This window comes from Sediminibacterium sp. C3 (assembly GCF_000508085.1).
Taxonomy (GTDB): domain Bacteria; phylum Bacteroidota; class Bacteroidia; order Chitinophagales; family Chitinophagaceae; genus Sediminibacterium.
Window position 1 is genome coordinate 389,233 of the sequence record NZ_KI669560.1, and the last position, 57,671, is coordinate 446,903.

General features: G+C 39.8%; 55 protein-coding genes (2 of these 55 only partly in view). 23 read left to right on the forward strand and 32 right to left on the reverse strand.

All coding sequences use genetic code 11. The features are described 5' to 3' along the window. From F777_RS0101875 to F777_RS15360, 3 genes are all read left to right on the forward strand, one after another. A protein-coding gene (locus F777_RS0101875; protein WP_026750561.1) for a delta-60 repeat domain-containing protein crosses the window boundary here: on the forward strand, positions 1–1,173 show its 3' portion. The gene continues 1,773 nt to the left of window position 1, outside the view; only the last 1,173 of its 2,946 coding nucleotides appear in the window; the start codon falls outside the window, past its left edge; it ends in the stop codon at positions 1,171–1,173. A gap of 6 nt (positions 1,174–1,179) precedes the next feature. Continuing rightward, positions 1,180–1,482, forward strand: coding sequence for a hypothetical protein (locus F777_RS17865; protein ID WP_152530834.1), 303 nt, complete (start codon positions 1,180–1,182; stop codon positions 1,480–1,482). A gap of 145 nt (positions 1,483–1,627) precedes the next feature. Continuing rightward, positions 1,628–1,960, forward strand: coding sequence for a bestrophin family protein (locus F777_RS15360; RefSeq protein WP_081720441.1), 333 nt, complete (start codon positions 1,628–1,630; stop codon positions 1,958–1,960). Positions 1,961–2,013: 53 nt separating this feature from the next. Here the strand turns inward: F777_RS15360 and msrB are convergent, their stop codons facing one another. After that, complete coding sequence (msrB, locus tag F777_RS0101895) at positions 2,014–2,574, reverse strand: peptide-methionine (R)-S-oxide reductase MsrB (RefSeq protein WP_026750562.1); 561 nt, start codon at positions 2,572–2,574, stop codon at positions 2,014–2,016. 179 nt (positions 2,575–2,753) lie between these two features. Here msrB and F777_RS0101900 point away from each other — a divergent pair, with 179 nt between their 5' ends. The 3 genes from F777_RS0101900 to F777_RS0101910 all read left to right on the forward strand — a co-directional run bounded on the left by F777_RS0101900 (position 2,754) and on the right by F777_RS0101910 (position 6,297). Next, complete coding sequence (locus tag F777_RS0101900) at positions 2,754–3,332, forward strand: adenylate kinase (protein ID WP_026750563.1); 579 nt, start codon at positions 2,754–2,756, stop codon at positions 3,330–3,332. Between the two features lie 131 nt (positions 3,333–3,463). Further along, positions 3,464–5,515 (forward strand): phenylacetic acid degradation bifunctional protein PaaZ, encoded by a 2,052-nt coding sequence (paaZ, locus tag F777_RS0101905; protein WP_173399622.1) that lies wholly within the window; start codon positions 3,464–3,466, stop codon positions 5,513–5,515. Between the two features lie 5 nt (positions 5,516–5,520). Next, complete coding sequence (locus F777_RS0101910; RefSeq protein WP_026750565.1) at positions 5,521–6,297, forward strand: enoyl-CoA hydratase/isomerase family protein; 777 nt, start codon at positions 5,521–5,523, stop codon at positions 6,295–6,297. Positions 6,298–6,302: 5 nt separating this feature from the next. Here the strand turns inward: F777_RS0101910 and F777_RS15365 are convergent, their stop codons facing one another. The 7 genes from F777_RS15365 to lptB all read right to left on the reverse strand — a co-directional run bounded on the left by F777_RS15365 (position 6,303) and on the right by lptB (position 14,627). Continuing rightward, positions 6,303–7,685: a TolC family protein gene (locus F777_RS15365; protein ID WP_081720442.1), complete on the reverse strand. Its 1,383-nt coding sequence runs from the start codon at positions 7,683–7,685 to the stop codon at positions 6,303–6,305. 1 nt (position 7,686) lies between these two features. Beyond that, the gene (locus F777_RS0101920) at positions 7,687–9,051 is read right to left on the reverse strand and encodes an HlyD family secretion protein (RefSeq protein WP_081720532.1); all 1,365 of its coding nucleotides are present in this window, start codon (positions 9,049–9,051) and stop codon (positions 7,687–7,689) included. Next, the gene (locus tag F777_RS15370; protein ID WP_051408361.1) at positions 9,041–10,762 is read right to left on the reverse strand and encodes a peptidase domain-containing ABC transporter; all 1,722 of its coding nucleotides are present in this window, start codon (positions 10,760–10,762) and stop codon (positions 9,041–9,043) included. Before F777_RS15370 ends, F777_RS0101920 begins: the two co-directional genes overlap by 11 nt. 112 nt (positions 10,763–10,874) lie before the next feature. Beyond that, positions 10,875–11,507 carry a carbonate dehydratase gene (gene can / locus F777_RS0101930; RefSeq protein WP_026750567.1) on the reverse strand — a complete coding sequence of 211 codons (633 nt, stop codon included), beginning with the start codon at positions 11,505–11,507 and terminating at the stop codon, positions 10,875–10,877. A gap of 8 nt (positions 11,508–11,515) precedes the next feature. Further along, the gene (fabG, locus tag F777_RS0101935) at positions 11,516–12,271 is read right to left on the reverse strand and encodes a 3-oxoacyl-[acyl-carrier-protein] reductase (RefSeq protein ID WP_026750568.1); all 756 of its coding nucleotides are present in this window, start codon (positions 12,269–12,271) and stop codon (positions 11,516–11,518) included. A gap of 19 nt (positions 12,272–12,290) precedes the next feature. Next, complete coding sequence (locus tag F777_RS0101940) at positions 12,291–13,799, reverse strand: GH3 auxin-responsive promoter family protein (RefSeq protein WP_026750569.1); 1,509 nt, start codon at positions 13,797–13,799, stop codon at positions 12,291–12,293. Positions 13,800–13,844: 45 nt separating this feature from the next. Then, entirely contained in the window at positions 13,845–14,627 is a 783-nt protein-coding gene (gene lptB / locus F777_RS0101945) for an LPS export ABC transporter ATP-binding protein (protein ID WP_026750570.1), read from the reverse strand. A 47-nt stretch (positions 14,628–14,674) separates the two neighbouring features. On the opposite strand from lptB, the gene F777_RS0101950 reads away from it, so the two are divergent. Then, a complete protein-coding gene (locus F777_RS0101950; protein WP_026750571.1) occupies positions 14,675–15,628 on the forward strand; it encodes a methylenetetrahydrofolate reductase in 954 nt (317 codons plus the stop codon). A 98-nt stretch (positions 15,629–15,726) separates the two neighbouring features. Next, positions 15,727–17,715, forward strand: coding sequence for a hybrid sensor histidine kinase/response regulator (locus F777_RS0101955; protein WP_026750572.1), 1,989 nt, complete (start codon positions 15,727–15,729; stop codon positions 17,713–17,715). Between the two features lies 1 nt (position 17,716). On the opposite strand, the gene F777_RS0101960 is transcribed toward F777_RS0101955, so the two are convergent. The 7 genes from F777_RS0101960 to F777_RS0101990 form a co-directional block, all read right to left on the reverse strand. Then, positions 17,717–18,490, reverse strand: coding sequence for a response regulator (locus tag F777_RS0101960; RefSeq protein ID WP_026750573.1), 774 nt, complete (start codon positions 18,488–18,490; stop codon positions 17,717–17,719). 10 nt (positions 18,491–18,500) lie between these two features. Next, positions 18,501–19,577 (reverse strand): hybrid sensor histidine kinase/response regulator, encoded by a 1,077-nt coding sequence (locus F777_RS0101965; protein ID WP_026750574.1) that lies wholly within the window; start codon positions 19,575–19,577, stop codon positions 18,501–18,503. Next, positions 19,570–21,480: a sensor histidine kinase gene (locus tag F777_RS0101970; protein ID WP_026750575.1), complete on the reverse strand. Its 1,911-nt coding sequence runs from the start codon at positions 21,478–21,480 to the stop codon at positions 19,570–19,572. The genes F777_RS0101965 and F777_RS0101970 overlap by 8 nt, the downstream gene beginning before the upstream one ends. A 5-nt stretch (positions 21,481–21,485) precedes the next feature. Continuing rightward, positions 21,486–21,881: a response regulator gene (locus F777_RS0101975; RefSeq protein WP_026750576.1), complete on the reverse strand. Its 396-nt coding sequence runs from the start codon at positions 21,879–21,881 to the stop codon at positions 21,486–21,488. A 19-nt stretch (positions 21,882–21,900) separates the two neighbouring features. Further along, positions 21,901–22,548, reverse strand: coding sequence for a response regulator transcription factor (locus tag F777_RS0101980; RefSeq protein ID WP_026750577.1), 648 nt, complete (start codon positions 22,546–22,548; stop codon positions 21,901–21,903). A gap of 217 nt (positions 22,549–22,765) precedes the next feature. Further along, complete coding sequence (locus tag F777_RS0101985; protein ID WP_026750578.1) at positions 22,766–22,981, reverse strand: hypothetical protein; 216 nt, start codon at positions 22,979–22,981, stop codon at positions 22,766–22,768. 64 nt (positions 22,982–23,045) lie between these two features. Beyond that, positions 23,046–24,569, reverse strand: a complete 1,524-nt coding sequence (locus F777_RS0101990; protein WP_026750579.1) for a TlpA family protein disulfide reductase — start codon at positions 24,567–24,569, stop codon at positions 23,046–23,048. 69 nt (positions 24,570–24,638) lie between these two features. Between F777_RS0101990 and rlmD the strand changes: the two genes are divergently transcribed. The 6 genes from rlmD (at position 24,639) to cysS (ending at position 31,602) form a co-directional block, all read left to right on the forward strand. Continuing rightward, positions 24,639–26,060, forward strand: coding sequence for a 23S rRNA (uracil(1939)-C(5))-methyltransferase RlmD (gene rlmD, locus F777_RS0101995; RefSeq protein WP_026750580.1), 1,422 nt, complete (start codon positions 24,639–24,641; stop codon positions 26,058–26,060). Positions 26,061–26,065: 5 nt separating this feature from the next. Next, complete coding sequence (locus F777_RS0102000) at positions 26,066–26,908, forward strand: rhomboid family intramembrane serine protease (protein ID WP_026750581.1); 843 nt, start codon at positions 26,066–26,068, stop codon at positions 26,906–26,908. 1 nt (position 26,909) lies between these two features. Continuing rightward, entirely contained in the window at positions 26,910–27,833 is a 924-nt protein-coding gene (locus F777_RS0102005; RefSeq protein ID WP_071790298.1) for a rhomboid family intramembrane serine protease, read from the forward strand. Between the two features lie 326 nt (positions 27,834–28,159). Further along, positions 28,160–28,954, forward strand: a complete 795-nt coding sequence (locus tag F777_RS0102010; RefSeq protein WP_161631469.1) for an endonuclease/exonuclease/phosphatase family protein — start codon at positions 28,160–28,162, stop codon at positions 28,952–28,954. 21 nt (positions 28,955–28,975) lie between these two features. Beyond that, complete coding sequence (locus F777_RS0102015) at positions 28,976–30,079, forward strand: endonuclease/exonuclease/phosphatase family protein (RefSeq protein ID WP_026750584.1); 1,104 nt, start codon at positions 28,976–28,978, stop codon at positions 30,077–30,079. Between the two features lie 14 nt (positions 30,080–30,093). Further along, positions 30,094–31,602 (forward strand): cysteine--tRNA ligase, encoded by a 1,509-nt coding sequence (gene cysS / locus F777_RS0102020; RefSeq protein ID WP_201767623.1) that lies wholly within the window; start codon positions 30,094–30,096, stop codon positions 31,600–31,602. Between the two features lies 1 nt (position 31,603). On the opposite strand, the gene F777_RS0102025 is transcribed toward cysS, so the two are convergent. Continuing rightward, positions 31,604–33,793, reverse strand: a complete 2,190-nt coding sequence (locus F777_RS0102025; protein WP_037369034.1) for a penicillin acylase family protein — start codon at positions 33,791–33,793, stop codon at positions 31,604–31,606. A 76-nt stretch (positions 33,794–33,869) separates the two neighbouring features. Then, the gene (locus F777_RS0102030) at positions 33,870–34,778 is read right to left on the reverse strand and encodes a sugar phosphate isomerase/epimerase family protein (RefSeq protein WP_026750587.1); all 909 of its coding nucleotides are present in this window, start codon (positions 34,776–34,778) and stop codon (positions 33,870–33,872) included. A 42-nt stretch (positions 34,779–34,820) separates the two neighbouring features. On the opposite strand from F777_RS0102030, the gene F777_RS0102035 reads away from it, so the two are divergent. After that, on the forward strand, positions 34,821–35,297 hold the full coding sequence (locus F777_RS0102035; protein WP_026750588.1) for a hypothetical protein: 477 nt from the start codon (positions 34,821–34,823) through the stop codon (positions 35,295–35,297). A 20-nt stretch (positions 35,298–35,317) separates the two neighbouring features. On the opposite strand, the gene F777_RS0102040 is transcribed toward F777_RS0102035, so the two are convergent. After that, positions 35,318–36,355, reverse strand: a complete 1,038-nt coding sequence (locus F777_RS0102040; protein WP_026750589.1) for a nucleoid-associated protein — start codon at positions 36,353–36,355, stop codon at positions 35,318–35,320. 103 nt (positions 36,356–36,458) lie between these two features. Between F777_RS0102040 and F777_RS17115 the strand changes: the two genes are divergently transcribed. Both F777_RS17115 and F777_RS0102050 read left to right on the forward strand, forming a co-directional pair. Beyond that, positions 36,459–36,800 (forward strand): hypothetical protein, encoded by a 342-nt coding sequence (locus F777_RS17115; RefSeq protein ID WP_051408363.1) that lies wholly within the window; start codon positions 36,459–36,461, stop codon positions 36,798–36,800. A 21-nt stretch (positions 36,801–36,821) separates the two neighbouring features. Then, positions 36,822–37,598, forward strand: a complete 777-nt coding sequence (locus tag F777_RS0102050) for an SDR family oxidoreductase (protein ID WP_026750590.1) — start codon at positions 36,822–36,824, stop codon at positions 37,596–37,598. A gap of 19 nt (positions 37,599–37,617) precedes the next feature. Here the strand turns inward: F777_RS0102050 and F777_RS15380 are convergent, their stop codons facing one another. The 3 genes from F777_RS15380 to F777_RS0102065 form a co-directional block, all read right to left on the reverse strand. Then, positions 37,618–38,955, reverse strand: a complete 1,338-nt coding sequence (locus F777_RS15380) for an aldehyde dehydrogenase family protein (protein ID WP_051408364.1) — start codon at positions 38,953–38,955, stop codon at positions 37,618–37,620. A gap of 14 nt (positions 38,956–38,969) precedes the next feature. Next, the gene (locus F777_RS0102060) at positions 38,970–39,548 is read right to left on the reverse strand and encodes a PhnA domain-containing protein (RefSeq protein WP_026750591.1); all 579 of its coding nucleotides are present in this window, start codon (positions 39,546–39,548) and stop codon (positions 38,970–38,972) included. Positions 39,549–39,618: 70 nt separating this feature from the next. Continuing rightward, positions 39,619–40,041, reverse strand: coding sequence for a hypothetical protein (locus F777_RS0102065; protein WP_026750592.1), 423 nt, complete (start codon positions 40,039–40,041; stop codon positions 39,619–39,621). Between the two features lie 47 nt (positions 40,042–40,088). On the opposite strand from F777_RS0102065, the gene F777_RS0102070 reads away from it, so the two are divergent. Then, positions 40,089–43,235, forward strand: coding sequence for a glycosyl hydrolase (locus tag F777_RS0102070; protein ID WP_026750593.1), 3,147 nt, complete (start codon positions 40,089–40,091; stop codon positions 43,233–43,235). Positions 43,236–43,284: 49 nt separating this feature from the next. After that, positions 43,285–44,220 (forward strand): alpha/beta fold hydrolase, encoded by a 936-nt coding sequence (locus tag F777_RS0102075; protein WP_026750594.1) that lies wholly within the window; start codon positions 43,285–43,287, stop codon positions 44,218–44,220. Positions 44,221–44,381: 161 nt separating this feature from the next. On the opposite strand, the gene F777_RS0102080 is transcribed toward F777_RS0102075, so the two are convergent. From F777_RS0102080 to F777_RS17960, 5 genes are all read right to left on the reverse strand, one after another. Continuing rightward, entirely contained in the window at positions 44,382–44,639 is a 258-nt protein-coding gene (locus tag F777_RS0102080) for a hypothetical protein (protein WP_026750595.1), read from the reverse strand. Between the two features lie 15 nt (positions 44,640–44,654). Further along, a complete protein-coding gene (locus tag F777_RS0102085; RefSeq protein WP_026750596.1) occupies positions 44,655–44,921 on the reverse strand; it encodes a PAS domain-containing protein in 267 nt (88 codons plus the stop codon). A gap of 51 nt (positions 44,922–44,972) precedes the next feature. Then, positions 44,973–45,749 carry a PAS domain-containing protein gene (locus F777_RS17120; RefSeq protein WP_026750597.1) on the reverse strand — a complete coding sequence of 259 codons (777 nt, stop codon included), beginning with the start codon at positions 45,747–45,749 and terminating at the stop codon, positions 44,973–44,975. Between the two features lie 12 nt (positions 45,750–45,761). Then, positions 45,762–45,947 (reverse strand): hypothetical protein, encoded by a 186-nt coding sequence (locus tag F777_RS0102095; protein ID WP_026750598.1) that lies wholly within the window; start codon positions 45,945–45,947, stop codon positions 45,762–45,764. 143 nt (positions 45,948–46,090) lie between these two features. Next, a complete protein-coding gene (locus F777_RS17960; protein ID WP_161631470.1) occupies positions 46,091–46,228 on the reverse strand; it encodes a hypothetical protein in 138 nt (45 codons plus the stop codon). A gap of 157 nt (positions 46,229–46,385) precedes the next feature. Here F777_RS17960 and F777_RS0102105 point away from each other — a divergent pair, with 157 nt between their 5' ends. Beyond that, complete coding sequence (locus F777_RS0102105) at positions 46,386–47,681, forward strand: M20/M25/M40 family metallo-hydrolase (protein ID WP_026750599.1); 1,296 nt, start codon at positions 46,386–46,388, stop codon at positions 47,679–47,681. 36 nt (positions 47,682–47,717) lie between these two features. Here F777_RS0102105 and F777_RS15390 read toward each other — a convergent pair whose 3' ends face one another. Next, positions 47,718–48,935 carry a BamA/TamA family outer membrane protein gene (locus F777_RS15390; protein ID WP_051408366.1) on the reverse strand — a complete coding sequence of 406 codons (1,218 nt, stop codon included), beginning with the start codon at positions 48,933–48,935 and terminating at the stop codon, positions 47,718–47,720. 117 nt (positions 48,936–49,052) lie between these two features. Between F777_RS15390 and F777_RS0102115 the strand changes: the two genes are divergently transcribed. Then, on the forward strand, positions 49,053–50,405 hold the full coding sequence (locus tag F777_RS0102115) for a M24 family metallopeptidase (RefSeq protein ID WP_026750600.1): 1,353 nt from the start codon (positions 49,053–49,055) through the stop codon (positions 50,403–50,405). Positions 50,406–50,421: 16 nt separating this feature from the next. On the opposite strand, the gene F777_RS0102120 is transcribed toward F777_RS0102115, so the two are convergent. Next, the gene (locus F777_RS0102120) at positions 50,422–51,705 is read right to left on the reverse strand and encodes an MFS transporter (protein WP_152530835.1); all 1,284 of its coding nucleotides are present in this window, start codon (positions 51,703–51,705) and stop codon (positions 50,422–50,424) included. A gap of 52 nt (positions 51,706–51,757) precedes the next feature. Then, positions 51,758–53,416 carry an amidase gene (locus F777_RS0102125; RefSeq protein WP_026750602.1) on the reverse strand — a complete coding sequence of 553 codons (1,659 nt, stop codon included), beginning with the start codon at positions 53,414–53,416 and terminating at the stop codon, positions 51,758–51,760. A 113-nt stretch (positions 53,417–53,529) separates the two neighbouring features. Between F777_RS0102125 and F777_RS0102130 the strand changes: the two genes are divergently transcribed. Beyond that, positions 53,530–54,456, forward strand: coding sequence for a PfkB family carbohydrate kinase (locus F777_RS0102130; protein ID WP_026750603.1), 927 nt, complete (start codon positions 53,530–53,532; stop codon positions 54,454–54,456). Positions 54,457–54,504: 48 nt separating this feature from the next. Next, positions 54,505–55,422: a pseudouridine-5'-phosphate glycosidase gene (locus F777_RS0102135; RefSeq protein ID WP_026750604.1), complete on the forward strand. Its 918-nt coding sequence runs from the start codon at positions 54,505–54,507 to the stop codon at positions 55,420–55,422. A gap of 31 nt (positions 55,423–55,453) precedes the next feature. Here the strand turns inward: F777_RS0102135 and F777_RS15395 are convergent, their stop codons facing one another. From F777_RS15395 to acs, 3 genes are all read right to left on the reverse strand, one after another. Then, the gene (locus F777_RS15395; RefSeq protein WP_051408368.1) at positions 55,454–56,314 is read right to left on the reverse strand and encodes a cyanophycinase; all 861 of its coding nucleotides are present in this window, start codon (positions 56,312–56,314) and stop codon (positions 55,454–55,456) included. Between the two features lie 34 nt (positions 56,315–56,348). Further along, positions 56,349–57,338, reverse strand: coding sequence for a 3-keto-disaccharide hydrolase (locus F777_RS0102145; protein ID WP_026750605.1), 990 nt, complete (start codon positions 57,336–57,338; stop codon positions 56,349–56,351). Between the two features lie 61 nt (positions 57,339–57,399). Next, positions 57,400–57,671, reverse strand: the final stretch of a protein-coding gene (acs, locus tag F777_RS0102150) for an acetate--CoA ligase (protein WP_026750606.1). It continues 1,651 nt past the right edge of the window; only the last 272 of its 1,923 coding nucleotides appear in the window; its start codon lies off the right edge, out of view; its stop codon occupies positions 57,400–57,402.

Genomic DNA, 57,671 nt, shown 5'->3' on the forward strand with positions numbered 1-57,671 from the left:
TATACTCATCCTTCAAGAAGGGTCTACATTAACTTACAACGATTAATGCCCAATGGAAATATAGACAATACTTTCAACTTTAGTTTATTTGAAAATAAGGATGTCAAGGGTTTTACCATTGATAACAAAAAGCGAATTTTAGCTTATGGAGGTCTAAATACACAAGCTAATGCAAGGACAGAAATTATTAGGGTTGACTATAACGGCAATTACGATCCATCTTTTTTAATAGATCCTAAATTTTACAAATATGGGAACTATGTTAACAGAGTACTTGTGCTACCTACAAATGATATAATGGTTGGATTCCAAAGCCCCCCTAATGGAGATAATATATCTGAAAATAATTCAATTATTAGGCTAAACGATAACGGGGCAGTAAGTACTAACTTTAAATTTAGTTCAAACATGAATTTGGGTACACAAGGTGAAATGTTTGGAACAATGAATAGCTCTATATTGTTAAACAATAATACCCTTTTGGTTGGAGGTAATTTTAATTTTATCGATAATCACTACATAAATTATTTAGCTAAGTTAAAAGTTAGCAGTTCTGTTAATATTTTAAATCAGCCTAGCTCTACAATTAATTCAGGCAAAATCGAAACAGAAAAAGATGTACCATTAAATGCACTGGCAAAAGCGTTATTTAAAAACAAAAAAACTTTGCTTACTAACCAAGAGAAAAACTTGCTGTCAAATACTATTAGTGATTTTAAGATCGGGAAAAATGCCATTGAATTTTTTATAATTAACGACAAAGATGATTATGAGAGACCCGAAGATGACCTTATACCTGTAAATATTAGTGTGAATGTGTTGGATCTAAACGATGACAGGAAAGACGAAGTAATTATTCAAATGAGTTCATCTATTTATGGTAGAGAAGGATCGCCGATTTTTATTTATTCACTTATAAATGGACAATTCACCAGAATATTAAATGACTCCGGAATATCGGTAGAAGTAAATACTAATACAAAAAGCGGATATAAGGAGATTGCTTTAATTAATCCAAATGGAGATATTAAGAAACCAGATGGGAGAAAATACACCATTTATAGTTTTAAAAAAGAGGATTATCAAATGGTTGCAAAAACAAAACTTACTACCATACCTAAATGGGAAAAAATAGAAACCCTTTCAACTAAATATCAATCAACAATAAAATAATAAAGTATGAAAAAAGTATCAATCTTCGTATTAACAATTATTTCTACTTGCACAATCTCTTGCTCCTCTGGATTATCAGGAATTTATAAACCATCTAGTAATAGTGGCTTAGGGGAAGTAATTGATCAAATTGAGTTCGTTTCAAGCTCTAAAGCAAAAATAACTTCTATGGGCATGAGTACTGAGGTAACTTATGAATTAAATGGCAAGGAATTAAAATTTACTACTGACCAAGGAAATCAAATATTAACTATTGATGCCAATGGTTGTATAGATGGAGGAAAAATGTTAGGTAAATTTTGTAAATAAATCTTACTTCAATGTCCAGTAAAAGTTATAGAAGTGTATACGATGGAAAAATAGTTAATATAGGAGGTAATTATATTGACTATAATAACGATAGAATGGACCGAGATATACAATCTGGTGAAGGTGGAAGCCTATGAAATTATAAATGATTATAAATTATTTTTTAAACCAAGAACTGCAATCGTTTATGGACATTTGTGGCGCTTGTGAAAGAATTAAGAACACACCCATTCCCTATTCTTACAGTGCGTTTATTAAGAAATTTATTTTCTTATACATCATTACATTACCCTTAGGATTTGCACTAACGCTTGGTTATTTTACCATACCAGCCACTTTGTTTATCAGCTATGTATTAACCAGTTTAGAATTGATTGCTGAAGAAATTGAAGACCCATTTGGCAACGACGACAATGATTTGCCGATGGAAAAAATTGCCAATACCATTCAAAAAAACATTCAGGATATCTTGGCCTAACCTTATCAAAAAAAGAAGGCCGGCTAATGCCGGCCCCTTCATTCTCAGTCTCACTATCCCTTCTTCTCATTGTATTTTTTCTCAGCTTCAGCTGCTTTCTCAAAATCTAAGACGACCCCATTAATACAAAAGCGTAAGCCAGTTGGGGGCGGACCATCTTCAAAAACATGACCTAGGTGCGATTTACAACGACCACATTGTACTTCTGTTCGCTGCATGCCGTGGGAATTATCAGGTAAATAAATGATGGCCCCTTTAGACAAAGGCTCATAAAAACTAGGCCAACCACAACCGCTGTCGAATTTGGTATCACTTTTAAATAAGCCATTGCCACATACCGCGCAATAGTAAGTACCTACTTCTTTGAAATTCTCAAATTTGCTGGTCCAAGGACGTTCAGTACCTTTTTCTCTGGCGATATAATACACTTCCGGAGACAATATTTTTTTCCATTCACTGTCTTTTACAGCCACAGGCGCTTTTTGGCCCTTTACATAATACGGATTGTCTTTTTTGCTCATACTATCTTTAACAAGTGTTTTGTTTGAATTGTTCTGCGCCTCACAACCAGTTAGGCTTAACAAACCGGCCAGTAAAAATGCTGTCCATTTCATATTTGGGAAAGTTTAATGAATTCAATTTACGTATATAAGACAGTTAAGGTTTGTCCTTGTTGTGTTAAAACACTAAAATTTGGGTTAAAACCACTGTTTTGGGTGGATTTGGCCCATTTGTTAAAGGATTTTTAACAAGCCCTTTGTATATTTGTATCTCAAGCAAGCATCGACACCACATGTTTAATATTATTTTATTCGGTCCCCCCGGAAGTGGAAAAGGAACGCAGAGTGAGAAATTAATTGAAAAATACGGGTTAAAGCATTTGTCTACAGGCGATTTACTGCGCAGCGAAATTGCACGCCAAACCCCATTGGGGCTTGAAGCCAAAAACTTAATGGACAAAGGCCAATTGGTGCCAGATGAAGTAGTCATCGGCATGATTTCTTCGGCTTTAGAAGCCAATCCTGATGCAAAAGGCTTTTTATTTGACGGATTTCCAAGAACAACCGCCCAAAGTGAGGCTTTAGACAAGCTTTTAAAGCTTAAACAGACCGAAATCGGGGTATTAATTGCCATGGAAGTATCTGAGGAAGAACTGGTAAAACGCTTATTAAACCGCGGATTAACCAGTGGTAGAAGCGACGATACCAACGAATCGGTCATCAGAGCCCGTATTGTTGAGTATAAAAACAAGACAACAGTAGTGGCAAACTACTACAGCGAATTCAATAAAGTGGTCACAATTGCTGGCGAAGGCAGCGTTGAAGAAATTTTTTCTGCGCTTTGCAGCGAAATAGACAAACGGATGTCTTAAGTATAAGAACTGTTAAAGTTTTTTTGACCAATAACCAACTGCTATACCCGTCCCGATGATATCGGGACGGGTTTTTTTTATCCCTCCCAGATAAACTATCAATCGTTAGCTTTGTGGCGAAAATGAATCATATGTATACAGTTGAGAACTATTTGATGGGGCAATGGGTAAAAGGGGAAGGAGAAGGTCAATTATTGTACAATGCCGTTACTGGTGTTCCAATAGCCAACGCAACGGCTAAAGGATTGGATTTTTCTGCTGCATTACATTATGCGCGCAGCAAGGGTAATCCTGCCTTAAGAAAAATGAGTTTTCACGAAAGGGGATTGATGCTAAGAGCCTTGGCCATTTATTTAAGAGACCATTTAGATGAATTATATGCCATTAGCTATCAAACAGGTGCTACCAAGGCAGATAGCTGGGTAGATATTGAGGGTGGCATTGGTAATTTATTTTCATATGCTTCTTTAAGAAGAAAATTGCCTGATACCCCCTATTGCTTGGATGGCGAGCACCACCCATTGGGTAAAGCCAATACATTTATGGGGCATCATTTATTGATTCCAAAAGAAGGGGTGGCAGTGCATATCAACGCATTTAACTTCCCCGTATGGGGCATGCTTGAAAAAATTGCCGTCAATCTTTTGGCGGGAATGCCTGCTATAGTGAAACCAGCTACGGTAACGTCCTATTTAACAGAAGCGGTTGTCAAAAAAATTATTGCATCGGGCATCCTGCCAGAAGGCTCATTGCAATTGATTTGCGGCAGTGCCGGCGATTTATTAGACCATGTTCAATCACAGGATGTGGTCACTTTCACTGGGTCGGCAACAACTGGATTGATGTTGAAATCAGGAAAGAAAATTTTAGCTGAAAACGTGCCTTTTACCATGGAGGCCGATTCATTGAACTGTATTGTCTTAGGAGAAGATGTAACACCAGATATGCCTGAGTGGGATATTTTCATTAAAGAAGTAAGAAGAGAAATCACCACCAAATCAGGACAACGTTGTACTGCAGTCAGAAGAATTTTTGTGCCTGAAAATAAAATAGAAGATGTACAAAAAGCATTGACTGCAGCCCTTGCTCAAAATATTATTGGCAATCCTTTGAATCCAAAAGTAAGAATGGGTTCATTAGCAGGGGAAACACAACGCAATGAAGTAAAAGCCCAAGTGAATAAATTATTGGAGACTTCAAGTATTTTATACGGTTCATTAGATTCAGTAGAAGTATTAGATGCAGACCCCATTAAAGGTGCTTTTGTAAGTCCTTTACTGTTGTTGAATGAAAATCCATTTGGGAATTCAAACGTACACGAAGTAGAAGCATTTGGACCAGTGGCCACATTGATGCCATACAAGCATACAGAAGAAGCTATTTCATTGGCCAAATTAGGAAAAGGCTCTTTGGTAAGCAGCATTGTAACTGCGAGTACAACAATTGCAACCGACTATGTAATTGGTGCGGGTAATTATCACGGTAGAATTTTAGTGCTGAATGAACAATGTGCTAAAGAAAGCACTGGGCATGGATCTCCTTTGCCTTTATTGGTACATGGTGGTCCAGGTAGAGCAGGTGGTGGAGAAGAAATGGGGGGATTAAGGGGCGTTAAACATTATATGCAGCGAGTAGCAGTGCAGGGTTCACCAGATATGATTACTGCCATCAGCAAAGTGTATCAACCAGGTGCAACAGGAAATACTCCTACCATACACCCCTTCAAAAAATATTTTGAAGACTTAGTAATTGGTGATCAATTGATCACCGAGAAAAGAGTAATCACTGCTGAAGACATTAATGCATTTGCCGATTTAAGTGGTGATCATTTTTATGCGCATTTAGAAGACACCGATTTCAATGGCACTATGTTTGACAAACAAGTTGCACATGGTTATTTAATCATGAGCATGGCTGCAGGATTATTTGTAGACAGCTATGAAAAAAACCCAGTACTCTTAAATTATGGTATTGACGAATTAAGATTCACCAAGCCGGTTTATCCGGGCAGTGAAATGCATATCCGCTTTACCTGTAAGGAAAAAATAAGACAGGAGAAAAAAGAATCAACCGACATTAACAAAGGAATTGTAAAATGGTTGGTAGAAATGATTGATGAAACCAATGAATTAACCGGAATAGCAACCATATTAACCATGGTTGCCAAGAAACCAGTAAAATAAAAGTTATGATTGAGCACATCAAAGAAGGGTACGTAAAAGTAGAACGCGAGCACGGTATTGCTACCATTGAATTCTTTCATCCGCAAAGCAATTCATTGCCTGGAAAAATTCTGGATGCCCTTGCCAAAGAAATTTACAGCGAAGGATTGAATAAAGAAACCAAAGTAATTGTACTTCGTTCCGCTGGCGAAAAAGTGTTTTGCTCCGGAGCTTCTTTTGATGAATTAGCTGCAATTAAAACAGAAGCAGAAGGTCTAGCCTTTTTCAGTGGCTTTGCCAAAGTAATCAATGCCATGCGTACCTGCGGTAAAATCATTATAGCTCGTATTCAGGGAAAATGCATTGGAGGTGGAGTTGGACTGGCTGCGGCTGCAGACTATGCTATAGCCTGCGAAGGTGCCGATGTAAAACTAAGCGAACTGGCAGTAGGAATTGGCCCCTTCGTGGTAGGTCCTGCAGTAGAAAGAAAAATCGGACTTTCCGCATTCTCTCAATTAACTATTGATGCAGTTACCTTTAGACCCGCGGATTGGGCCAGAAGAAAAAGTTTATACGCAGAACTGCACCCTGATGTTGCAGGTATGGATGAATCCATCATCCGATTGTCTACTACTTTATCCCAATCCAATCCGGATGCATTAAAGGAATTGAAAAATATTTTCTGGAAGGGAACAGAACACTGGGATGAATTGCTGAAAGAAAGAGCAGGCATTAGCGGACGCTTAATTTTAAGCGAACACAGCAAGGCATTTATACAGCGCTTCAAGCAAAAATTGTCTTAATTAAACTAACGAAGAAGTCCGGCCGCCCAGTTGATTCCATAGCTGGCTTTCAGGTATTTGGCCCTTAGCTGAATTAACTTTTCTGCGGTTTCAATTACTTTATTTTCACGGGTATTTAAAAGAAACAGAGAGCTTTCGCCATTTTGAAAACGAAGGTTCTCTGCTTTTAATAAAGCAGTGTAGCCGTTATAGGCCTGTTGTGCAGCACCAATTTGATCTTTCAGCAAAGTGGCTTCAGCAAAGTAAGAACGGATTTTATTGGCTGTATTCCATTGCTTCATATTCAATTCGTAATTGGCCTCTGCAATTTTTAGTTTCGCCTGCTTGTAAGAACCCTGGCCTTCTCTCAGGAAAATGGGTATTTTAAATTGTATGCCCCATACATAATTATTCTGAAGAAGCGCACCACCAAAATCTTTCATCACATTGTATCCCTTGTTTAGCATATTTGCCTTAAGATTCAAAGAAGGCAACAAAGACTGAAATTTTAATTTTCTTTCCACTTCCAGGGCTTCCAGTTCAAAAGCCAGACTTCTGATAGAAGGATTTTCCTGATTCACTCTGTTAATTAATTTATCGGGATCCTCTGAAGCCAGGTACATCTGAAACTGAACAGTATCCGGCACCAGATTAGCATTTAACAAATAAGCCGCATCGTTTTCATTCCATAAATAATTACCCAATTCCAGTTGCGCTGTTGCCAGCTTTGCTTTTGCATCTGCCTGCATCATTTGAAACTGTTGTACCTGGGTCAGCGCCTCAATGGTATCAATTACTGCCCTGTCTCCGTTTAAGTAAGCCAGCTTTACCAAACGGAAACGTTCTCTGCTGATTTGTAAAAACTGATTGTATATGCTGAACAACTGATAAGCACCAGCCCATTGCCAGTAAGTGTTGTAAGCGTCGAACAACAGGTCGTTCTGCATTTTCAGGCGATCCTGCTCACTTTGTTGTAAAGAAATCTGTGCCTGCTGAAGATTCGCTCTTCGCTGATCTATCAGCAAACCTTTAATCAAAGGCATTTCTAATCCCAGATAACTGCTTTGCCCTCTGGTGATCTGATTATTCAGAAACAAACCCCCATTGTCTTCCAGGCCTGCTTTAATGTCCATTCCCCCAATACGGGTGGGCACTTTAAATTCAGGATTGGTATAGAAATAATAGTTTTTACCATCAAAGGTTTTCCTGCTTGCTTCCATTTCTACGGTTGGATCAAAGCCTCCTTTAGCGCTTAACAAAGCGGCACTGGCTTTCTCTACCTTAATACCAGCCTGCTTGGCTAGTGGGTGAAAGCTCTTGACCTGATTAATGAACGCTTCAGGACTCAAGACCTGTGCATTCAGTTGAATCACAGAAATAAAACCAATCAAAAACAAGCAATGTTTCATACTATTTCTCCTTACTTGCTTTTAGTTCTTCACCCTTAACAGGTTTATAATATTCAGGTGGGAAACCGTTGATGTTTCGCCATAATTCATACCCAATGGGAACGTCTTTTAGCAAGGCAATACCGCTGGCGCCACCACCCATTCTCAATTCTCTGGGCCAGGGCTTTTCATTGGGATCTTCAACCACCAGCAATCGGAATTTTCCATTGCTGCTTACCGAAGTTTCAACTGCTGCAATTACGCCACCGAATGTTCCGTAAGAAGCTGCTGGCCAGCCAGAGAAAACAATGGCGGGAAATCCATCAAAAATGAAACGAATTTTTTGACCGGTAGACAACAAGGGAAGATCCATTGGCTCTGCAAACAATTCAACTGCATAGCGAATTTTATCGGGTACAATTTCAACAATCATATCACCTTCCTTCACCATTTCTCCAATACCTGCTTTTCTGGCTTTGGTTATTTGTCCATCCTGAGGAGCAGTAATAAAATACAACTGATTACGGATATCGTAGTTGCTGTATGCATTCTGAAGCTTTGCCACATCGGCTTCACCCGTTGCCATATTAGACAAGGAACTAAATTGCTCTCCCTGGGCTTTGGCAATTTTATCGGTGTATTCCTGTATGGTTCCGTTCTTCTCAATTCGGATGGCCGACAACTCCTGTTTCGATTGCAGGAATTTATTCTCAGCACTTATTTTTTTAGCCACTGCATTCTGATAAGACACTTTTCTTCTTTCAAAATCAACCAGTGAAATCACACCACTATCCAGCATATTTTTAGCGGCATCAATTTGTCTTTTGGTAACTGCCAGTTCATTTAATACAGCCTCCAAATCAATACTATCGCTGATTACTTTCAAATTTTGCTGACGGAGTTTAATATCCAGTTGTTCCAGCTTCAGGTCTCTTGCTTCTTCCAGTGCCTTCATCTGAGACACAGCAGTTGCAGCTTTATTACCATATCCTTCAACTGCTATTTGTTTGGCATCAATTTGCTTTTTAGTCCTGTTCAACAATTCCGGATCAAAGTAGTCGGTCTTTACTTCCCCTATCTGCAAAATGGTATCGCCCTTTTTTACAAAATCTCCTTCTTTCACATACCACTTAATTACTCTCCCTGCCAAAACCGTGTTCAACTCCTGAGGACGATCTTCCTGACGCAGCGCTGTCACTGCTCCTTTGGCGCGGATATTCTGGGTCCATGGTAAAAAAAGCACAACAACCAGTGTGATTAAAGAACCCCACATCCATTTTTTTACCCGGTTCTTCTTCTTGATATTATAAATCGAATGAAATGATGAAAGACTAGTGCTTTCCACTTCATCTTCAATAACGGTACTAATGAATTTATTATTGACCATAATTTTCATTTAAAAATGGAGCAATAGCAGACCAGTTTCCGGAAGCTTTTACCACACCATCCTGCAGATAAATAATTTTATTACAACGAGCTGCCGTTTCTGCATCATTGGTTGCAATCAGAACCGTTGCATTTTCTTCAGAAAATATATAATCCTGTATATTCTTTTTATACTTACGCTCTAAAAAGTTCAGGGGCTCTTCTAAAAGCAATAATCGTTTTTTACCCAGCAAGGCCCTTAACAATAAAATATCCTGCCTGATTTTGCTGTTCAGTCTTTTACCGGTTGGATCCAGTACTGTATCATATCCCTTGGGAAGGCTTTGAACAAAACTGGTTAAGCCACAACGATTCACCAGATCGGTCACTTCCTCATAACTGATTTCCTCACTGCCCATGGTTATATTTTCCCAGATAGTGCCATTAAATATATCCTGTTGACTCAATAAAATACCAGTCTGAGATCGGACTGAATTAAGGTTATAGTTTCCAATTGGCATACCATCCAGTAAAATGGAACCTGTAAAATTATTGAAAGCTCCGGTCAGCAATCGTAAAATGGTGGACTTACCTGAACCCGATTCACCCATGATACAAACTTTATCGCCAGGTACTATATTCAGATTTAAAGATTTTAATGCCTTTACATTGTTACCATAAGTAAAGCCGACATTTTCAAACAATACAGACACTCCTTTAGCACTGTCGGAAAGCATAACGGTACCTTGTACTTCTACTTCGCTCTCTGTAACCTTACTTAATTTCTCAACAGAAGTCAGGATATCGTAAACCTTATCCATATTCAGAATCAGCTTTTCAACAGAGCCGATAATGCTGATAATTACAAAGTCTGCAGCAATAAACTGTCCAATATTAATTTGCTGATCAACCAGAAGCACGGCTCCTACAATCAGCATAGCAGCCGTAATCACTACTTTAAAAATGATTAAACTCCAGTACTGGGTTAGTAACACTTTAAAATAGCTGGTTCTTGCAACCAGATAATCGGTCACAATTCCATCTGTCTTTCTGATATTTAATCTTGTTCCTCTTGAATATTTGAAAGACTTAATAACACGGGCCATTTCTTCGAGCCAGGCAGCAGTAGCAAATTTCATATTGCTGGCTTCAATGCTTTTTTGAAATCCTGCAGGCAATGTGTATCGCATAATCAAATACACAATTAAAGTTAACACAGCGCCAAAGCCAATAAATACTGGATGATACAGAGAAAGCAAAATAAGACCAAAGAATATTTGAATAATGGCTGCAGGTACATCCAGCAAAAGTTTTTCAACTGCTTTCTGAAGAGAAACAGTATCAAAAAAACGGTTTACTAATTCCGGAAGGTAATACGCATCTAATTTTTCAATGTTCATCTTGGGCAGTCGGTCTGCAAACTCAAGCGCGTATCTTACAAATAATTTTTGCTGAATTTTTTCTGTAAGCTGAAGCTGTCTTACCTGCAAAAGCCCATACAAAAGTACAGCTGCTACTACTAAAAATATTAAAATAACTATGGAGGTAGAAATAGAACCTGCCAGAACGAATCCAATAATGGTTTGTATGCCCAGCGGCATTGCCAAACTTAAAATACCGGCTAATATGGCAAATGCATATATAGAGGAGACGTCTTTTTTATCCAGTTTTAAGAGCTCCAAGATCTTTCTGGCCGCCCCCGTCGGTGATACTGCTTTGTGATTTTTTTCCATTGCGCGCAAATATTACAAGTATTATACCATTATTAGCCTTATTAGTAATAAGCTTTTGTGAAACCGTCTATTTTGGATATTCCTAAAATGAATAAACGGGATCCTGTCCCGTTTATAAATCATCAAATTCATACAGAGCATCTATATGTGTCCCCGCCTGCATTTCCTGAATGGGTTTTATCAATCCGTCCTGTAAATCATACACCCACCCATGCAAATGAGGCGCATTTCTCTCCTTCCACGCTTTCTGAATAATAGATGTCTTGGCCAGATTCAGCACCTGTTCCTGTACATTCAGTTCTACCATTCTATTTATCTGAGCCTTTTCATCTTTAATGGCATCTACTTCCTCCCGGTGAAAACGATGTACATCTTTAATATTCCTGATCCACTTATTGATAATGCCAAAATTATGGTTGGTCATAGCCGCTTTTACACCGCCACATCCATAATGGCCACATACAATGATATGCTTCACTTTCAGTACATCTACCGCATATTGCAATACGCTCAATAAATTCAAATCGGTGTGAATGACCATATTGGCAATATTCCGGTGAACAAAGATTTCACCTGGCTGTGTGCCTGTAATTTCATTGGCTGGCACCCTGCTGTCACTACAACCAATCCAGAGAAATTCAGGATTCTGAACATGTACAAGCCTGTTAAAATATTCCGGATCATCAGCCAGTTTTTCCGTGGCCCAATTCTTATTTTCGGCTAGTAAACGTTCGTATGATTGCATATATGGGTTTAAATATTTAAGCCACCACAGGCACTGATTACCTGACCTGTAATGTAAGAACTCATATCACTTGCCAAGAACAAAGTGGTATCAGCAATCTCTTCTGCTTTTCCGAATCTGCCCAACGGGATTTTTTGGAGAAATTGTGCCGCTCCATCTCCATCTTTTAAATAATGGGTCATATCGGTCTCAACAAAACCAGGGGCAATGGCATTACAACGGATATTTCTGGAACCCAGTTCAGCAGCGATAGATTTTGTGAAACCAATAATCCCGGCTTTGCTGGCTGCATAGCTACTCTGGCCTGCGTTTCCACGAATACCAATGATAGAACTCATGTTTATAATGCTTCCCTGTTTGGCTTTCATCATTGGACGAATCACCTGCTTGGTCATATTATAAATGCTCTTCAAATTAACATCGATTACTTCATCCCATTGCTCCTCTGTCATTCTTAATAAAAGATTATCCTTAGAGATGCCGGCGTTATTTACACAAACATCAATGGCGCCAAATTCTTTGATTGTATCATTCACCAGAGATTCGCAATCTGCAAAAACAGCAGCATTGCTCTTTACAGCTTTGGCTTTAACACCCATCGCTTCTATCTGCTGTACAAGGGCAGCTGCTTTTTCTGCACTCCCGTCGCTAACATAGGTTAAAACGATATGGCTTCCGTGTTCTGCTAATTTCAAGGCAATAGCAGCTCCAATCCCTCTGGCTGCACCGGTAACTATGGATACTTTTCCTGCTAATAACTTCATCTGATTTAATTATATAGTTCTATAAAAAATTACGTTTTATTTCTTCCACAAAGATTCGCTCATTGCTTAAGCGAGGTACTTTATGTTGTCCGCCCAATTTGCCCTTTTGTTTTAACCACTCATTAAAAACCCCTTGAGGCAATGAATGCACAACAGGCATGGTTAATGCCATATCCCGGTGACGCTTGGCTTCATAATCACTGTTCAGCTGTTTTAGAGCCTTGTCCAGTGAACTGCGGAATACTTCCAGCGAATCCGGCATTTGCTCAAATTCAATCAGCCACTCATGCGCACCCGGAGAATTTTCTCCAAAATAAATAGGTGCAGCTGTATAGTCCTTTACCACTGATTGGGTTTGCTCACAGGCAATAGCAATTGCCTTGTCAGCATTGTCTGCAATCAACTCCTCTCCAAACGCATTAATATACTGTTTTAGTCTGCCAGTTACTTTTAATTTGAAAGGGAACTTGCTGATAAATTGAACAGTATCGCCTACCAGATAGCGCCATAAACCTCCGTTGGTGCTGATGATAATGGCATAATGCTGACCTATTTCAACATCTTTCAGACCAATTGTTTTTGGATTAGGCTTACCATATTCTGAAACAGGCATGAATTCATAGAAAATGCCATTCTCTGTAAACAATAGCATGCCTTCATCTTCCGGTGAAACCTGGGCAGCAAAAAAGCCTTCACTGGCATTATACATTTCCAGATAATGGCATCCCTCGCCAATCAACTTTTGAAACTGGGTTCTGTATGGTGTAAAAGAAACACCGCCATGAATATATAATTCCAGGTTAGGCCAAACTTCTTTCAGGGTTTGCTTTCCGGTGATTTCTAAAATTCGTTTTATTAAAATCAGGGTCCAGGTAGGTACACCGGAAATAGAAGTAACATCTTCCTGAATGGTATGCAGCGCCATTTTTTCAATTTTGGCTTCCCATTCGTCCATTAAAGCAATGGATAGTTCAGGTGTCCTAATCCAGTTAGCCCAGATAGGCGTATTCTGCAACAATACAGCACTCAGGTCTCCGTATTGCATATCATCATTGATTGGGCTGATTTGATGACTACCCCCAATCACGAGTCCTTTGCCCGTTAATAAATCACTTTCAGAGCGATTATTGTAATACATCGTTAGCACATCTTTGGCACTTTGAAAGTGACAATCTTCCAGGCTTTCCTTGGTAATCGGAATGAACTTACTTTTTTCACTGGTGGTTCCACTGCTTTTGGCAAACCAGTTTACGGGGGTATTCCAAAGCACATTTTCCTCCCCCTGCATAATCCTATCGATATAGGGTTTTAAATCTTCGTATTCATGAATAGGAACCGTCTCTTTGAATTTTCGGATATTAAAGAGTTGATTAAAGCCGTATTTTCTCCCGAACTCCGTGTATTGTCCATGGGTTATCAGGTCTTGCAAGACTTCTCTTTGAGCTGCAATAGGATCACTGGTCCATTGTTCAATACGCCAGTGCCTGATACGGGCCAAACGGGATATAGCAGGGCTTAATAATTTCATGATTAGCGTACGGCAAAATACGGCATCCGCAGCAGAAAATCAATATCAATCAACGTTTTGCGATTGATTTTCCTTGGCCATATCAATAATCCAGTCCTTTCTTTTTAATTCGAAATTGGTACCCAAGTACAATCTTCTTACCTGCTCATCTTCTGCCAGTTCTTCAGCGGTACCATGCTTGAAAATTTTACCCTCAATAAGCAGGTAAGCCCTGTCGCAGATAGATAGGGTTTCATTTACATTGTGATCGGTAATCAAGATTCCGATATTCTTGTATTTGAGTTTGGCAACAACTGACTGAATATCTTCAACTGCAATAGGATCCACGCCGGCAAAGGGTTCGTCCAGTAAAATAAACTTGGGATTCACGGCGAGGGCACGGGCAATTTCCGTCCTTCTTCTTTCACCGCCGCTTAAACTGTCCCCGTTGTTTTTTCTTACATGATGCAGGTTGAATTCGTCCAGAAGCGATTCCATTTTATGCTGTCTTTCCGCCTTGGTAAGCTTAGTCATTTCCAGCACGGCCATGATATTGTCTTCCACTGTGAGTTTTCTGAAAACACTGGCTTCCTGAGGTAAATACCCAATACCCATCTGAGCCCTTTTATACATGGGAAGTTTGGTGATATCCTGATCATTCAGAAATACGGTGCCTTCATCGGGCTTTATCAGACCCACAACCATATAGAAACTGGTGGTTTTACCTGCTCCGTTCGGACCCAGTAGACCAACAATTTCACCTTGCTGCACACGAACAGAGACGTTGTTTACAACAGTCCGGCCCTTGTAGCTCTTTTGTAAGTTGTTGGTTTGAATAGTCAGGTTCACAGGTTAACGCTTTACACAAATGTAATATGTCGTTTGTATATTGCAACATGAAAGTTACTGAACATATACAGCAGGCCAAGGATACATTGGTTTCTTTTGAGGTACTACCTCCGCTAAAAGGAAAGACCATTCAGCATGTTTTTGATCATCTGAATCCTTTAATGGAATTCAAGCCCAGCTGGATCAATGTTACCTATCACAGAAGTGAAACGGCTTTCAAGAAAAAAACAGACGGAACTTTTGAAAAAGTGGAAGTGCGCAAAAGACCAGGCACAGTTGGCATTTGCGCTGCTATCATGAACCATTATTCCATCGATACTGTACCTCATTTTATTTGTGGTGGCTTTAACAAAAGAGAAAGTGAAGATGCACTGATTGATCTGAACTTCCTCGGCATCGATAATGTACTTGTATTAAGAGGGGACGCCGCTAAAAACGAAGCCAGCTTTGAACCGGAACCCGACGGACACAAATACGCGATTGATTTGCAGAAGCAGGTCGTAAACCTGAACAGTGGAATTTATCTGGATGATGATATCCAGAATGGGGGAAAAACCAATTTCTGTATTGGAACTGCAGGCTATCCGGAAAAACATTTTGAAGCACCCAATCTGGAAATTGATTTACAAAGACTGAAAGAAAAAGTAGATGCAGGTGCCGATTATATCATGACCCAGATGTTTTTCGACAACCAGAAATATTTTGACTACGTAAAAGCCTGCAGAGACATGGGCATTAATGTTCCGATTATTCCCGGTCTAAAGCCCATCACCAATAAAAAGCAACTCTCTGTTTTACCCAGAATTTTCCATGTAGACATTCCTACCGATTTATCCAATGCCATTTCCAAATGCAAAACGGATGCGGAATGTGAACAGGTTGGAACCGAATGGCTGATTCAGCAAAGCAAAGAATTGAAAGCATTTGGAGTGCCTGTTTTACATTACTACACTTTGGGTAAACCCAAAGTAATCTGGAACGCAGTGAAGGCCGTTCTTTAAAAAAACCTTAATCCGAATAATTGATATATCATTAGCGATTAATTGATAGCCATCACGCTTAAATATTGATAATTTTGACTATTATCAATATTTTTTAAATGCTCCATCTCTTAAATAGCATTTCCAAAGCCAATAGTGTTTTATTATCTGAAGGAAATATAGACAAAGCTATCAACGAAGTTATTGCTGTGCTGGGAATTGCAACACAGGTAGATCGTGTCTACGTATTTACAAATAAAAAAGTCGGCAATGAGTTGCGATTATATTATACACACGAGTGGTGTAGGGAGAGCATAGAACCGCAATTTGGAAATCCAGAGCTCAGTGATATCTCATATGATTTCTTCCCTTATATGTATGAAACCTTATCACAGGACAAATACATGTATGGTCTGGTAGAAGAATCCCCCAATCAGATGTTCCGTGAAATCATGGAGTCACAGGGTATCCTGACTTATTTGTTTACACCTATTTTTTGCGATGGAGATTACTGGGGCTGGATTGGATACGACAACTGTACAACAAAGGATCATTGGGAACCCGAAGTAGTACAGGCATTATATACAGTTGCGAGAAATATTGGAATCAGGCTATCCAGAGAAAAAGCTGAAACAGCACAAAATAAATTACTCGAAAGATTTGAGCTTACCATCAAAGCCTCTCAGCAAGGAATGTGGGAATGGGATATTATCAACAATAAACTCAATTACTCAGAAGCTTTCATGAAAATGATTGGCTATGAGCCTTTTGAATTTGAACATACTTATGAAAACTGGAAAATCAGAGTACATCCTGAGGATATTGACCAAGTAGAAAGTAGCCTTTCAGATTACTTTACAAATAATGTACAAACCTATCAAAACGAACATAGGCTTAAGCACAAGGCAGGGCATTATGTTTGGATTAATGGCTTCGGAATAGCCAAAAGAGATGAAACAGGAAAGCCTATTTACATGGTGGGAACCCATGTAGACGTTACAGCGCTTAAAAAACAACAGGAAATACTGCAAGAACAAAAGAATGAGTTTGATAAGCTCATCAACAACCTGGGAGAAGCGGTATTCAGGCTAAATAGTTACAATCAAATCACTTTCATGAATCAGTACTGGCATGAAATATCTAAATATGCCATTAATGATTGTATGATGCAACCGATTACTGGTTTTTTTGAAGAATCAGACATTCCTGCTATATTAGAACAAATTGATGATTTAAAGAAAACAGAATCGGGAAGATCTACCATTGAAGCCAGGCTAAAACAAAAAAACAATGGTTGGAGATGGGTTGAATTATCTCTGAGAGAAAACAAGGCAGCTTCCGTTAAAGATTACTTTATTGCGGGTAGCATTATAGATATTCACGACAAGAAGATAGCATTAGAAAAAGAAAAAGAACTGGCAGAACTAAAAGCAGGTTTTGTGAGCTTAACATCACACCAATTCAGAACGCCATTAACAGTCATCTTCTCCAATATAGAAGTGATTGAAATGACTGCTAAAAAACTGAATATAGAATTGTCTGACCGGATCAAAGATTCTGCCGGAATGATCAAAGATCAAATTGAACGCATGACCCAACTGATGGACAATATTTTATTAGTGGGTAGATATGATGCACAGCAGCTGGCCTTTAACTTACACCCAATCAATATATCTCAATTTGTACGCTCTATTATAAAAACTTATTTTCAGAACGAAACAGACGGCAGAACCGTGATTTTGAAAGAGGAAGCTTCGGATCAAAAAGTAGCAGCAGATGAATTGCTGTTTATGCATGTAATCACGAATATTATTTCCAATGCTTTCAAATATTCCAAAGGTTGCCCCAATCCGGAACTTTCAATCAGCTATGAATCCAATAAAGCCATTATACAAATCAGAGATTATGGAATAGGGATTCCGGAAGATGAAATTGAAAAAGTGTTTCACTCATTTTACAGGGCATCCAACACAGTCACCTACCAAGGTTCGGGACTAGGATTGTCTGTAGCCAAACAATTCATGGAATTGCACAATGGCAAGATATTTCTATCCAGCAAACTTGGGGAAGGCACCGAAGTCAGATTGGTATTGCCATTGATTCAATGATCTATTTGGTCAAAATAGATGAGGAATATGCTTTAGGTGGTTTTCCGTATTTCTTCTTGAAACAATGACAGAAATAGGCAACAGAATTAAATCCTGATTGAAAAGAAACCTGCTTTACACTTGTATTTCCCTGACGCAACAATACCTCAGCCTTCATCAGTTTGATTTCGGTAATATATTGTTTGGGGGTCATATTGTATTTAGCCTTTATCATTCTTTCCAGTGTTGACACACTTACCGACATTCTTTTGGCAATAGATGGAATGGTATTTAAATCATCTTCATTCAGTTTTTCAACAATTGCCTCAAATGAGTCTTCAAAGAAATCCTTTGAATCAGAAGCAGATAGATTTTTAGAAGCCAGTAATCTTTTTTGCTTTACCTTTTCTTCGTTCACTTGCAGAATGCCAGTCAGGTTCCTGATTTTAAGCAGCAATTCCTTTGATTTAATAGGCTTCACTAAAAAGTCATTGGCACCAAATTCTAACCCCTGAATAATCTTGTCCTCTCCGGACATACCTGAAACAATAATCACAGGAATCATATGGGTTGAAGGATTGCTTTTTAACAAGCGAAGCAGCGAGAAACCATCGAGGGGATAGGGCAACATCAAATCCAATAAGATAATATCTGGCGTAAACTCCCTTAATATTTCAAGTGCCTCGTTTCCGTCTGCTGCTCCTGCCACTTCATATGTCTCTTGTAAGATTACTTCCAATGACATGCGCAGCATTTTGGTGTCTTCTACTATTAAAACCTTTTTTCTTTCGTTCATACAATCGTTATTATAAATTCAATAAAATTTCTGTTTTTATGCCACAAGGGTTAATGTCCTCAAAAAGAAGCTGACCATTTTGACTATTGATAATTAATAAAGCCAGTGCCAACCCAATTCCCAAACCCTGCTGTTCCAACTTCTTTCGCTTTAGCTGTCCAATAATACCCGACAAGGATCTTAATTCAGCGGCTTTACATGTGTTTCCTTCATCAACAATATCTACATTGATGCCATTTGTTCTGAAAGTGGCATTTATCCTTACCTTTTTTCCTTTCTCAGAAAACTTAAAAGCATTATCCACCAATTCATATAAAGCGATTGAAAACAATTCTGCGCTTAGCACAACTTCTCTATCATCAATTTCTGCGAACACCAAATCCGATTCCCTGTTGTACTCATTAGCAACCTGAAGACAAATATTTCGCACAAGCTTGCCCAGAGCAACATTTCTGCGATCACTTACAGGGGCAATACCAGAAAGCTTAAGATCATAGTAGGTTTTAATCTTACTGAAAGTTTGCTGCAATCTGTTGCTGGAACTTTCCAGATAATTACAGAAATCCTCTATTTCATTATTGGCAAGTTCACTGGCTTTCTGTTTAATCAGATTGGTAAAAGAAAGTATTCCGTGCATCGGGGTCTTGAATTCATGGCCAACCATCAAAATAATTGTCTGTTCAAGACTATTAATCAGCTTTTTTAAGTGTTGCTCCAGTTGATCCTTCCGCTCTAATCTTCTTTCGATAGACTGAAGCAATTCTGCACTTTTGAATGGCTTGAAAATATAATCATCTGCCCCTAAATTCATTCCAGTCCGAAGGTCATTATACTGAGCTTTGGCTGTTAAAAAAATCAGTGGCGTTTCAACCCCCTTCTTACGAAGCTGCTCCAACAAACCAAAACCATCCAACACAGGCATCATTACATCACATAAAATCAAATCCGGTTTTTTCTCCTCTACCTTTTCCAGACCTATCTGACCATTCTCCGCTGTGTCTACAATAAAATCATTGAGCTCGAGAATCGTCTTTAAAGAATCACGGATATCTCTTTCGTCCTCAACAATCAATATTCGCTTACTCATTATTTTTTAATATTTTATTGCTATCAAAAGGAAAACGGATACTAAACATAGTTCCCTTATTCCGCTTACTTCTTACTCGTAAAAACCCACCATGATGGTCTACAAAGAATTTCATGGTCATGATGCCCAGTCCTGTTCCTTCAATTTCACCAACATTACCTCCTCGCACAAAAGGCTCACCTAATCGTTCCAGGTCATCTTCTTCAATACCAATGCCGGCATCAACTACTGTTATAAACCAATACTGTTTGGTAAAACTCACCCGGATAAACGGATCAATTTTGGAATCAGAAGAGTATTTAAAGGCATTACTCAAAAGATTGGAAAGAATATGCCTAAGCATTGTCTTATCAAATTTTACCAATCTGGGCTCTCCCTTTGTTATCACCTGCAGGCATCGGCCATCGGACCAGGGATTATAGGATTCCTCTTTTATTTCATTCAGCATTTGCTGAATATCCAGCAACTCCAGCTGTGGTTTTACTTTACCAGATTCAATTTTGCTGATAAAAAGGAAATCATTCATCAGCTGTGTCATCTTGTCTACCTGTCCAACAATTCTATTGATATACACAGTACCCTTTTCTACCATTTCTGGAGTTAGCTTGCTATACACCATCTCTAAAATTTCCGCACTGGAAAGTATCACAGACAATGGGGTTCTCAATTCATGAGAAACCATCGACATGAAATTGGTTTTCATTTCGCTCAGATTTCTTTCGCGCATAGCCGTTTCCAGCAAATCTTTTTGTGCTTTTAACTGATCGGTAATATCAGTAAAGAATACAGCTACAATTTGTCCACGGTCTTTTACATGATTAAACCGGGTCATGTAGTAACGCAATGTTCTCAACTGACCATTTTTATCTGTTATAACAATCTGCTTTTCAGTTCCCGGGGGTAACTGGTAGCCGCTGAATACCGTAAAAAGCGTTTTCTTGAAGTTCTCCAGACCCGATTCAATTAACTGGAATAAACTATTCTCTCCCAACATGTACTGATCTAATCCGGTAATATTCAACCATTGAGAGTTTACAAAGTTCACCGCACCATTCATATCCAGCGTAATCACTAACTGATCAATATTGTTAAACATTGATCTCAGTTCGTTAAAATGCTCGTGGAGTTTTCTTTCACCTTCTTTTATGGTTGATACATTAATACCATATCCAATAACATATTCCACTTTGCCATGCTGGCTAATTACCGGTGAGAATCTGCGTAGGTTATAAATAATTTTTCCTGAGCCATCAATATTCTGCTCTTCAAATTCAACCGTTGACTTGGTTTCTATACATTGATTAAAAAGCGTCCTTCTGTTATCTGCTCCTGCTGTATCTCTATTTGATTTTTTACAATAATCATAATCGTCCTTTCCAATAATCCATTTTCTCAATTCAGGATTACTTATCGCAAGTTTATTAACAAAAAGATATCGATGAGAAGGATCAAAAATGGCAATATCTGCAGGAATATTGTTCATGAGGTCTTCATAAAAATGTTTCTGAGAGTTGGCCACACTTAATATATTGGTATCCTGTGTTGACTTTTTATACAACCATAAATGACCAATAATTTTATCATCCATTTTATACGGAATATAATCCCTGAGTAAGGTATCTCCGCTTTTAAACTGAATTACTTCATTCAGAACCTGTTCGCCATTAGCATATATGGATTCAATTCTGGAAAGGAACAGGGATGGTTCCATAAAATAGCCTGCCGAATCAACTGCACTGTCCTTGCAATTAGCTCCGATTAATATTTCACTGGGCGCATCAATACCAAAAAGTGTACAGAAAGGCTGATTTACATATTGTATAATATGATCTGAAGACTCAAATAGCACTGCATTAGGCAGGCTATTAAAGATAAAAGAAAGTTCTTCTATTTTCAGATTCATGATTGTCAATTAAGTTGTGATATGCCCAGATTGATGGCATCTATCAACACTTCTTTCCTCACGGGTTTTTCAAAACAATCCAATACATTTCTTCCAATACCTTCTTTCATATAAACAGATAAAAGGTTAGCGGTTATAACAATTATTCTAACTCTGTCTTTAAGTTGATTATCCTGATTTACTAATGCAATCACTTCATTTCCGTCCATATTGGGCATATTCAGGTCTAATAACATGATGACTTTTTGATTGGGATGCTCATATAAATATTTCATAGCATCAGCTCCATCAGATACACTTACAAATTCCATTTCAAGCGATTTTAGCATATGTTTTAAAATCACCCGATTGATATTATCATCATCCGCAATCAATAGCGTATATAAAGAGCCTGTTATCATTATTATGTGGGGGGTAGCGTTAATTCTTACCAGACAACCTGTTGATGAATGCCATTTTGGAATTAACTTTTACTTTTTTATAAATATTCTTAATATGCTCATTTACGGTTGTATAGGATACATTTAAAATAGTAGATATTTCTTTATAGCTGGATCCTGCAACTAATAATTCAGCTACCTGGATTTCTCTTTGTGTTAAACCAAATTCATGAAAACGATCTGTACTGCCATTTGAATTGAATCTGGTTCTAGCAGTCTGAATTAATCCGGTCATGGTTTCCGGATCAAGAACGGTACCACCAGACTTCAGCACTTCTATTTGCTTTTGCATTTCTGCTAATCGAAACGGCTTCAATAAAAATCCATTGGCACCATTCATCATAGCCTGCCATGCAACCAGAGGGTCTTCCATTCCACTAATGACAAGAATTTTTACGCCTGGGTAGTAACTACTAATAATTGAAATAGCATCTAAGCCTAAAATCCCCGGCAATCCAATATCCAATAAAACACAATCAGGAACAATACCCGCATCCTGGCGAATACTGATCCATTTTTCAATTCGGTTACAGGAAAACACCAGAGACATATCCTGCTGCAGCGAGATATAATTCTCCATTGTTTTTCTTAGCTGAACATCGTCTTCTATAATACCGATTAAATACATGCTTGTTCTTTACAATTCTTATAATTATTAGGAAACTGTACTAAAAACTTATACAAAATTAACCAAATAAGGATGCGGGATTTTCCCTTAAACTAGGGATATGCACCCCTTATAAATTTACAAAGAAGCTGTTTCAGAAAAAATGAGATTGGTCATAAAAAAGCGGAGACCATTTTTCAATAGCTCCGCGTATAATCGGGGGATAAAAAGACTATGTTTAGGGCCTGTTGGCAGATTTCTTCGGATTGTTCTTTACCGTAAATTGAGCAGCAGTAAGGCTTTTATCGTTTTCACCGAAGTTTTTTACTATGCTGTTTGTTAACAAAAGAAACACCGTAACCAGATAAGTGAACACAATAGAACTGATAACGGCAGCTGATAATCTGAACTTCTGATGGTGTCTGTTTTTGATTTCTTCGTATACATGTTCCATGTTGTAAATTGACTACAACATGCTTTAAACGAATATCAAATAGAAATCATCCTATGAAAAGAAATCAGCGTTTTTTGGCATCCATCAATGCATCAAATTGTTCAAGTGTTAATTGCTTGGCCAGAATACGTTTGTTTTGGTCTAACAAATAAAAAGTGGGTGTCTTGAAAATATCGTACAACTGTCTGTAGCTGGGTATTCCAGCCTTTTCCTCTGCCTGTCTGTCTTCCTTTGTCTGATAAACATGTGTCCATGCTGCAGAGAGATTTTTCTCTGCAATAAATTTTTTCCAGGAAAGATTTTCATTTTCATAAATATTAACTGAATATACAGCCACTCCGTTCGCTTGCCACTTGGCTTTATACAGTGAATCAAATCTGGGGATTTCTTCCTTGCAATGGCCACAGTTGGGATCCCAGAAAGCAACCAGCGTAAAAGGAGCATTTATGTCATACAAAGGTCTTCTTTTTCCGGTTGTATCTGTCAAATTCAGCACAGGCGCCTGTTGCCCTAATTGATTGGCCATCAGGCTATAAGCCCGCTCCGTTATGGTTTTTCTGGAAGCTGGATTCAATAAGGCTGTATCACCCTTTGCATAAAAATTCTCAAACAAATACACAAATACCTTATCCTGTCCCATGAATTCGGGATTGATATACTTGTTGGTGAACTTGGTTAAGAGGTAGGGATAAATCTCCTTTCCTGTTTTGGCCATAAACAGGATTTCTTTCACTTCCTGGATAATGGAGTCCGGCTCCGGAGACACATAGTATTTAAAGTAATCATCCAGTTTGGGTTCAAAAAAAGGCGTTCTTAGTAAAAGGTCTTCATTAAACAACACATTATCCCAGAAATGCTGCTTAACATATTGGTAAGGATAGGCCGAATCTGGTTTTCCATTTATTACCGGAACTGCAGGAAGTTCGGGTCTTTTCATAACATGGAATAAGGTAGCCAATAATGATTTAGGATATTTCAGATGAATATCCTGCTGATACTGTTTCATTTCCTTTTCTACTGCTGCCAGGGAAGCCCTGATTTTAGGACCATCCTCCTGGTTTGTTGATAGAAGTGCTGTCCTCAACCGCTGAGCCTGTTTTCCCTTTTCATTGGAAAACTTAGCGTACTGCTTAAAAAGATCATTGTCAGGAGATCCGATAATCTGAGCAGATTCTTTGGCTGCAGTATCTCCTTTAATTTGAAATTGCTGTTTGCCATCCATTAAAAACTCAAACTGAATGGTATAATTGGGAGAAACCACAAAATAAATACCCTTGGTTAGTTTTTTGTCACCCTTAAAAACCCCCTTGCTATTCATATCCAAAAGAGCAGAATCAACCAGGGTCATTCCCTTTCCAAAATAACTGCCCAGGTACACTTTGGTGTTTTTCAGTGGGGTAAGGGTGATGGAAATCTCTCTACCTGAACTTGCTGTGCCAGATTTGCCAGCTTGTTTTGCCGGGGCCTTACCCTCTGAAGGAACGGGCGCTTTGCTTTGCTTGCTAACCGGGTTTTTCTGCGCAAAAGACGCCATACCAAACCCAATCCACAAACAACTCATAAACACAATCTTCATGAAACGACTCATACACACGATTTAAAGCTAAAAATACGCAATTTAGGGGGCTAAATAGAAAACGCAACCTACCTTTACAAAGTGAGAAAACAACGAAAAACAGTAGTACTGGAAAAAGTACTCGTAGAAGATTATGCAGCGGAGGGAAAATCGCTTGCCAGAGTAGACGGAAAAGTCATTTTTATTGAGGGGGCAGTACCCGGAGATCTGGTTGATATTCAGTTAACCAAAAGCAAGGCAGACTGGGCCGAAGGATTTACGGTTCATTTTCATAGCTATTCAGCAGACAGGGTTCAACCTTTTTGCAAACATTTTGGCGTATGCGGGGGCTGCCAATGGCAAATGCTCCCTTACGAAAAGCAACTATTGTACAAACAAAAACAGGTTACCGATAACCTCACAAGGATAGCCAAGATTCCATTACCCGCTATTGCACCCATTATTGGGGCAGATATTACCAGGGAATACCGGAACAAGATGGAATACACTTTTGCTACCCGCAAGTATATACCAACAGAAGAGTTTCGCCAGATGAAAGCAGCTGGTATCGATTTTGATCTGGAGCCAGGAGCAGCCGGATTCCATGTTCGCGGTTTTTTTGACAAAGTAGTAGAAATTGATACCTGCCATTTACAAAAAGAGCCTACCAATTATATCAGAAAGGCAGTAGCAGCGTATGTATTAGAAAATAAACTGCCGTTTTATAATATTAAAACCCACCAGGGTTGGATCAGAAACCTGCTGATCAGAAACACAACTACGGGTGAGTTGATGGTCAATATGGTGATTGCCTATGAAGACAAGGAACATCGTATTGCCTTACTGGATCAGCTGCTGTCTCAGTTTCCTGAAATCACTACATTGCTCTATACCATTAATGGCAAAAGAAACGACAGCTTACACGATCAGGAACCAATTGTGTATCATGGCAAGGGGTATATCATGGAAAAGCTGGAAGACTTACAATTTAAAATCAGTCCGAAATCCTTCTTCCAGACCAATACCCAACAAGCAGAAAAATTATATTCAGTAACCCGTGAATTTGCTGAACTGGATGGCAGTCAGCTTGTTTATGATTTATATTGTGGTACAGGTAGTATAGGGTTATTTGTAAGCAAACATGCCAGAAAACTGGTTGGGGTAGAAATGGTAGCCGATGCTATTGAAGATGCAAAAGAAAATGCGGCCATTAACGGAGTAAATCATGCCCGTTTTTTTGCAGGGGATGTAATTGATATTTGCGATGATGCGTTTTTTGCCGAGCATGGCAAAGCCGATGTGGTAATTACGGATCCGCCAAGAGCAGGCATGCATGAAAAGCTGGTAAAAAAACTGCTTGAAATTGCATCGCCAACCGTGGTGTACGTCAGTTGTAATCCCGCAACGCAGGCAAGAGATCTTGCTTTGTTAAGCGAGAAATACGAAGTAACCAGAATACAACCTGTAGATATGTTCCCGCATACCCTTCACATAGAAAATGTTGTACAGCTCAAACTGAAGTAATTATTATGACAGAGTTCAGACCCAGTAGATTTGAAATATTACCGACGATTGTAAAAAACTTACTCATCATCAATGGGCTGTTTTTTCTTGCCCAGAATGTGATTTCAGGTCCTGCGGGCTTCCTGAATATGGAAGATATTTTTGCTCTGCATGGATGGCAAAGCAGTTTATTCAGACCATGGCAACTGGTAACTCATATGTTTTTACATGGAGACTTCGGACATATCTTAGGAAACATGTTTGCACTCTGGATGTTCGGGTCGGTATTAGAAAACCTGTGGGGATCAAAGCGGTTTCTTACTTTTTACCTGATCTGCGGACTGGGAGCGGCTTTTATTCACCTGCTTTTTTTAAGTTATGAATTTGTGCCGCTGATGAAGGACTATGAAGTGCTTTTCAATCTGCATGAGCAAGGGGGATCCTCTTTAAACAATGCCATGATTCGGTTCATTGAACGCTACAATGTGCGTTTCGAAAATCACAGTGAAATCATCAATGGTTTAAGATACAATCCGGATAATGTAATGGCCAGTGCACAGATGTTTGAAGCATTGACCAATTTTTACGAAAAAAATATCAATACAGCTACTTTAGGCGCCAGTGGGGCAGTATTCGGTATCCTGGCAGCCTTTATCTATCTTTTCCCCAACACCTATATCTATATTTATTTTCTGTTTCCTATCAAGGCTAAATGGATTGGTCTTTTATATTTTTCCTACGAATTCTTCTTTGCCCTTAAAAACTCAGCAGGCGACAATGTGGCAAGATGGGCACATATAGGTGGTGCGATTGTAGGATTATTAATTGTAATAACCTGGAACAAAACCCGTAAAAAAACGTTCTATTAATATGTCACTCTTATCTCAGAAAAGCACCAGAAACATATTGTTAGGGCAGGATAATAACGCGCTCGTATTTCTGTTCGCGGTCAATTCCCTTGTTTTTTTATTGATTAATTTCATCAGAATCATCTACTTTTTATCGGATATACCTCTGGAGTTTTTCAATAAGCAGATTCTGGACTGGTTTACCCTATCGCCAGTACCGGAGGTTTTTTTCTCGCGGCCATGGACTCTTTTCACCACCATGTTTACGCATTTGAGTATCTGGCAACTGATTAGCACTTTGTTATGGCTTTGGGCTTTTGGATATATTCTGCAGGACCTGGCTGGTAATAGTAAGTTATTACCCATTTACCTATACGGCGGATTTGTTGGGGCGGTTGTTTTTCTCTTAACCAACAATTTATTTCCTGTATTAGAAAGAAATTTACTGACCACCCCGGCCATGATGGGCGGAGGTGCAGCAGTGATGGCAGTAGCACTGGCTACCACCACACTGGCACCCGATTATCGCTTGTTCCCTATGATTAACGGCGGTATACCTCTTTGGGTGCTAACGCTGGTTTTTGTGGCGATTGATTTTGCTACTTTATCCGGAGGCAATGCCGGTATTGGGGCAGCACATTTATCGGGCGGCGCCATGGGATTTTTCTTTGTGAAGCAGTTGCAAAAAGGAAGAGACTGGAGTGCCTGGATGAATGGGTTGGTAGACTGGTTAGACAACCTTTTTAATCCAGAGAAAAAAAACAACCAACGCAAACAACAGGAAAAACACTTTTACAGAGTGAACAGAAAGCCTTATGAAAAAATAGCCAATGTAACCCAACAAAAACTGGACGCTATTTTAGATAAAATAAACCAGCACGGTTATGCGTTCTTAACTGAAGAGGAAAAAGAATTCCTCAACAGGGCCAGCGACCAAGATTTATAATGCATTCTATTCCCAAAGCAAACAAAACAAGCAAAAAGATTTTCAATGTCAGTGGTGGCTTTATTTTACCACCCTTTATTGTTAGTTGTTTCAGTGGATTCCTACATCCTGAAATATTCCGGGGTGTCACTTTTTTAGCAATTGGATTCCCTTTTTTGCTTGTTGCCGCATTCATTTGGATCTTATTGGCGGTTTGCATTTTTTATCAAAAAAAATGGTGGTTGTTTTTATTGCTGATTCCCGGTCTCATTAATATTAGCTATACCTACCCATTTAGAATTAAGGCTGGCTTTGAAGCCTCAAAAGATACAAACACACTCAGAGTTATGTCATGGAATGTAAACGAGTTTCTTTTCAGCAAACCAGGAAGTAACGCCTGGATTTACGAACAGGATGAAATGCTGGACTTCATTAAAAATTCTAATGCTGATGTACTTTGTTTTCAGGATTATATTATATCTCCCGGGTATGCAGAAAGAGATGTAACCCGCTTCATAAGTGATTCTTTAGGTTATAAGTATTTTATTTTTACAATGGATGGCATAGACTATGGCACTATTATTTTTTCAAAATATCCCATCATCAACAGCGGAAGTAAAAAGTATCCGCAGAAAATTCATCCGGAGAGCCTTGCATTTGCCGACATACAATTTCACGAACAACCCATCCGGATATTTACCACTCACTTCCGTTCAATGTTCCTGCATTATAATAAATTAAGTCCTCAAACGCTGGGTGATTTAAAGTATGTGAAAGAAGACACCGCCCTATTGTTTAACACCAATATTCTGGAGAGGATGGAACATTTTGATCGGGTACATACACAACAGGCTTTCATGGTTAATCAGATTTTAAGTGAAACCAGAATCCCGTATATATTCTGTGCCGATCTGAATGCAGTGCCATCCAGTTATGTTTATCAGCAATTAAGGAAAGAAACCAAAGATGCTTTTTTAGAAGCAGGTGCAGGATTAAAGGGCACTTACAGAAGCGCAAAATCATTATTAAGAATTGATGTAATCCTTACTTCAAAAAATCTAACAACAAAACAGTTTTACAGTCCTTCCCTAAACCTCTCCGATCATTATCCACTCGTGGCAGATATTAGCCTTTCCAATTAAATGTTTTTGTAATTTTATCTTATGGCCAAGGGTTGGATAAGAAGAACAACAAAGAAAATTTTTATTATCAGCAACGCAATTGTTGTTCTGTTTTTTTTAATTGCGTCCCTTTCGCCCTATATCAATCCCAACGATTTCTGGTTGCACGGCGTATTGGCTCTTTCTACTCCTTATTTAATTCTACTCTTAATTTTATCCGCACTTTTCTGGTTAATTACAAGACCAGTCTGGGCCTTGCTGCCGCTTATTGCGCTTTTAATAGGCTGGCAACAGATAGCAGTTGTATTTGCATGGACAGGGAACGCCATTTTTACCAAAAGAAAAGCAGAAAATCATTTCAGGATTGTAAACTGGAATATTCAGAGTTTCAACGGGCTTTCTAAAAATATTCTAGCAAAAAAAATGGTGCGGGAAGAAGTGGCTGCCAGCATTTTAAAAACCTATCCTGATATTATCTGCTTGCAGGAATTCAACAATGCAACAGCTGAAAACAACATTGAGTTGTTCACCAGAACACACCCTTATTATTATTTTTCAAAAGACTATCAACGAAACGATGGCGCATATCAATCGGGTTGTATTATTTTCTCCAAATATCCCATGATAGATACGGGAAGAATAGCTTTCCCATCCGAAGAGAGTCTTATTTATGCCGATTTATTAAAGGGTAGTGATACCATAAGAATATTCAATACCCATTTACAATCTTTTAAGTTTAAAAAGAACGATTACGCAGATATCGAGAAAATAAAGGAACCAGATGAATCCTCCTTCAGTGCCACTTTACGCTTGATGCGAAAAATGAAAGCCGCATATAAGAAACGGGGAGAACAAACAACTATGGTCAGTATAGCCATGGATCGCAGCCCTTATCCAAGCATTATTACCGGAGATTTTAACGATGTCCCTAACTCATATACCTATTTTTCTATCAGAGGGAACAAAAAAGATGCTTTCCTGGAAAGAAGTTTTGGGCTGGGAAGAAGCTTTATATCCATTGCGCCCACTTTACGAATCGACTATATTTTACCTGACCAGCAATTTGAGGTGAAGCAATTTGACATGGTAGACGAGGCTTTAAGCGACCATATCATGTTGGTGGCTGATATTCGTTTAAGAAAATAAAATAACTTTGCGGCATCATGTCGCTAAAATTATACAACTCACTTACCCGTAAAAAAGAAAGTTTTCAGCCCATTAATCCACCCTATGTCGGAATGTATGTTTGTGGGCCAACCGTAAGTGGAGAAAGCCATTTAGGTCATGCAAGACCCTTTATTACATTTGACGTACTCTACAGATACTTACTTTTTCTGGGCTATAAAGTCAGATATGTAAGAAATATAACGGATGCAGGACATTTTGAGGAAGAAGGAAGAGCCGCAGAAGATAAAATCAGCAGCAAAGCTGTGCTGGAAAAGCTGGAGCCAATGGAACTGGTACAGAAATATACCAATATGTACCATTGGGCCATGAATCAGTTCAATAACCTTCCTCCCAGCATTGAGCCAACAGCAACTGGTCATATTGTGGAGCAAATTGAAATGATTAAAAAAATCATTGAAGATGGCTACGCCTATGTGGCAAACGGATCTGTTTATTTTGATGTAGAAAAATACAATACCGACTTTTCTGCTAAGGGTCAGCCTTATGGCATTTTAAGCGGAAGGGTATTGGATGAACAAATTGAAAGTACCAGAGAACTGGATAACCAGGACGAAAAAAGAAATAAATCTGATTTCGCTCTATGGAAAAATGCACCTCCTGAGCATATCATGCGCTGGCAAAGTCCGTGGGGAGAAGGATTTCCGGGCTGGCATATTGAATGTTCGGCTATGAGCACCAAGTATCTCGGAAAGGAGTTTGATATACATGGCGGAGGTATGGACCTTCAGTTCCCTCATCATGAATGTGAAATTGCACAGAGTACCGTATGCAACCATCAGATGCCAGCCAAGTATTGGTTGCACAACAATATGATTACCATCAATGGTAAAAAGATGGGTAAGAGTTACAACAATGTAATCAAGCTCAGCGAACTGTTTAGCGGAACACATCCGATACTGGAGCAGGCTTACGCCCCATCAACGGTAAGATTCTTTATTCTGCAGTCTCAATACAGAAGCACATTAGATTTTAGTAACGAGGCTTTACAAGCCAGCGAAAAGGCTCTGAGAAGATTAATGGATGCTTACGAATGGCTCATGAACTTTAACAGCTATTCGGCTGAACAAGCTTCAGACAAGGCACTGGATGAAAAAGTAATTAAGTTGGTGAATGAATTCAACGAATTCATGAACGACGATATCAATACAGCCAAAGTGATTGCCAATATGTTTGAACTGGTGCCTGTCATCAATTCCATTAAGGACAAGCATATTGCAGAAAATGCTTTAAGCAGGAGCACTTTTGATTTATTAAAGAAACAAATGCAGGCATTCATCATTGATATTTTTGGATTGCAAACCAGCAAAGCCGATAACAATGATAAACTGGATGGAGTTCTGCAACTACTGATTAATATCCGCAAAGAAGCAAAACAAAGAAAAGACTTTGTTACTTCAGACAAAATCAGAAATGAACTAGCACAATTAGGTGTTCAGTTAAAAGATGAAAAAGACGGAGGCATGAGTTATACCATCCAGTAGGTTATTCCCCTGGATGGTATTCCTTTTCCTTATTGTTCATTACATCTGTCTTATAAAAGAAAACATCCTTGAACTTCCCGTAAACAAACCCTTCAGCCTGATCTTTAAAATGAGGAGATAAAGGATTGTTGCTATGTCCGCCCGTTACAATTGTTTTTGCTTTTACTCTCTCTCCAAACTCAACAGAGGCTATAAAACTATTACCAGAAAAGCCATAACGGCCTTTGGAACTGTACATGGACCTGCTTTCAAAAGCAGGCAATGATCCCCAACGGGAAGAACTGATAGGAACAGCCAAACTGGGTTTGTTATCGTCATAAACCTCAGCAAACTTGCCAGTAAGTCTCTGGTAACGGTTAATAGCACCCCAGCGAACCTCCCATCGTCCATATTTACCTGTTAATTCATTCAACACATCTCTCAATTTTTCAAGCATGATTTTTCCACTGATTCCGTTAGCAATGGCATTCAACCTGCCAATCATCTCTGTGCCTTCTTCTCTGGTTTTAGCACCTGGCCACAGGGCATTGACTTTCGTTGCCCAATCAATCGCAATGGTTGTAGCAACTGAACTGGTATCAGATTCTTTGTTCCATTTTCTTAAAATTTCAATAGCCGGTTTAATGGTAATTTTCAGGGAATCGGTATTGGGTGTAGCATCAAATGCTTTAAACAAGGGAGGTAGCAAAATATCAAAAGCAGCAAGATATCTGTTGTATCCAATTTCAATTAAGCCATCCAAGGTAATGCTGTCTTTTTTATTCAGCAATCGCATGGCGTTAAGACCTCTTGCATTTTGACCATCCGGTGCCATGTAATAAGGATAGTTGTTTTTATTAGGGCTGCTTTCACCAGCAAGCGTAAACGGCGTTGCATTACAATTTTGCATCCAGCCACTCTCCGGATTAATCAGATGCACCGTTTCTTCTAGGGGATGAGCACCCTGCCATTCAGTTGCAGAAGTTGTGCCGTCTACCGGTAAGGTATAATCGTACCCCGGGTTTCTTTTGGGAACAAAATTTCCATGCCAGTAGGCAATATTGCCTTTGTTATCGGCATACACGGTATTGTTGGTGGTATTAGACAGGCCACGCATGGCTTCGGTATACTCTTCAAGGTTCTGTGCTTTTGTGGTTTTCCAGCTTTGAATCAATGCCTTTAAAGAACGATTATATTCTTTTAATGATAACCATTTATCATTTCTCTTTGCCACAATTGGTCCATGATGTGTGTAGTAGGTTGTAAAGGTTTTAGCCAGTCTCTCACCATTCACGGTATAATAAATGGTGATGGGCTTTGATTTTACAGGCAATAATTTTTTATCATACTCATACATCCATCCCTTGGCCGTCTTACTTATTTTTTCTTCATACAAATCAGCTACATCCGTATAGCCAGAAGTATGCATCCAGCCAAGATTTTCATTGAAGCCCTGATAAATAAAAAACTGACCCCAGGTAGCTGCTCCATAAGCATTCAAACCTTCTTCACTAACCATTTGCGCTTCTGATCTGAAATAAAAAGGGACATGCGGATTAATATACAACATGGCATTACCAGTTGCAGACCGCTTTGGCGCAATGGCAAAACCATTGGATCCTCTTTCTTCTATTTCTTTGATATTATTAAAAGCAATGGCACTTGTTTCCGGGCCATTCTCATAAAACTGTTTTATTTCTTCAATTGAAGCACCGCCTGTGCTGGTTGCAGAAACACTTCCATCAGTATACATCAAGTGAAACCAGGGTTCAAATTTTTGCAAAACAACAGGCCTTACTTCAGGGTGCTTGTATAAAAAATAATTGATTGCATCGGCATGAGCATTCAATAGCTTTTTTAACCATACCGGACTCTGTAGATAATCTTTTTTTGCGTCATTGCTATCTGCAATTAAACGCATCAGTAAGTCATTATAAATTAACTTCTCTCCTTCCATTTCAGCTCTTCTTCCAAGCATTTCAAGGTAGTTGCGTTCAATGCGTTCAAAATTTTCCTCGCATTGTGTATACATTAATCCAAAGACTGCATCAGCATCTGTTTTTCCATAAACATGGGGAACACCATATTTATCCCTCACAATGGTTACCTGTTTCGCCTGAGACTCCCACCTTTTAATGTCGGAAGGCGCAGGCCATTGTGCACTGGCAACAATGCCAATGATCAAACTCAGAAACAATGCTATCTTTTTCATACAATTAAAATTCATTTATCAATAAGCAAAGCTTATTATTGAAACTGCTTTCATTACTTATACAGAACAGAGTCGCTTACTTATAGCCCCACTGTTTCATTACTTTTAAATCTTCCCTGATACAATCGATAGGAGGAATACCCTGATAAGATTCCTGTTCAATAATAAAATGAATGGTTCCGCCATTCTTTAATCCTTCGTCAATAATTTCCTTTACTTTCTGTACCCCTTTGCCCAGAATGGTACTTTCATATCCATTCCCATTCGCTCTCTTAATTTCATCCTTAACATGCATGGATACAAATCTGCCTGGATATTTTTTTACAATGGCCAGTGCATCTGCGCCGGTTCCGTATAAGTTACCCATATCAAACTGCTGTGTTACCATAGAAGGATCGGTATTATTCAACATCACTTCGTACATGGTTTCTTCACCCATCATTTGGGTAAATTCAAAATCATGATTATGGTAGCCAAAGCGCATTCCGGATTTTTTGCACAACTCACCGCATTTATTAAATACTTCCATAAAGCGAAGTAGGTCGTCCTTTGACTTTCTTAATCCCGATTCCAGCGAAGGACTGATCACCAGCTCCTGGCCGGCAATAGCTGCATCTTCAATGGTGTATTTCCAGCTATCAGTAAAATCCTTTTTGGCAGCATCCCAGTGACTCGCGCCCATAACAGTATGGCCGGAGGGCATTTTCATTCCTAAATCGTCCAGTACTTTTTTAAACTCAGCCGCGGAATATCCGTAGAATTTTCTGTTCACATAATTGGCATGTTCTACATTTTTATATCCCATTTCTGCAACAGCCTTTAGGGTGCCCAGCGGATCTTTACGCATATCTTCTCTTACAGAATACAGCTGCACGCCTGTAATAAACTTCTTTTTGGCAGCTGCTGAGGCCCATGAAGGCAAAGTAATGGTAGCCAAAGCGGCTAAAGTTCCCTGTTGTAAAAATTTACGGCGGTTCACTGGCATAATCATCGTTTTTTTGTGATAACCAAAGTACGCAAATTTTGTATGAAAGCAGCAACTGTGCACGAAATCAAACAAGCCTTAATGGGGAACACAGCCAAGGAATTAGCAGAACTCTGTTTACGCCTTGCAAAATTTAAAAAGGAAAATAAAGAGTTGCTTACTTATTTACTATTCGAAGCCAATGACGAGGAAGGGTACATTAAGGAAGTAAACCAGGAAATCAGTGCAGAGATGGATCAGATTGATCCAGGTCAGAACTTGTATTTTGCCAAAAAATCCATCAGAAAAATTCTGAGAATAGCCAATAAACATATTCGATACATGGGTTCAAAACAGGCTGAAGTGGCCATTCTGCTTCATTTCTGTCAATGTTTAAAGCAATCGGGTATTCCATTTATGAAGAGCACAGCGTTGAATAACCTGTACAACCAGCAAGGTAAAAAAATAGAAAAAGCAATCAGCACACTTCATGAAGATCTTCAATACGATTACAGAAGAATGATGGAAGATGCGCTCTGATAAGCTAAAGAAGCTTAGTGCTATTGCTCCTGATCAAAATATAATTTGTAATAATGCTTACCTGTTCTTTCATCGTAGCCTTTTTCTATCAGGTCTCTTCTGCCATGAACGTAAACATGAAAATTCTTGTCGAGCTTTAAAATGCTTTTGAAATGACGTTGCTGTTTCTGAATAGCAGCCGGATTAATGGCAAACTCATCTTCAATATTCACTTGCTTGGCCACTTCATATTGTTGCTTGTATTGCGTAAAACTTTCAATCACTTCAGGATGATATAAAACTTCTTTGCTAAACTCCTCCAACTGAAACTGATCATGGGTTTTAAAATAATCCATGCTTCGCTGGAGCATGTCTATCTGATCGGTTTTACTGGTTTCAAAATTTTCAGTGAGTTCATTGCTGATAAACAGTTTACACATACCCAGCGCCTCATTGGTATTATGATAACTATTTATAATAGGAGATGCCTGTAAAAAAATGGATTTCCAAAAAGCACCATCAGCTTGTTTGGCACTGGATTGTTCATGAATCAAAACAATAAAACCCTGATCGGCTACTTTTTGTAAAATCAGGGCTCCTTTTTCTGCTTTTTTTAAATCAATACCTTCTTCAATAGACAATTGAACTGAACCAGGCTTGGTTTTTACCTTAAGAAATTGGTCTTTAATGGTGGTATGGAAAAGGCCAATAGCACGATATTCCGAGCCATCAAAATAAATATTATCGAAGTCTGCCATATAAAACTCACCCGACTTTGCATGCACAGACTGAGATTTCATATGAAAGTGTTCGGCAAGGGTTTTGCTTCCGGACTCCAATGAAACCTCTTTACTAAAGAGCTGATTTATAATAGTATACACCAGATTATCCTGCGTTTGCAGTCTGTATTGTTCTGCTTCATTAAAGGGCTTAAGAAAAAAATGGGTCAGGGTTTGTTGCCAAAATTCATCGGGAATGCTATGAGGTGTTTCCGAAAGAATCAGTTGTCCACCCTGTGCTGCATTACCTGCCTGATGGACCATTAATTGCTGTATGGTTACGCTGGAAGTATCATTCATATACCTGCGAATATAAAAGATATGACGACTTTTTAAAACCAAATTCGGAAATGGCGAATAAATTTCAGACCTTTGTTTTATTCTTAACTTATAACACAGCTACATGTACGCCCAAATCTGGATCAAGTACCTACCCATTATTCGTATTCTATTGAAAAGAACCAAACAAGATAATCAGGTTTTAGACTTGAATAGAATTGATTTTGAAAGACTGGGAACTGGCAGAAAAGCGGGTTACAAATTCACCATAGAATTTAAGAATGGCAAAGTAGCTAATTTAATCAGCAGCTCTGCACTGGCATCCGATTTAGCCACCGTAATGCTGGAAGATGCGAATACAAAACAAATATTAGAGGGCGGTTTCTATACAGTATCCCTTAATACCAAGTTTCAATTATTAATAAAAGCTGTGGCTGCAGCCGAAGCTACAACCACAGAAGCCTAATTTACTGGAAAGTCCTTCTCAATGGATTTACAAATTAAAGACCAGTTATTTATTATTGGAGGCGCAAGCTCCGGTTTTGGTAAAGCTATTACACAAGCACTTGTAAATGAAAATGCTAGAGTAATTGCCATTGCCAGGGGCGAAGAAAAACTTGCAGAATTACAATCTTACAAACCCAATCTAATAGAAATAATAGTAGGCGATTTAGCGGAAGAAGCTACGTTGAATAAACTGCTAAAAATTATTAATGGCAGACAAATTCATGGGATGGTAGTAAACGCGGGAGGTCCACCTGCAAAAATGGTTTTAGAAACTAAACTATCAGATTGGGATGATGCCTACAAACTATTATTGAGGTGGAAAGTGGCTTTAACACAAGCGATAGTACCTAAAATGATGGATGCTGGATATGGCAGAATATTATACATAGAAAGTATTTCTGTAAAGCAGCCAGTAGAAAACCTGGTATTGAGCACATCCCTAAGATTAGCAGTAGTTGGAATGGTTAAAACTTTATCACAGGAAATTTCGAGATCCGGAGTAACGCTTAACATATTAGGACCAGGATCACATGATACTGCTGCAATTAATCGCCTGTATATTAAAAAGGCTGAACAGACCGGATTAAGTTTTGAGGAAGCAAGGGAAATGGGAATCAATCAGATTCCGGTAGGCAGATTGGGGAATGCCAATGATTTTGCCAGTTTAGCAATCTGGCTGTTGAGCCCATTAAGCAAATTCATAACAGGTCAAACAATCACAGTAGATGGCGGTGCAGTGAAAGGTATTATGGGTTAGTTCTTTATTTAAGGAGCAGTTAAGAACTTAAATGAATATTTTTCTTCTTCACAAAGCGGCTGAAGTTTTCAGGACCAATCTTCTGGCCTCCTATCCCGCTCCAGTTAAAGCTTACACTATCACCATAATGAAGAATGGCACTCAAAGCGGCTTCATTAATACTAACAGAACCGGCATTGATTCTTTGAGCAACAGCAAGTGCTTCTTCATCAGATCCTGCAAAAACAGCTGCACCCAAAGCGTATTCAGAAGCATTTACCATTTCAATTAATTCATCTGTCTGATCAAAAGGAATGACCGGCATAATTGGTCCAAATGTCTCTTCACGCATCACCAACATATTCTGTGTAACATTTGCCAGAACCGTTGGTCTGCAATAATAACCTCCGTTAATTTCTTCGCATTTTTTACTTCCGGTTACTAGGGTGGCTCCCAGAGAAAATGCATCTTCCAGATGCGAATTAATGGTTAATACCTGCTTTTCATATATGATTGGACCTATTTCACCCTTTACCATCTGATCATCTACAAATTGTAGTTCGTTGGCCTTGGCAGCCAGTAAATCTACCAAAGCGTCGTACACTAATGAATGAACATAAATGCGTTCAAAACTTAAACAGTTTTGACCCGCATTGGTTGTACTCCCTTTTACAATAGCAGAAGCTGCCATCTCCAGATTCGCTGAGGACAAAACAACAGCAGGATCTTTTGCACCCAGTTCAAATAAAACGGGAATCATTTTTTTGCTTGCCGCATGCAATACTTTTTTTGCAGAACCTACAGACCCCGTGAAACAAATTAAATCTGCCTTATCTGCCAACAAAGCGCCGGTTTCAGCAGTACCAGCTGTAATACACAGTACATCGTGCAGGCCAGCTGCTCGTTGAATCGTTTGTTCAAGAATAGCTACAAACCTGGGAGTAACTTCACTGGGTTTCACCAGCACAGCAGCGCCTGATAACAAGGCAGGCAGTGTATCCATCATAGATAAGGCAAGAGGAAAATTCCAGGGACTCAGTACGGTAGTGATTGGATAAGGTATCCATTCGCTGTGCTGCTCATAAAATTTTTTGGCTACAATACACCATTTATCTATTGAATCAATTACCCAGTCTACTTCGGCAGTTGTTTCCCAGGTTCTTCCTGTATCGGCAGCCAATGCACCGGTTAACTCTTCTTTCATGGAAATCAATACCCGTTTCCATTCCTGAATAACGGCTATTCTGTTGGCAACACCAGAACGGTACCAGGCAATCTGATTGGCAGAAAACTTTCTCGCTGTCTCACGAATTTTTTCAGGACTGCATTCCTGAAATTCATAATCGTATACTCCAGTTCTGGGATTTCTTACTCGCATATTCGCATATAAAGTTATGCTTTGCGAACGTATTTTGTAAGAATAACAATCATTTGACCTTCAATCTTTCCTTCAATTTGTTCCGTATTATCGGGAACCAGACGAATATTTTTAACCACCGTTCCCATTTTTGCATTGAGGCTGGTACCTTTTACATCGAGCGATTTGGTTAGTACCACGCTATCTCCGGCAAATAGCTGCTGCCCATTGCAGTCAACATGTAAATCAACTGAACTGTCGTTATCATGATCGCCTGTTGCTTTTGCCCAGGCAAGTGTTTCATCGTCCAGGTAAATCATATCAAGCAATTCAGCAGCCCAGGCTTCTTCTCTTAATCTATTTAACATTCTCCAGGAAACAACCTGTATGCCTGGAACTTCACTCCACATAGCAGTACTCAGGCAATTCCAATGGGCATGATCCAATGATTCTTTTTTATCAATTTGCTGCAAACATTTCTGACAAATCATGATACAGTTGTTCTCCGTGGTTCTGTCTACAGGAGGAACTTCGTATAGAGACAAGGGGGCTTCCACCGCACATAGTTCACATTTGTTCTGGCTTCTTTCGAGAATGTTTTGCGCTACTTTCATAAAAAAGGTATTGTTTAAAGCGCCGAAGGTAGGGTTTTTGATACGCAAGTTTCATGATATTCATCATGTACTAGCGGATGAGTAATTTGTGAAATTTCTCAATCTCGGTTTTCTCCAAAGGAGACATCACTTCATTCCGATTGTATTTTTCAAAGAGAAACACTACTCTTTTATGTGCAGGATATTTCTGAAGAATGGCTTCCATTTTATCACCCAGTGCTTCGTCTTTCTCAAACAGGGGTTTACCGGCAGTTGCCGGATCCTTTGCTCTGGTATGCATTTTATGGATGGTGGCTTCCAGGGTAGCCAGCCAGTTGGCAGGCATATCCGGCACTTTACTGGCTTTCGCCAAAAGGCCTTCCAGTTGTTTTTTACTCAGGCTGCCTCTTTCTTCGTACTGGTGCATTAAGCTCATCACAAACAATGCATCTGGATTGTACTTATAACAGGCTTCAAGCACTTTATCAATGATATCTAATTTACTCTTTGACACTTTTCAAATATACAAATGAGTTATCTTACTGTATTAAATTCAGTCACATGCACAAACTCCTTTTAGGACTGCTTCTGATTTCAGGCGCAGACTACGCACTTGCACAAAACAGCAAGGAAGTCTCCACAGAAAACGTTAACCAATATTTTAAACCCGTAAAATGGAGAAGTATCGGACCTTTCAGAGGTGGCAGATCCAATACTGGTACCGGCGTTAAAGGAGATATTCACACTTACTACATGGGCACTACCGGCGGCGGTGTCTGGAAAACAACTGACCGTGGAATTACCTGGAACAATATATCGGACGGGCAATTCAAAACAGGCTCTGTGGGCGCAATTGCTGTATCAGAAAGCAACACCAATATAGTTTATGTTGGCATGGGAGAACATGCGGTAAGAGGAGTAATGACTCATCACGGAGACGGGATGTATAAAAGTACAGATGCGGGAAAGACCTGGAAAAAAATCGGATTGGAACTTACACAACATATTGCACGTGTCATTATTGATCCGAATAACCCTGATATCGTTTATGTAGCAGCGCAGGGAGCACTATACAGTAGTTCTACCGAAAGAGGCGTTTACAAAACAACGGATGGAGGCATTAGCTGGAAAAAGGTTTTATACATCAATGAAAAAACAGGTGCTGCCGAATTATCCATGGATGCCAAAAACCCCAATATTTTATATGCAGCAATGTGGGAGCATGGAAGATTGCCTTGGAAAGTAATTAGTGGTGGACCCGGAAGCGGATTATACAAATCAACTGATGGAGGAAATAGCTGGGACAAATTAACGGGCGGTCTTCCCAAGGAAATGGGTAAGATGGCGATTGCCGTAAGCCCTGCCAATTCAGAAAAAGTATATGCCTTAATTGAAAGTGATTTCGAAAAAAATGCAGGCGGGCTATATGTTTCGAACAATGCAGGAAAAAGTTTTACTCAGGTATCTGCAGAACATAAAATCATTCAGCGTGCCTGGTATTATATTGAGGTATTCCCGGATCCAAACAATGAAAACACGGTGTATGTATTAAGTGCACCAGCACTTAAATCGATTGATGGTGGCAAGACCTGGGAAAATATTCAGGGCATGCACGGAGACTATCACAATTTGTGGATCAACCCTGCAGATTCAAAAAATTTAGTGATGGCAGATGATGGTGGGGTAACCATTAGTTTCAATGGCGGACAAAGCTGGAGCAGCCAGAGCAATATGCCCACTGCGCAGATTTACAGAATTAATGTAGACAATTTATTTCCCTACAATATTTATGGTGGGCAGCAAGACAATACTTCTGTAAAAATTGCCAGCAGAACTTTTTCCGGTGGGATTACAAACACCGACTGGTCCGCATCCGCCGGAGGGGAAAGTGCGTTTTTAGCTTTTGATCCCAACAATCCAAGATATGTACTGGGTGGCTCTTACCAGGGAACCATAGAAGTGCTCGACACAAAGAACAATGCCAGCACCAATATTATGGCAGCCCCCATTCAGTATTTAGCAATGGACGCCAAAGACATGAAATACAGATACAACTGGAATGCGCCTATTATTCATAGCAAGCATGAGCCTGGAACCTATTATCATGCAGCACATGTATTATTAAGAACCAGGGATATGGGAAAAACCTGGGATGAAGTATCGCCGGATTTAACCAGAAATGAAAAAGAAAAACAAGTAAAACCAGGTGTGCCATTTACCAATGAATCGGTAGGAGCAGAAAACTATGGAACCATTAGTTATGTTATGGAATCTCCTTTAGAAAAAGGGATAATGTATACCGGAAGCGATGACGGTTTGGTTCATGTTACAAGGGATGGAGGAGCTAGCTGGAAAAACATTACGCCTGCTGGTTTATCGGAGTGTTTAATCAACTCAATAGAAGTATCTCCTTTTGATAAAGCAACGGTTTATATTGCTACCACCCGTTATAAATTCAATGACCATACACCCGGATTGTATAAGAGTACAGACTATGGAAAAACCTGGACCAATATCAGCAATGGAATTCCGGCAGGTTCTTTTACACGGGTAGTGCGTGAAGACGATAAAAGAAAAGATCTGTTGTATGCTGGCACAGAAAACGGTGTGTATATTTCTTACAATGGAGGAAAAAGCTGGTCATCCTTTCAATTGAATTTACCTAATACTCCCATCACCGATTTAAGGGTACATCAGGACAATTTAATTGCGGCAACTTCAGGAAGATCATTCTGGATCCTGGACGACTTAACATTGATTCGCCAATTCAAAGCACCTTTCAATAGTTTGTCATTTTATCAGCCTGCTCCGGCAATTTTAGCAACGGGTAGTTCTGAACTGGATGGAAATAATCCTGACTTCGATGGAACACATCCTACCAGAGGCGTGAATCCTGCAACAGGGATTGTATTGTATTATGAACTGCCGGAATTAAAGGAAAATGCTGAAGTAAAAATGAGCATCAAAGATGCTGCTGGTAGAATCATCAGAACCTTTAGTTCAAAAGCAGATCCCACTTACAAGCGATACGATGGTGCTCCGCCAAGAGATCCACAACTGCCTACACAAAAAGGATTGAATCGTTTTGTATGGAATTTAAGACATGCCACTTTACCAGGCATTCCAAATACTTATATTGAGAGCAGTTTCCGCGGACATAAAGCTATTCCCGGCAACTACACCATAACACTGGAAGCAGAAGGAAAATCTGTAACTACCACAGCAACCATTTTACCTAACCCTAATTATCCTACCACTGCTGAAAATTATCAGGAATTCGATGCGTTCATGAGTGGCATGGAAGCCAATGTAAAAGAAATGCATAACCTGGTAAACGAGTTATACAATAAAAAACAGCAGTTAGACCTGATTATTAAAAGCCTGCCGAAAGGTGATTTAAAATTAAAGGCTGAAGCCTTATCACAAAAAATGAAAACATGGGACGAAGAAATGATTCAGCGTAAGTCAACCGCTTATGATGATGCTGAAAATTTCCTGAATAAGTTTACCGCTTACTATATGTTTTTAATGAATCATGCCGAAAGCGATATACCCAGTATCAATAAGCCTTCGAAAGATTTATTACAACAATACACAACTCAATGGAGCTCTTTAAAAGCAAGAGGAGAAACTATTAACAACGAAGAGATTCCAGCGCTGAACCAGCTCTTGTTTAAAGAGGGTATTGGCGCCATTCGCAGAAATTAATATAGGATCCCATAACTGACCAATATATTTGTAGAACTAAATCATTCACATGAAAAAGTTCCTACAATATATTGGTTATTTTTTGGGCGCTGTTCTCGGATTATTGTTATTGCTATTTGTCATTTACTTTCAATCCGATAAAACCCTTGAGGATTTAAAGCCGCTGTATGTAAATAAAGAGTCTGAGTTCATGCCATTGATGGGCATGAATGTGCATTACAGAGACCAGGGCAATCCGAATGATTCCATTCCATTGGTGCTCATTCATGGAACCAGTTCTTCGCTTCACACTTTTGAAGCCATGCGCAAATACATTCATCCTAACAGAAGAATCATTACCCTTGATATGCCTGCTTTTGGATTAACAGGCCCTAACGCAACCAATGAGTATAGTTTTACCTATTATAGCCAGTTTCTTGACTCATTTTTAACCAAACTAAATGTGCCGGTTTGTGATATAGGTGGTAACTCCTTAGGCGGCGGTATTGCCTGGCAGTTTGCCACTTATTATCCGGATAAAGTAAGAAAACTAATTTTAATAGACGCAACCGGTTACCCCGTTTTGAACGTAAAGGGATCGCTGGGTTTTAAAATTGCCTCAACACCTGTAATCAATAATATAATGTTATTCATTACGCCCAAGGCATTGGTGGAAGCCAGTTTAAAAGGAATTTATCAGGACCCGGGCATTATTAATGATGAACAAATTACCCGTTTTCATGATATGGCCATTGCCAAAGGTAACCGGAAAGCACTTTTAGCCATATTCAAGAAGGGACTAGAACAGGAGCCCGATAAAATTAAAAGCATCCGGAAACCCACTTTAATTATCTGGGGAGATAAGGATGGATTGATACCGGTACAGAATGCCAGTCTGTTTAATAAGGACATAACCGGTAGCAAGCTGGCTATACTAAAGAATATAGGGCATGTTCCCATGGAGGAGGCACCGGAAGCCACTGCAAAACTGATCAATGAATTTTAAAAACGGGGAAAATGAAGGGTTGGGGGCAAAATAAATCGGGGACAAACACACCCCCCGATATGAATGTACCCCGACTTTTGAACTAAATTCTTATGCAATATGCTCAAAAATTTATAAATACGTATACCTATTAATAGGTAATTATTAAAAAAGCCTGAAAATCACTCAAAATCCTCCAGAATTTCTTCGAATGTGCTGGTATTACTTACTACTTCTTTAATTACAAGATCCAGTTTTTCGGCGGCTACGTGTATCTGGATAAGCAGCTTATCTCTTTCGTCTGACGATACAAGTTCGCCCTTGATAATTTTGCTAAGGCCTAAAATATCAGACAAGGGTCCGCGCACCAGATGGGATTGTGCCCAGGCAATTTCCTTGAGTTTTCTGTTCTGTTCCTGTAAATTTTGGAGGGTAGCCACACGGGTGGTAATGTCTTAAACCACTCCAATGAATTTGTAAATTCTTCCTAGATTATCCTCATAGGATATCCCATTTACAATAACATGTTTAAGTTTACCGTGCGGAGATTTAATTTTTACCTGAATAGGACTGGATTCTCCGGCAATGGCAGAAACCTTGTCCATCCACTTTTGGTAAACTGTCCGATCTTCCACTATTACCAGCTCAGTAAAAAAGTCTTTGTGGGCCAGAATTTCGTTGGGTGACAAATCTAGTATGCGGAACATTTCGTCGCTCCACATTGCGTGTCCATCCGGTAATTGAACTTCAATACTGCCTACATGCGCAATACCTTATGCCTTTGAAAGCATTTCCTGACTCGTTAACGCTTTATCAACTGCTGCTTTGTCAACAGTTCTATCATGAAAATAGGCTGCGGTAAAAAGATATGGACCAACCCTAAAAGGAGCACCTTCGGAAATTCTTACGGGCTTTTTTAACCCTTTACTTGTAATGATATCCGTCTCTACAAAATGATACTCTTTGTTTTTTACAAACTCCTCAAACTTGGCCTGAACGTAGGCAAGCGCTTCGGGTGGATGTAATTTTGTTTGGTGCAATCCGATCATTTCAGACTTGCTATATCCGAATAACTTACAGGCTTTATCGTTTACATCTACCAAATTACCAGACTTTGCATCAGCAATTAGAATCGCATCCTCTTCACCATCAAATAAGGCAGCATACCGCAGGTCAATCATCCGGTTTTCTTCTTCCTGTTCTTTTAACTTAGTAATATCATTTGTAAATAAGGTAAGCCTTAAATTTTTTCCATGCTGATCAATAATGGGGCTATACTTATTTTCATAATAATGTTTCTTTCCGTCTTGAAGTACAATAGAATTATTGGTTACAAAACTCTCTCCATTCAATGCACGTTCATAGTTTTTTCTGGCGAATCCTTTTAACTCTTCTGGCAATACTTCAAACACATCCATCCCAATTGCAACTTCCTTTTTTAATGCTTTTCGGGCAAAAGAAATATATTCATCAGAAAAACCCAGAAAACTAAAATGTTTATCAATAGCAACAATGAACAATTCCTTAGGGCTATTCAAAACTGCTTTCAAAAAAGCATTGTCTTAAATTACCTGTCGTTTGATCTTTTCAAATTCCTTCTGCATAATGGTAAAATTATCCGAAATCTCCTGGGCTCCGGTAATGTCTAAATGAGAGCCAATAATCATTCCGGTTAGTTCATCCTGATCGTCCCTCACCGCCCTGGCCCTGCTTAAAATAACTACCCAATGACCATCTGTATGCAACATTCTGAATGTTGGGTGTAATCAATGGTTGGGTTCAAAATAAAATCAGCAAAATAGCTTTTGGCTTTCGACAAGTCATCCGGATGTAACCAGTTTTCCCAAACTTCTTTAATAGAATACTTATCCCAGTCGTATTTGGTTGCATCCTATCTGCCCAACATACTGAAATAAGATTTATTACAGTAAAGCTCCTGGGTAAGTACATCATACTCCCAGCCACCCAGCTGAGCTACATTCAACAGGGTTTCGTATTTACTTTGGTATATTTCTCTTTGTTGTTGCACAAATAATGATTTCCCCTTAAAAGTATCAAATGCTAAGCTAGAATTGTAAAGATTAAATAACTATTTATAATAATATAAAATAAACGTCAAGCATTGTTATTTATTCTTTATTCTGCAGATGAAAATCCTGCTTAAATTGAAGTTAGAAATTAAGAATATGAAAAACTGGTTACTTACCTGCCTATTTACGGTGGGCGCATGCACATTGAATGCACAAAGCCTACAACCTACTGAACAAAAATTGATAGAAAGAATTGAAGCTAATTATCCCTGGATGATGGAGCTATTGAAAAATTCAGTCAATATCAATAGCGGAACTTTTAATGTAGCGGGTGTAAAAGCTGTGGGCGACTTATATGCTGCTGAACTGGCCAAACTGGGTTTTACCATTGAGTGGATTCAACTGCCCGATTCTTTAAAAAGAGCTGGTCACCTGGTTGCAACCAGAAAAGGAAAGAAAGGAAAAAAAATCATGTTATTGGGTCATCTGGATACCGTATTTGAACCCGATATGCCCGCCAATCCCTTTACTGTTTTGAATGACAGCACCATCACCGGACAAGGTATCAACGATATGAAGGGCGGCGATGTCATCATCATTGCAGCTATGAAAGCTATGCACGAACTGAATCTGCTGGATGATGCAAACATTACGATATATATGACAGGTGATGAAGAAAATGCCGGAGAACCCAGAAGCATCAGCAGGGGCGATTTTATTGAAAGAGCCAAACAGCACGATATAGTACTGGCATTTGAAGGAGCAGCCGGATTAAATACAATTGCCACAGCAAGAAGAGGATCCAGTGGATGGGAACTGGAAGTAGAAGGTAAACAGGGGCATTCATCCGGCGTATTCGGGGCTGCAGGCTATGGCGCTATTTATGAAGCTGCCAGAATAGTCAACAGTTTCAGAGAAACTTTAAGCAAGGAAAAATACCTCACATTTAATCCGGGTATTTTTATTGGGGGATCAGAAGTGACTGCCAGTTTTGAGCAGCAGAAAGGCGAAGCTTCCGGTAAAACCAATATTATATCACCCAAAACCATTGTGAATGGCGACCTGCGTTTCTTAACAGAAGAACAAAAAGTTAACGCACGCAAGACCATGCAGAACATTGTAAATAATAGCCTTCCAGGAACAAAAGCAACCATACGTTTTCAGGATGGCATCCCATCAATGGCACCAACCAAAGGCAATGAAGCACTGGCGAATATCTTAAGCAAAACAAGTGAAGACATGGGATTGGGAAAAGTGGTTCCGGGTGATCCGGGTAGCAGGGGAGCCGGTGATATTTCTTATGTTGCTGCTTATGCAGACTGTCTGGATGGTTTAGGTGCTGCCGGAAGAGGATCGCACGCACCAGGAGAAACCTTGAACACTAAACTGTTTCCCGTGTTGATGAAACGTTCTGCTGTTTTTATATACAGACTAACACAAGTTTCTAAATAATCTTAGAAAAAAACTGGTATACATTTATAAGTTCTCTTAGAATGTTTCCAGCAGATTCACATAAATACCGCTACTGCCATCTCTGCCAATACCAAAATCGAGCCCGATATTGGTATTGGTTTTTTTACTCATTTTAATTCTTAAACCAAGGCCATAACCGGCAGCAAATTCATCGGCCAGTTTTTGTTGTTTGGCTTCATTGGTGGCAGTAGTAAGATTTAAAAAAGCAACTCCCCCAAGAAATCCGTTTTTGGTAATCGGGAACCGATACTCGGCTTCGCCATACCACATATTTTCTCCTCTCATTCTACCCTGTACATAGCCCCTTCCGGTTCTGTTATACATATCCCAGGAAATACCCGGCATTTCCAGATAGGGTTGTTTACCACTTACAACAAATTGTCCCATGGTCCAGAATCCAATAATATGAGGTCTTTTCAGGTTTTTGGCCGGATTCCAGTAGGTTCTGAATTCGTAGTACAATGTATTGTGCGAACGGGTACTTCCAAAAACTTCATTGTTAACCCGAAAGCTCATCAGCGCATACTGACCCTTTCGTGGATTTACCGCATTGTCTCTGTTATCGAAAAGAAAATGAAAGCTTAGCCCAACCGATGCATACTGATCCCGGCGAATATTGTTCAGTTTGGAATATTCATAATGCGCTGTAATAAAAGGAGAGGCGGAACTTGTATCCAGCAACTCATCTACAATATTATAATGCCGGTCTATATTAATACCAACCCCTGCATACAGAGGCCCATAAATTTTTTTATAAAGTGTTTGATAAAAACGGATATAATTAAATTTCATCGGCTGCTCCTGGGCTCTGGGTCTAAAGCGGTTATTGAAGTTAATTCCCAGTCCATACGTGGCCTGAGAAAATATAAGCCATCTCCAATCCCCCTGTAAAATCCATTGATCGTCTTTTAAGTACACCAGGTTCCGTACATTAAAATTGAATTGGTTTCTGGTGGTAACCGTTGCATTCGCCAGAATATTAGAACGGTGTGTACTGCTGGCATGACCTGATAAAAAACTGGTACTGATACCCCCACCAATAACAAAACCCAGGGCTGGATTATAACCAGGAATAGGTAATACACTGGTATACAATTTTCTGGGAACAAAAGAGTCGGTCTGATTTCTGGTTGATTTTCTATTAGACCCAAACAGATAATCGCTCAGATCTTTTTCAGGATATTGTTTTTGATTTTGTGCAAGAACAGACAGATCTACGCTCTGCAAAAGCATAGCCAATAAGAGGCTGCGAAATAATATCAAGGATGACAAAGAGGTAGGCAATGCAAAGTATATTCGGCAAAAGTACAATAAACTATTTTAGTATATTCAAGATTCAAAGTATTCACCATGAACCAACTTATCCGCAAAGTCTTCGTAATTGGATTCCTTTTTCTATTTCCTGTTTTACAAATGAATGCACAGGTTCTGCCCCTAAGAGATCAGGCAAGGGTAATAGATGAAATTTTAGACGAACGTTTAAACCAGCTTTTACCTAAGCTAATGGAAAAGACGGGTATAGATATGTGGGTAATGATCACCCGAGAATACAATGAAGATCCAATTGTAAGAACACTCTTACCAGCCACCTGGATCAGTGCCAGAAGAACGACTATGCTGGTGTTTTACTATAACCCTGCAACAAAGGAATATACCAAGTCTGCAGTGGCCAGGTACAATGTGGGTAGTTCCATAAAAGCTGCATGGGATATGACCAAATATCCAGACCAATACGATGCCTTAATGGCCATTATTCAACAACACCAGCCAAAGAAAATTGGTATCAATACCTCAGTTAGCTATGGACATGCAGACGGATTAGACCATACGGCATACGAACAGTTCCTGCAAAAAATTCCTGCAAAATTCAAATCTGCTGTTGTTTCTGCAGAACCTTTAGCGGTAGCCTGGCTGGAAACCAGAACCGAGCGGGAAATGCAGATATATCCACAGGTGGTAGAAATTAGCAAAGCCATAATAGCAGAGGGTTTCAGCAGCAAGGTAATTACTCCGGGCATCACCACATCCGAAGACCTGGTATGGTGGTACAGACAAAAAATAAATCAACTGGGCTTGAGTACCTGGTTTCATCCTTCTGTAGAAATTCAGCGCAATGATGCCACTGCATTCGATCATTTAACAGCCTTCAGCAACAAGGGTCACGACGCAAAAAATATTATTCAGCAGGGAGATTTGTTGCATGTTGATTTTGGTATTACGTATTTAAGACTGAACTCGGATATTCAGGAGCATGCCTATGTGTTAAAGCCGGGAGAAAAAGATGCTCCAGAATATTTAAAAAATGCATTGGCTGTTGGAAATCGTTTACAAGATATTTTAACCAATCAGTTTTCCTTGAATAAAACGGGCAATGCCATTTTAAAAGATGCACTGGCGCAGGCAAAGAAGGAGGGAATCAATGCCACTATTTATACCCACCCAATAGGCTCGCACGGACATGCAGCCGGACCAACCATTGGCATGTGGGATATGCAGAATGGGGTACCCGGAAGCGGTGATTATCCTATGTATTACCAAACTGCTTACAGTATTGAGTTAAACGCGGCTGTGGAAATTAAGGAATGGAAAAAAACCATTCGCATCATGCTGGAACAGGACGGTTATTTTGATCAGAATGGATTCAGGTATATCAGTGGCAGACAAACCAAATTTCACCTGGTAGGGAATGCAGGCTGGCAATAAGATTTTAAAAAATCGATTACTGAGCTTCTGGATTTGTATTCGCCTGAAGCGGAACCAATGCACTCATGATATAAGCCGGAATGGTGCAGATGATTATCCATACGAAGAATTCATAGTAGCCCATATAGTCACTGAAATAACCGCTAACCATGCCTGGCAATAAATAAGCAATATATAGTATAGCCATGGCAAAACTAAAATTGGCCACTTGGTATTTTCCGGGAGTCAGTTCCTGCAGCACAAAGAATAAAAGCGCCATCCATCCAAAACCATAACAGAGTTGTTGAAAAGCAACCAGGGCAACAATGCCAAATTCATCAACGGGTTGAGCAATGGCAAGATAAGTGTACACCAGATAGGAAAGATTCATCACGGCACACAAAGTCAATAAAGACTTTCGGTTAAAAGATCTGGCTGCTACAAAATAGCCGGCGGCCAGAGAACCGATCACAAAGGTAATTAATCCTACTACATCAAAAATAAAAGCCGCATCGCTTTTATCAATTCCCAATCCGCCTTCAATTCTGCTGGCTTTAAAAAACAATGGGGCAATCTTAACTGCCTGTGCTTCTGCCAGTCTGAACAAAAAAACAAACCCGATTCCAAATAACAGGTTCTTCCTTCTGAAAAACTGAAGCATCACGTCTTTATAAATTACGGCGGCTTCCGGTGCGGAATCCACTTCGTGAACAGCATTACCTCCGGTAGGAATTTTAGTGGCTGAAATTACGCCTGCAATAATCATGAGTACTGCATAAATCAGCATCACAATCATCCAGGCAGTTTTTAAACCATAGGATTCCTGCAGTAAAAATGCAAGGGAAACCAAACCCGGACCAAACAGCGATTTTGCAATGGTAAAAAATAGGGTCTGCCAACCTGCAAACTGCTGTTGTTGCGCAGCATCCAGTTCATTTACATAAATACCGTCAATGGCAGCATCCTGTGTAGCAGCTGCCACCGCAATGGCAATAAAGAATCCAACAGACAAACCAAAAAAACGATCAGAGATTAAACTCACCGCTACCAGCGCAAATAAGACACCCAAAAAGAACTGTGATACATACACAAAATATCTTTTTGTTTTAAACATCTCCAGCAAGGGCACCCATAAAAACTTCAATGCCCAGGGTAACATAATTACAGAAGTCCATAGTGCCACTTCTGTATCCGAAACATCAAAAGAGTCGTACATGGTTGCTACAGTACTGGACAAAGCGATAAACGGAATCCCTCTGGCCATCCAGGAACTGACGATCCAACCCAATGGAGAGGTTTGTTTAGTAGTAATTTCAGACACTTTATTGAATTAAACCCATGATTAAAAACATGAATATACCGCATTTTTTGCCTTAAATAGAACGTTTGAAATGAGGAAGTTTTCTTTGTTTGCTGGCCTGCTCATATGCATAAGCCAATCCAATGATTTTTCCTTCTTCATAAGCCGTTGCAATAAAGGAAAGCCCAACCGGCAATCCATGAATATCTCCCATGGGAACAGTGATATGCGGATATCCTGCCATGGCAGCCGGAGGACAGAAATAAAATCCTGGATCATCATCTCCATTCACCCAATCGATGCAGTGCGCTGGTCCATAACTGGTGCCCACAATGGCATCCAGCTGATTGGTTTTTAATATGCGATCAATTATAGCACGGGCAGAAGTTGATTTAGCCACTGCCTGCAGGTATTCACTGCTTTTTAAATCGCCTTTGGCATTGCTCATCTCCACCAGTTCCTGCTTAAAATATCGCATGGCAACTTCCGCATTCTTCTTATTGAATTCAATGAGTTCACTCATCGACTTCACGCCTTTTTTAACGCCGGATAAATATTTATTCAAGCCATCTTTAAACTCATACAACAATACCTGAAATTCTGCTTCACCCAGGGGACCCGTTTCCTTTACCAATTCAACAGGAACAATAACGGCACCCAATTCCTTTAACTGATCTATTGTTTTCTGGTACAAAGCCACTACCTCTTCCTGACGCCCTCTCAAAAAAGATTGTTCCACCCCAATGCGTTTTCCTTTCAGTGCATTTTTATCTAAGAAGCTGGTATAGTCTTTGGCAATTTTATCTTTTGCGTTCAAGGTAACCGAATCCGCAGGATCCACACCAACCATGGCATTCAGCAGAATAGCTGCATCTGCTACCGTTCGGGTCATGGGCCCGGCTGTATCCTGCGTAGCAGAAATAGGAATTATTCCTGAGCGGCTAACCAGTCCTACCGTAGGTTTAATTCCTACAATACCACAGAAGGAAGCAGGTGCAATAACAGAACCATCGGTTTCGGTACCCACCGCAACCGCACACAAATTAGCAGATACAGCCACCGCAGATCCGGAACTGGAACCACAGGGAGAACGGTTGATTACATACGGATTTCTGGTTTGTCCGCCTCTGCTGCTCCATCCGCTGCTGGAGCGCGTTGAACGGAAATTGGCCCACTCACTTAAATTGGTTTTACCAATAATCAATGCACCGGCTTTGCGCAATTGTGCAACCACAAATGCATCTTTCGTGGCAATATGGTCGGCCAAGGCAATCGAACCCGCCGTAGTGTGCATTTTATCTGCCGTATCAATATTGTCCTTAATTAAAATGGGAATTCCGTGCAAAGGTCCACGAAGCTTACCCTGTTTGCGTTCCTTATCCATCTGCTCTGCCAGCAACAAGGCTTCCGGATTTACTTCAATCACCGATTTTAAATCGTACCTGCCCTGGTCTATTTCACTAATACGGGTCAGGTACAATTCGGCCAGTTTAACAGAACTGTATTTACCAGACTGCAACCCCTGTTGCAATTCAGCAATGGTAATTTCAGAAAGTTCAAACTCGTCTCTGCCAATTTCAGCCGCAGCTATTTCTGCACTATCGCGCTTTTTTTCCTCTGAATTATTAGAACCGCTGCTACATCCGGTCATCACCGAGGCCGCCGTACCCGCAACTGTAACTGCAGCTGCAGCTGCCAATGATCCACTGTGTAAAAATTTTCTTCTGTTCATTATACAATCATTTAGGTAGCCTAAGCCACAGATTTAGATAGATTACATAAAAAGGGATGAACCCACTATGAAAATAATGAAAAAAAGGGCATCTGAGTTTGTACATTTGCCGCATGTCTAAGCCAATCATTTGCGTGGGAGCCATTTTAGTGGATGAGCTCATTCATGCCGCCGTTCCCATTTTACCAGCCACTACTGTAAATGCCCATATCACCAAGACTGCAGGAGGTGTGGCACATAATATAGCCAAGCAATTAAGTATACTTGGTGTAGACATTCAACTGATTAGTGTGTTTGGTAACGATAGTGATGGTGATTGGTTAAAACAATCCTGTGCAGCAGCAGGGGTAAAAATAGACGCCAGCATCACCAAGGAAGGTATATCCGGAAGATACACAGGTGTATTAAATTCAGATGGTTCTTTATATGCAGCCTTCTTATCCAATGCCGCTGTAGAAATGGTTACACCGGAACACTTGCAAAAAAATGAGTCATTATTACTAACAGCTCAATATATTATGGCCGATGCCAATACCAGTATTGAAAGCATGAACTGGCTACTGGCTTTTAGCAACAGAACAGGAATTCCATTTATCATAGAACCCGTTTCGGTACCACCCGCTATGAAACTTTTAAATATGGACCTGAATGGTTTGTATATGGTAACGCCCAACGAAGATGAGTTACCCGTTATCTGCAGTGCCAAATCTTTCCTAACCCAATTGCAGGTAGAGGAATTGTTGAAGCGCGGAGTAAAAAATATCTGGCTGCACAACGGCAAGCAAGGATCTGCTTTTTACACAAAGGACAAAACCATAACACTGCATGCGCCCGATATTGAAGTGGTGGATTGTACTGGCGCAGGCGATGGTTCTCTTTCCGGATTTTTATTAGGCAAAACCTTGGGTAAGTCAGATGAAGAATGTATTAAACTGGCCCATACTTTATCTGCAGAAATTTTACAGGTAAACGGAGCCATTGTAACCCATTTAACACAGGAGCAGTTGCTGAATAATGTAAACAAGTATTATCCAGCTTAATTATCAATTACCTGATATCAGCCTTGTACATTCATTAAATTTTTTTCAATGAAACCCAACCTACATATTCACCCCGAAGTAGCTGCTGCGTTAAGAGACGGAGATCCCGTTGTGGCATTGGAGAGCACCATTATATCGCATGGCATGCCTTATCCGCAGAACGTAGCAACTGCCAGAGAAGTGGAGCATATTGTAAGAGAGAATGGTGCAGTACCGGCAACCATCGCCATTATCAAGGGAACCTGCACGGTTGGATTGAGCAGTGAAGAACTGGAATATTTTGGACAGGCCAAAGTAGTACACAAAGTAAGTTTAAGAGATATGCCCTATGTAATCAGTCAGGGATTATATGGAGCTACAACGGTAGCAGCCACTATGCGCATTGCAGCCATGGCAGGCATTTCCACTTTTGTAACCGGAGGAATTGGTGGAGTGCACCGTGGTGCAGAAAAAAACATGGATATTTCTGCAGACCTGACGGAAATGCAACACACGAATGTGGCGGTGATTTCCGCCGGCGTAAAATCTATTTTAGACATTGGCCTTACGCTGGAATACCTGGAAACCCTGGGCGTTCCTGTAGTAACAGTTGGGCAGGAAGCATTCCCGAGTTTTTATTCGCAGGACAGCGGATACAAAAGTCCTTTGCAATTGAACACACCCTCAGCAATTGCATCCATGCTGAAAGTGAAGTGGGATATGGGTTTAAACGGATCGGTACTGATTGCCAATCCGGTACCCGCCGATCAGGAAATACCAGCGGCAGCTATGGAAGAACATATTGTACTGGCACTGGACGCCGCCTCACGGGCAGGCGTAAGAGGAAAAGACATCACGCCTTACCTACTCAGTTATATAGCCAAACATACCAATGGAGAAAGTCTGGACGCCAATATTGCACTGATTAAAAACAATACAGCAATTGGGGCCCGAATTGCAGTTGCCTTATCCGCTATTATGGAGTAATCTTTGAATTAAATAGTTTACTTAAGCTAATTTAATTTCGCAAAAGTTTTCTGTTTACAAAATCGTAGCGCTGTGGTTGTGCCAATAAAGTAAAAGGCTTCAACACCCTGCCCCATTTAGTTTTTTGCGCATCCCAGTCGCGGGCATCATAAACCATTGCATAAGATTTACCCAATACACTAAATTCATTTCCCTGAACCACAATGGCAGTAGATTCATCAATGGCAATGCCAAGCAAATGAGGGTGTTGTTCAATTACAGGAATCAAGTCGAACTGACGGTTTCTTGCCAATACATGTTGGTCAATGGCCGTATTCGGAAATAAATTTAAAGCAGGAGGAAAGGGAAAGGGCTTGGTTAAATCTTTTCTTGCATCACCGCCCACTAATAAGGTTCCCATGATGGTAGCCCCTGCTGAAGTACCCATGAATACACCTCCCCGATTAAACAATTCCAGCAGAGCGGCGTGTACTTTAGTACCCAGAAATGCATCAGCAATACGGCTTTGATCACCCCCGGAAAAAAATACGCCCTTTGCTTGCTGAACTGCTTTAATTAATTCAGGCGCATCAGCATCTGCTTTGTTTCTTGCATGCACGGTGCTTAATTGTGTAAAGCCCTCCTTCTTAAATCTTGTTAAATGTGCACCCGCCTGAATAGCAGAATCATTGGTAGCCGTGGGGATTACCACCACCGACTGATCTTTTCCTCCAATAGATTTCGCAAACAACTGATACATAGTATCGGGCATAGGGCCACCCCCTACAATAATCAGTTTACCCTTTGCAGTATTGTTTACGGTACTTATTTGAGTACCGGGGCTTTGCGAATTAACGGGTAAGCTTATTTGTAAGAATGCAATAACGAATAAGGCTATTGAGAATTTTCTCATGAATTCAATTTTATTACGCCAACTACTTTGTTTGCTATTTCGCAGGTGTAATAATAATATTTCGGTATTCTACAGGACCATGGTCCCCCTGCAACATGATGGGGCCGGGTTCTCCTTCCTTGCTATCCAAGGCACCGCCTGTAATACCCGGAATAATCTGATCCACAATAATAGCTTTACCATTGGCAACCACTGTAACCCTGCGACCAATTAATGTGATATCATAGGTCTGCCACTCACCGGGAGCTTTGGCCGCCATTTCATTCGGCGTTAAGAAACCGTATATGCCACCGAATAAAGTTGAGCTGGGCTCCTTGCCAGCATTGTCTTCTACCTGCACTTCGTAACGACCTCTTAAATACACACCACTATTGCTTCCTGCAGGATAGCGGAATTCAATATGCAATTTGAAGTCTTCAAATTTCTGATCGGTAATAATATTGGCACCACTCTTAGGGCTGGTTAAAACGCCGTTGATATTCACCCACTGATTGTTGTTTCTGTCTGCATGCCATCCTTCAATGCCCTTGCCACTCAAGAGATTGATGGGCTTACCCCAAACAGGTGCTTTTTCTCTCTTGAGCAAAGGAGCACGTTCACCGGTGAAGGAATGGACTTTACCATAAGACTGCGTAATGGTTCCGGTAAGTTTATCGTTCTCTAAAACTGCATTAAACTCCATGTATTTATCTAAACGATCCCACTGAGAAGGAATGCTGAAATGAATTTTACCGTCTTTTACCTGTACATGACTGATGGGTCTTGCACTGCCACCATCTGCAACAAAATATCCCACCAAGGTTTTAACGCCTGATAGTTTTACTTCTAACCAGGAGGGTGCTATTCGACCATCCATATTAACGGTTAAATCCCAGCGACCAATGATGTCGTTATCGGCGAAGGGAGCAACGGTTGCTTTCTTTGTAGAAGCAGCATTAGGTTTAGCTGGAGAATCCGTAAGTGATTTTCCGGAAACCGAAAAAACGCAAGTAGCAAAACCAAGAGACAAAAAGATTTTTTTCATACAAGCAAGCTTTATTAATTTTTATTTGACGCAACGGCAACGCGAAAATTTCGCCTTACTATTACAGATGTCCATTTTTAATTTCATCCACTACACCGGGATCCAGTAAAGTGGTAGTATCACCCAGATTTTCCGTTTCCCCTTCGGCAATCTTGCGCAGGATTCTTCGCATAATTTTTCCGCTTCGGGTTTTAGGTAAGCCATTCACAAACTGAATTTTATCGGGTTTGGCAATGGGCCCAATCATACGGGTAACGGTTTGTAAAATATCTTTTCTGGTGAGCTCTTCGTCTCCGTGTGTATTGCTGTAAATCACAAAAGCATAAATGCCCT

Excerpts from the sequence above, each read along its gene's own strand:
- F777_RS17865 (WP_152530834.1), top strand. The coding sequence starts at position 1,180 with ATGAAAAAAGTATCAATCTTCGTATTAACAATTATTTCTACTTGCACA.
- F777_RS15360 (WP_081720441.1), top strand. The coding sequence starts at position 1,628 with ATGATTATAAATTATTTTTTAAACCAAGAACTGCAATCGTTTATGGAC.
- msrB (WP_026750562.1), bottom strand. The coding sequence starts at position 2,574 with ATGAAATGGACAGCATTTTTACTGGCCGGTTTGTTAAGCCTAACTGGT.
- F777_RS0101900 (WP_026750563.1), top strand. The coding sequence starts at position 2,754 with ATGTTTAATATTATTTTATTCGGTCCCCCCGGAAGTGGAAAAGGAACG.
- paaZ (WP_173399622.1), top strand. The coding sequence starts at position 3,464 with ATGTATACAGTTGAGAACTATTTGATGGGGCAATGGGTAAAAGGGGAA.
- F777_RS0101910 (WP_026750565.1), top strand. The coding sequence starts at position 5,521 with ATGATTGAGCACATCAAAGAAGGGTACGTAAAAGTAGAACGCGAGCAC.
- F777_RS15365 (WP_081720442.1), bottom strand. The coding sequence starts at position 7,685 with ATGAAACATTGCTTGTTTTTGATTGGTTTTATTTCTGTGATTCAACTG.
- F777_RS0101920 (WP_081720532.1), bottom strand. The coding sequence starts at position 9,051 with ATGGTCAATAATAAATTCATTAGTACCGTTATTGAAGATGAAGTGGAA.
- F777_RS15370 (WP_051408361.1), bottom strand. The coding sequence starts at position 10,762 with ATGGAAAAAAATCACAAAGCAGTATCACCGACGGGGGCGGCCAGAAAG.
- can (WP_026750567.1), bottom strand. The coding sequence starts at position 11,507 with ATGCAATCATACGAACGTTTACTAGCCGAAAATAAGAATTGGGCCACG.
- fabG (WP_026750568.1), bottom strand. The coding sequence starts at position 12,271 with ATGAAGTTATTAGCAGGAAAAGTATCCATAGTTACCGGTGCAGCCAGA.
- F777_RS0101940 (WP_026750569.1), bottom strand. The coding sequence starts at position 13,799 with ATGAAATTATTAAGCCCTGCTATATCCCGTTTGGCCCGTATCAGGCAC.
- F777_RS0101950 (WP_026750571.1), top strand. The coding sequence starts at position 14,675 with ATGAAAGTTACTGAACATATACAGCAGGCCAAGGATACATTGGTTTCT.
- F777_RS0101955 (WP_026750572.1), top strand. The coding sequence starts at position 15,727 with ATGCTCCATCTCTTAAATAGCATTTCCAAAGCCAATAGTGTTTTATTA.
- F777_RS0101960 (WP_026750573.1), bottom strand. The coding sequence starts at position 18,490 with ATGAACGAAAGAAAAAAGGTTTTAATAGTAGAAGACACCAAAATGCTG.
- F777_RS0101965 (WP_026750574.1), bottom strand. The coding sequence starts at position 19,577 with ATGAGTAAGCGAATATTGATTGTTGAGGACGAAAGAGATATCCGTGAT.
- F777_RS0101970 (WP_026750575.1), bottom strand. The coding sequence starts at position 21,480 with ATGAATCTGAAAATAGAAGAACTTTCTTTTATCTTTAATAGCCTGCCT.
- F777_RS0101975 (WP_026750576.1), bottom strand. The coding sequence starts at position 21,881 with ATGATAACAGGCTCTTTATATACGCTATTGATTGCGGATGATGATAAT.
- F777_RS0101980 (WP_026750577.1), bottom strand. The coding sequence starts at position 22,548 with ATGTATTTAATCGGTATTATAGAAGACGATGTTCAGCTAAGAAAAACA.
- F777_RS0101985 (WP_026750578.1), bottom strand. The coding sequence starts at position 22,981 with ATGGAACATGTATACGAAGAAATCAAAAACAGACACCATCAGAAGTTC.
- F777_RS0101990 (WP_026750579.1), bottom strand. The coding sequence starts at position 24,569 with ATGAGTCGTTTCATGAAGATTGTGTTTATGAGTTGTTTGTGGATTGGG.
- F777_RS0102000 (WP_026750581.1), top strand. The coding sequence starts at position 26,066 with ATGACAGAGTTCAGACCCAGTAGATTTGAAATATTACCGACGATTGTA.
- F777_RS0102005 (WP_071790298.1), top strand. The coding sequence starts at position 26,910 with ATGTCACTCTTATCTCAGAAAAGCACCAGAAACATATTGTTAGGGCAG.
- F777_RS0102010 (WP_161631469.1), top strand. The coding sequence starts at position 28,160 with ATGTCATGGAATGTAAACGAGTTTCTTTTCAGCAAACCAGGAAGTAAC.
- F777_RS0102015 (WP_026750584.1), top strand. The coding sequence starts at position 28,976 with ATGGCCAAGGGTTGGATAAGAAGAACAACAAAGAAAATTTTTATTATC.
- F777_RS0102025 (WP_037369034.1), bottom strand. The coding sequence starts at position 33,793 with ATGAAAAAGATAGCATTGTTTCTGAGTTTGATCATTGGCATTGTTGCC.
- F777_RS0102030 (WP_026750587.1), bottom strand. The coding sequence starts at position 34,778 with ATGCCAGTGAACCGCCGTAAATTTTTACAACAGGGAACTTTAGCCGCT.
- F777_RS0102035 (WP_026750588.1), top strand. The coding sequence starts at position 34,821 with ATGAAAGCAGCAACTGTGCACGAAATCAAACAAGCCTTAATGGGGAAC.
- F777_RS0102040 (WP_026750589.1), bottom strand. The coding sequence starts at position 36,355 with ATGAATGATACTTCCAGCGTAACCATACAGCAATTAATGGTCCATCAG.
- F777_RS17115 (WP_051408363.1), top strand. The coding sequence starts at position 36,459 with ATGTACGCCCAAATCTGGATCAAGTACCTACCCATTATTCGTATTCTA.
- F777_RS0102050 (WP_026750590.1), top strand. The coding sequence starts at position 36,822 with ATGGATTTACAAATTAAAGACCAGTTATTTATTATTGGAGGCGCAAGC.
- F777_RS15380 (WP_051408364.1), bottom strand. The coding sequence starts at position 38,955 with ATGCGAGTAAGAAATCCCAGAACTGGAGTATACGATTATGAATTTCAG.
- F777_RS0102060 (WP_026750591.1), bottom strand. The coding sequence starts at position 39,548 with ATGAAAGTAGCGCAAAACATTCTCGAAAGAAGCCAGAACAAATGTGAA.
- F777_RS0102070 (WP_026750593.1), top strand. The coding sequence starts at position 40,089 with ATGCACAAACTCCTTTTAGGACTGCTTCTGATTTCAGGCGCAGACTAC.
- F777_RS0102075 (WP_026750594.1), top strand. The coding sequence starts at position 43,285 with ATGAAAAAGTTCCTACAATATATTGGTTATTTTTTGGGCGCTGTTCTC.
- F777_RS0102085 (WP_026750596.1), bottom strand. The coding sequence starts at position 44,921 with ATGTGGAGCGACGAAATGTTCCGCATACTAGATTTGTCACCCAACGAA.
- F777_RS0102095 (WP_026750598.1), bottom strand. The coding sequence starts at position 45,947 with ATGTTGCATACAGATGGTCATTGGGTAGTTATTTTAAGCAGGGCCAGG.
- F777_RS0102105 (WP_026750599.1), top strand. The coding sequence starts at position 46,386 with ATGAAAAACTGGTTACTTACCTGCCTATTTACGGTGGGCGCATGCACA.
- F777_RS15390 (WP_051408366.1), bottom strand. The coding sequence starts at position 48,935 with ATGCTTTTGCAGAGCGTAGATCTGTCTGTTCTTGCACAAAATCAAAAA.
- F777_RS0102115 (WP_026750600.1), top strand. The coding sequence starts at position 49,053 with ATGAACCAACTTATCCGCAAAGTCTTCGTAATTGGATTCCTTTTTCTA.
- F777_RS0102125 (WP_026750602.1), bottom strand. The coding sequence starts at position 53,416 with ATGAACAGAAGAAAATTTTTACACAGTGGATCATTGGCAGCTGCAGCT.
- F777_RS0102130 (WP_026750603.1), top strand. The coding sequence starts at position 53,530 with ATGTCTAAGCCAATCATTTGCGTGGGAGCCATTTTAGTGGATGAGCTC.
- F777_RS0102135 (WP_026750604.1), top strand. The coding sequence starts at position 54,505 with ATGAAACCCAACCTACATATTCACCCCGAAGTAGCTGCTGCGTTAAGA.
- F777_RS15395 (WP_051408368.1), bottom strand. The coding sequence starts at position 56,314 with ATGAGAAAATTCTCAATAGCCTTATTCGTTATTGCATTCTTACAAATA.
- F777_RS0102145 (WP_026750605.1), bottom strand. The coding sequence starts at position 57,338 with ATGAAAAAAATCTTTTTGTCTCTTGGTTTTGCTACTTGCGTTTTTTCG.